We start from the raw sequence: 57,671 nt of genomic DNA, 5'->3' as shown, positions 1-57,671 counted from the left end.
ACTCCTGTGGCCAACGCCCAAAGGTTAATATTAGGCTGCGCGTTGGTTAATAGATAATGATGAATACGTATGTAATCAGTTGTGGCAGAAATCGTCTCAAGGTTAACATGCAAAGGTGTTAAATTTCATCTTGTGTTGTATTGGTGAAATTGACCAGGTCGAATCTTCTCAAATTAACAGCGCATCCTTTGACTTTAGTTTGAGCAGCACTAGTGTCTCTATCTACTCATCTCGGCTTAGCCTTGAGAAAGTAGATCCCTAGTTTTTGGCGAATACCCGTTGAGGGAAGCGTGTATTCGCTATTTTTTTGACCTGTGGCTGTGCGCTGTCACAAACACTAACGACCACGTGGATACTCCACGGCCCAATGTAGACGCCTTACAATTAACAATAACAAGAGAAAAATGGATGTCTGAACCTCAATCTAATGCTCAACAACCGCTGCGTATTAAGCCAGTGTTGAGCTTTTGGCAAATCTTTAATATGTGTTTTGGCTTTCTAGGCATCCAATTTGGTTTTGCCCTACAAAATGCCAACGTCAGCCGTATTTTTCAAACTTTGGGTGCGTCAATCGACGAGATCCCAATACTATGGATAGCCGCACCACTTACCGGCCTGCTGGTTCAGCCTATTATTGGCTACATGAGCGACAACACATGGGGGCGCCTCGGTCGACGTCGCCCCTATTTCCTCATTGGTGCTATCTGCACCACCTTAGCCATTTTCGTTATGCCACACTCTCCAGTTTTGTGGGTAGCCGCAGGGATGTTGTGGATCATGGATGCATCAATCAATATCGCCATGGAGCCTTTTAGAGCACTGGTTGGTGACAACTTGCCTAATCGTCAACGTGCCTTAGGTTATGCCATGCAAAGCTTCTTTATTGGCATTGGCGCTGTGGTCGCATCGGCCTTACCCTATATATTGACTAACTATTTTGATGTCGCCAATACGGCCCCTGCAGGAGAAATTGCCGATTCTGTGCGTTACGCCTTTTACTTTGGTGGTGCTGTATTGTTAGTCGCGGTTTGCTGGACTGTGTTGACCACTAAAGAGTATTCACCGGAACAACTGGCTGAGTTTGAGTCAAATAGCCCTATCACCAATGAACAAGTCTATAGCCGTAGCTGGCAGGCCTATCGTAAAGCGGCCATCATTTGGAGCGTACTTGGTCTGTTACTCACTGTGATCGTTATGGTAAACGCACTCGACAAGCAGCTTTATATTCTAACCATAGGACTCTTTGCCTTTGGTCCACTGCAGTGGTATTGCAGTCAGCGACTAAAACAAACGAGCAACGCCAATCGTCACCAACAAGGGATGGTATTTAGCGTAGTCGATTCGCTGTTTCACATGCCAAAAGCGATGCACCAACTGGCGTTTGTACAATTTTTTTCATGGTTTGCACTGTTTTCCATGTGGATTTACACCACAGCAGCAGTAACCGACTACCACTACGGCACTCAAGATGTGTTGTCAAAAGCCTACAACGACGGCGCAGATTGGGTGGGCATGCTGTTCGCTTCATACAACGGCTTTGCCGCATTAGCGGCGATACTCATTCCGTTGTTAGCCATGGCTGTTGGGCTCAAGTTAACCCACTTGATTAATCTTTTTTGCGGTGGACTCGGCCTTATTAGCTTCTACTTTATTCAAGACCCCAGTCTATTATGGATCCCTATGATAGGTGTAGGTATCGCTTGGGCCTCAATTTTATCTATCCCGTACGCTTTACTGGCCAATGTGTTACCGGCTGGCAAGATGGGGATCTATATGGGGATCTTTAACTTCTTTATTGTGATCCCTCAGTTACTCGCTGCGAGTGTATTGGGGGTAATTTTAAATACCTTTTTCGACGGTAAGCCGATCTTTGCGCTCATTATGGGCGGAAGTTTTATGCTGCTGGCAGGAATAAGTGTGTTGTTTGTTTCATCAAATGCTGCAGATTAACAGTCTGCTTGCCGTATAAAATCAAGCGCATATATAAAGCAATAATGAGCGAGTAGGATGCCGTAGACACTGTTATAACAGCTTATTTAATAATAGCAGTCAACAGTTCTTGGCCGTCCTGATACCGCGACTAAAAAATACTCGCTTTATCGATGTGATTGGTAACATAACCATTACAATGGAATAGCCCTATGACTATCAAGCCAACCCTTTTTAGCCGATCGCTTATCGCCATCTCATTGAGCGCCCTGCTCAGTGCTTGTGGTGCGGACTCTAGCACCCAAACCCAAAATGCCACGCCTCCCCTTATTGCACCTGGCGCGCCCGGTGATCTGCCTACTTGGGCGTTTTCTGGTAAAACGGGAATAGGCACCTCATTTGAGCCTTATGTTACGACAACACAGCATGCCGGTGAATACCAAGATAGTGTCAATAACCCAGTTAGCCGGGTCTGGTTTTCGCTCGCCCAAGGCATATTAACCGAAACCATGTTTGGTCTTATCCATAATGCGCAGCTAAAAGAAGCGCAATTTATTGTTACGGGCAACGGCTTTATTGATACAGAAAAAGATAACACTATCACCAGCATCGATTACCTCTACAAAGATGACCAAGGTCGCCCCCTCTCATTAGCCTACAAAGTGGTAAATAAAGATATTGAGGGTAAGTACCAAATAGAGAAGCACTTCTTCACCGATCCCGATCGCGATGCCTTGATGATGAAAGTGATGTTTACCGCGTTTGAATCTGGGATCACCCCGTATTTATATCTTAACCCCCACGTGGACAATGCAGGGGCAAACGACATTGCCACTGTAAGTCGAGATGGCAGCACCCTACTTGCCTATACCGCTGAAGCGGATTCAAGCGTGATCAGTATTAAAGCCGATACCCCGTTCATTAAAGCCAGTGCAGGCTTTGTTGGACAATCCGATGGACTCACCGATTTGCAGCAAAACGGTGAGATGGATTGGCAATATCAAAGCACCTCAGGTAAGACCGCCCAAATAGGTAATGTTGCCCTCACAGCACAACTGCCTACACTGGATGTCAGCACCGACGGTAAGACGAGTTTGACCTCAACTTTTGTTATTGGCTTTGGTAAAGATCAAGCCAGTAGCATCGCCACCACCCAAGCGACTTTAGCCAGTGGCTATAAAAAGGTTTTGGCAGCCTACAACGGTGAGGGGGACAATTTAGGCTGGCAAGACTATTTAGCTTCACTTGACGCACTACCCAGCATGACAGCGAATACCACCGATGGCGGTAAGCTGCTGTATGCCAGTGCTTTGGTTCTTAAAGCGCAAGAAGACAAAACCCATGCGGGGGCATTGATTGCGTCCTTGTCCAACCCTTGGGGTGATACTCTGTCAGCCGTTAACGGGAGTACAGGCTATAAGGCCGTGTGGCCGCGTGACTTTTACCAATGCGCTATGGCCTTTCTCGCCATGGGCGATACTCAAACCCCAAAAGTTGCGTTTGAGTACCTAAAGAAAGTCCAAGTGTCATCACAAACCCCTGGCTACCAAGGTGTGCCTGGGTGGTTTTTACAAAAGACTCATGTCGACGGCGAAATTGAGTGGGTAGGCGTGCAGCTTGATCAAACCGCAATGCCTATCATGCTTGGCTGGAAGCTTTGGCAGGCAGGCGTTTTAACTGATAGCGAAATCAGCCACTGGTATAAAACCATGTTGAAACCTGCTGCCGAATTTTTAGTGACCGGAGGTGATGTTAAGCTAGATTGGAACAACACTCACATCACCCCACTAAAAACCCAACAGGAACGCTGGGAAGAGCAACAAGGCTACTCTCCGTCCACCACGGCAGCGGTCGTCGCAGGTCTGGTGGCCGCCAGCGAGATTGCCACACAAAGTAACGACACAGTAGCAGCCGCCCAATATTTGCAAACAGCGAAACAGATGGCCGCAAAAATCGATGACTTAATGGTCACAACCCAAGGGAGATTAACCGAGACAGATACCAATGACTCGCCTGCAATAGCGCCCTACTTTCTTCGTCTTGCGCCAACTGGTCAACCAAATAGCAATGTTAAGTTGGCCGACAACAATGGCCGGATGGGTTTAGACCAGCGATTGATCCTCGATGGTGGCTTCTTAGAACTCGTCAGATATGGAGTTCGCAGTGCTGATGACAGCACAGTTAAGCAGACGCTGGCCCTTATCGACAACACTAACTTGGATGATAATCTCAGAGTAAAATATCAATTTACCACCCAAGATAACCAACAGATCCCAGGCTTTAGACGTTATGGCAATGATGGCTATGGCGAAGATGTGCACACGGGCGCGAGTTATGCTGAGAAAGGCAGCAACACCCCAGGTCAACGAGGTCGTGTATGGCCCTTCTTTACTGGCGAACGTGGTCACTTTGAATTGGCAAACGCACTTATCGACAACAGCTTAAGCCAAGAACGTCACCAGCAGCTGCTCAATCGCTATGTAAAAGGGATGGAGTATTTTGCCAATGAGGGGCTGATGCTGCCAGAACAAGCATGGGACGGTGTGGGCAATCCAACACGATTTAACTATCAGATGGGGCAAGGCACAAACTCGGCAACGCCTCTTGCCTGGACTCATGCCGAGTACGTTAAACTTGTGCGCTCAATGACGGATAAAGCAGTATGGGATGCTTATCCAATTGTAACCGAGGCGCTTAAACGGTAATTAACACTCAGTGAATCACTTCGCCCAAATAAAAAGCCAGTCTCTCGACTGGCTTTTTGTTAAAAATGATACAGCCAATAAGCGCCAAAGGACTCAAAATCATTGCCATAACGGGTGATCACCCCAGTACTGTAGTTGAGTTTTATACTATGATGAGCTGCCAAGGGAAAAGAGTAAGTCACACCAAAACGAGAGTTGTTTTGATCATCCCCTGAATCAACGCCATTTTTGGTGGTTTCGCCACCAATAAAATAGTTACTATTGAGAGATAGCCAATGACCTCGCCCCAAGGTGTAAATGAGATGGCCTTGAAAGTTATATTGTGGAGCTTGGCTCAACGTCCCACGCTTTAAATACTCATCGTTGTCACCATACAGGCGCACCGACAACATTAAATTATAATACCAGCGCCCTAACTTTTGCGACATACCGACACCAGGTCGAATCGTCCAACGGTTGGTTCCAGCGTTGAGTAATCTATCGGGATCATAGCTGCCCAATGGCGGGGCAACCTCTAAGCTGGTACCGATGACAATGTCTTGGTTCCAATTAGCAAAAGATTTAGCGGTTAGAGCAGGCGCGCCAAAAAAATTCCATGTCAGTTTAATAATCGGATCGGTATAGCCACATCGATCAGCCTCAATGCGCTCACCATTCAGGTTCGCACTGCCTTCAAAGCAACTGCGAGCAACAGCCATATCAAACTTTGCACTACTTCCCGCCAAAGCAAACGTTCTGGCATACCCAATTGCAACACTGTCTATGGACAACTGTGCATCTTCAATCGCCGATCCTGGCGACGGTGCCACTTCGCCATCAGAATGAAGGTATCCAAGGGCTAAAAAATTGGTATCAATGGGGATATTGGTATAACTACGCGGCTCAAGATCTTGAGCCAATGTAGTTTTACTTCCAAGTGCGATAAATACCATTGCAGCGGCGTAGGGTAGCTTCCTCCACCTGTTACCAGACGATTTGGGCTGACTGCCCACAAGCACGCTAAAATTCGATTGCATTAAAAACTCGTTATCCGCATCTATCGTTAACCTTTATTAAGACGTTAATTTAACGCGTAGTCCATGTTAATCAAGTGAAAACTGATAAATCGACTGATAGCAAGGTTAAATTATATCGTTGATAAGTCCTAGTTAAGCTACGCAGTACTAGAAGACTTGAATTATCTCATAGGTCTTTATCGTATCGGCGATGCTTATCGTGACAACATCATTCATTAGGGCGCCAATTAGTGCTGCGCCTAGTGGCGATACAGGGGTGATAACCATGATCTCGACATCAGTCCCCACGTTGCTCGTTACACTAAAGCGCACACCGCCTCCACTTGGGCCAATAAATAAGGTTTGCTCAACATCCTTTTCATCAAGGATCACCACTACGGCACTTAACGCGATAGCCGTGTTCACATCAAACTCTCTTAACGTCAGCTCACTAAATGCTTGCTGTGACCGTGCAAACTCTTCCACCCGTTGCGTTTGACCATGGGCCAAGTACGATGCTTCTAAACCAAAGGTTTCATACTTACTTCTAGCAACGGTTTCGCTATGGGTCGCCGTTTCACGAGCTTGATTAGCCGCCCTCATAGCCGCCAACTTCATCGTATTTAGCCGCGCAACCAAAGCTTCTCGTATATCAGACTTGTCCATCTGCAACACTAACTTAATTGCCACTATTAATCGCGATTAAACGCTTAATGAATCCTGTTAATGCGTCAGCATCGTTAAACTTAAACGCCAAACCGTAGTGGATACCGTTGAGACTCTTTTGCACACGTTTTGGAAAGCGGGTCATTTCGCTATTATGAAAATAGCCCTCTTTATGAACAACGCCCTCTATAGAACAAAGATCGGCTAGAAACACCTCGTAGGCAGGCCTTATTACAAGTTGACACTCTTTATCTGCTCCATGTAGATAAAACGGTTCTTTCAATGCCGGTAACATATATTCGGTGATCTTTTTAATGGTGAAGTTAGTTCGACACGCTAATGAACTGAGTACTGCCATGCTTTCGCTGTGAGTTATAGACACTTATTTACTCCATGTGTGACTAAACGGCAGACGGTAAGATCACCGCCTAAAAACTATCGACCGCGACAATAACAAAAAAGTTAACTGAGCGCTTGCTTCCTTACGGTATAAAACCCGTTTGATCGTTAGGCTAGTCCATAAAACCGAATAAAAGCACATAATAAAACTATCAGTCATGACAAACGCAACCCTATAAACAAAATGATATAAACAAAATCCCACTTTAATAACACAGTACACAAATCGTTCAAGACCACGATTATCAAGGCTTTGGAGCAAGTTGTTTTTCTATTACGACATAAAAAATCTGCGGTTAATGGCCAATTTTGAATGATTTTAATAAAAATCTATAAAACAATTCTAAAAGTATTGATATACTTCCCCCCGAATTTTAGAACGTAACTCCAATAGAGTAGAAAAATGACTGATTTATCAAAGTACAGAAACATTGGTATCTTCGCTCACGTTGATGCGGGTAAGACCACCACAACAGAGCGTATCCTTAAGCTAACCGGTAAAATTCATAAGATCGGTGAAGTTCATGATGGTGAATCTACAACTGACTTCATGGAACAGGAAGCTGAGCGTGGTATTACCATTCAGTCTGCTGCTGTAAGTTGCTTCTGGAACGATCACCGTTTTAACGTTATCGACACCCCTGGCCACGTTGACTTCACTGTTGAAGTTTATCGTTCTCTGAAAGTTCTTGATGGTGGTGTTGGTGTATTCTGTGGTTCTGGTGGTGTTGAGCCACAATCAGAAACCAACTGGCGTTATGCGAACGAATCTGAAGTTGCTCGTATCATCTTCGTAAACAAGTTAGACCGTATGGGTGCTGACTTCCTACGCGTTGTAAAGCAAACTAAAGACGTTCTAGCTGCCGTTCCACTAGTAATGGTTCTTCCTATCGGTATCGAAGATGAGTTCACAGGTGTTGTTGACCTACTAACTCGTAAAGCTTGGATATGGGACGAGACTGGTGAAGCTGAAAACTACAAGATCGAAGATGTTCCAGCTGACATGGTTGACCTAGTAGAAGAATACCGTGAAATGCTAATCGAAACTGCTGTAGAGCAAGACGATGACCTAATGGAATCTTACATGGAAGGCGAAGAGCCATCTATCGAAGAGATCAACCGTTGCATCCGTAAAGGTACTCGTGATCTAGCATTCTTCCCTACATACTGTGGTTCTGCGTTCAAGAACAAAGGTATGCAGCTGCTACTAAACGCTGTTGTAGATTACCTACCAGCTCCAGACGAAGTTGATCCACAGCCACTTACCGACGAAGAAGGTAACGAGACTGGCGAACACGCTATCGTGTCTGCAGACGAGCCACTAAAAGCGCTTGCATTCAAGATTATGGATGACCGTTTTGGTGCCCTAACTTTCGTACGTATCTACTCTGGTCGCATTAAGAAGGGTGACACCATCCTTAACTCTGCTACAGGTAAAACTGAGCGTGTTGGCCGTATGGTTGAGATGCAAGCAGATGAGCGTAACGAATTAGATTCAGCTCAAGCTGGTGACATTATCGCTATCGTTGGTATGAAGAACGTGCAAACGGGTCACACTCTGTGTGATGTTAAACATCCTTGTACTCTTGAAGCTATGGTATTCCCAGAGCCAGTAATTTCTATCGCTGTTGCGCCAAAAGATAAAGGCGGCAGCGAGAAGATGGGTATCGCTATCGGTAAAATGATTGCAGAAGATCCATCATTCCGCGTAGAAACTGACGAAGATTCAGGCGAAACCATCCTTAAAGGTATGGGTGAGCTTCACCTAGACATTAAAGTTGACATCCTTAAGCGTACTTACGGTGTTGACCTAGTTGTTGGTGAGCCTCAAGTTGCTTACCGTGAAACTATCACTCAAGTTACTGAAGATAGCTACACGCATAAGAAGCAATCAGGTGGTTCTGGTCAATTTGGTAAAATTGATTACGTTATTCGTCCTGGTGAGCAAAACTCAGGCTTCACGTTCAAGTCATCAGTTGTTGGTGGTAACGTACCTAAAGAATTCTGGCCTGCAGTCGAGAAAGGCTTCGCGAGCATGATGAATACTGGTACTGTTGCTGGTTTCCCTGTACTTGACGTTGAACTAGAATTGACTGATGGTGCTTTCCACGCAGTGGATTCATCAGCAATTGCGTTCGAAATCGCAGCGAAAGGCGCTTTCCGTCAATCTATGCCAAAAGCGGGTGCACAACTTCTTGAACCTATCATGAATGTTGACGTATTCAGCCCAGATGACAACGTTGGTGACGTAATTGGTGACCTTAACCGTCGTCGCGGTATGATCAAAGATCAAAACGCTGGTGTAACAGGTGTTCGTATCAAGGCTGACGTACCGCTTTCAGAAATGTTCGGTTATATCGGTTCACTACGTACAATGACATCTGGTCGTGGTCAGTTCTCTATGGAATTCGCTCACTACAGCCCATGTCCAAACAGCGTTTCTGAGAAAGTAATCGCTGAAGTTAAAGAAAGAAACGCGAAGAAGTAATATTACTTTTAAGTAAACTTTCTAAACTCAAAACCCTAACGGTGCAAATCGTTAGGGTTTTTGTTTGAGTGAATGTAAAAGGAGGTATTGTCAGTGTCCCATGCAGATACCGTTATCGTATTGGATTTCGAAACCACTGGCCTCTCCCCTCAGCAAGGGGATAGAGCAATTGAAATTGGTGCAGTAAAACTTGAAAATGGCATCATCACAGATAGATTCCAACAACTGATGAATCCAGGCTTTCGGGTCACAAGCTTCATAGAACAATACACAGGCATCAGTAATGAGATGCTAAGCCAAGCACCCAGTTGCAAAACGGTGATGGCTGACTTTTCGGATTTCATTGGCAATAGTAGCTTAGTGGCTCACAACGCAAGTTTTGATCAACGTTTCCTTATCGCAGAACTGAACCGCCTACATCGCCCATTTAACACCTCATTTGCTTGTTCGATGTTAATTGCACGTAGAGTCTTTCCAGAAGCTGCAAATCATCAGCTTGGCACTTTAGTTGCTCACACTAATATTGAACATGATGGTGTATTTCACCGGGCGCTCGCCGATGCTGAGATGACCGCCCAACTCTGGTTAAAACTCTTACAAAAACTACAGCAACAATGGCCTGCACTAACGGTTAGCTTTGAGCTGATGCAGCAATTACAACAGCAGCCCAAAGGGGCATTAGATAGGTTTATAAAAAGGCAGTTAGCCACATGATTGGCGTTCAATGAGACTGGTGGGAATGAGTTGGTTGCTTACCTCTTTCCCTTTAATCAACTTAAGTAAACTGTCTACCAAAATTTCACCGGCTAATTTTGTATTTTGCTTTATCGTAGTGAGACCTGGATTAGCAAAGCTTGCCACAGGAATATCATCGAAGCCCACGACAGCAACATCTTCAGGCACTCTTAACCCTTGCTGTTTTAGTGCCCTAATAGCGCCGATAGCGATTAGATCACTGGCGGCGAAAACCGCATCGAATGGCAACTTTTGTTCAAGTAGTTTCATGGCGCCGTCGTAGCCGGAACTTTCGGTACTAATGGCATCGACTTGTAACTGTTTGTGGCTGCTGATCCCTGCCCGCTTTAGCGCTTGTTTATGGCCTAAATAACGCGTTTGAAATTCTGGGCTATGACTTGATGCATCTCCAATAAATGCTAGCTGTCGACGCCCTTTAGCAATCAAGTGCTGTGTAGCGATGACGCCGCCTTGATGATTATCACACCCTATTGATAATACCGCTTGTTTATTTTGTGCTGGGCCCCAAATGACAAAATGGGTATTTTGTTCACGCAGTTTGTCGAGCTTCTCCTCATAATCCATATAGTCGCCATAGCCCAATAATATGATTCCGTCAGCCTTATTACTGTCCTCATAATCGGCATGCCAGTCACTACTGAGTTGCTGGAAAGATACAAGTAAGTCATAACCTTGCTGCGCAGTCGCACGGGTAATAGACCCTAGCATGGAAAGGAAAAATGGATTAATTAAGGAGTCATCATTGGTGGGGTCTTCACACAGAAGTAATGCCAAGGTGAGGCTACTCTGTGTGCGTAAATTACTGGCATTTTTATCAACTTTATAATTTAGTTCTTTAGCAATAGCTTGAACTTTCAGTCGGGTCTCTTCATTGACCAAAGGGCTATTTCTTAAGGCCCGCGAGACAGTGGATTGAGATACGCCCGCCCGGTAGGCGATATCAATCGAGGTCGCTTTTGTTGTCATAGTTATTGGCTACCTTTCACACTAAAATTGTTGGCCAGTGATTACTGGCCAACGATTATTACCCAGTTATATGCCCAGCTCCTTAAGCAGATCATCAGCTTCATCAACAACAACTGTGCCATTAATCGCTTGTGACCAAGTTGTAGACCCAGCGCCACTACCATGTTGCGCTAACAATGCATCGGGATCATGTTCTTCATCATTTTCAAAATGGGCGAGTTTAATAAATTCCGTTTTATCCATAGCAAACTCTAAATAGAAGATGTGATTCCTTGCCGTCTTAAAGGCCACACGTCTGGCTACCGCTTCATCTAAATTCGTATCAATCGAAATGGTTAGTTCTTTATTGATGGTCAACATTTTAGGCTGACTCTGATTGATTGAAGTCTGTAGCTCTTTATTTACCTTAACAATAAAATCACCCAAAATCTGATTCATCAATTCTCCCATTACATCCCCGACTTCATCGGACGTATGAGAAAATGCAAATTCTGCTTCTGGCATTCCCATTTGTGTCATATAGGCTTGGTAAATTTCAACTGCAGCAGGGGCGGAAAAGTTGATAACAACTAAGCCAGAAAAGCCGCCATCGAATATTGAAAAACAACCTAAATCGGGCTTAAGACAGGTCTTGGTAATACTCTGAACCATGGCTGCATGGGATACCTGACTCGCAGTTGTGCTAGACAGCACATGAGAAACAGAGTGGCAAAGTTTTAATAAAATATCATCTGAGGTGATCACTTGAGATATCATAGTCATGTTACAAACCAAAAAGAGTTAATGATTCATTTTGCGCTGAAACTGCGTAGAAATCAAAGCAAAAACAGCAGATTAGTTTGAGGAAACCCTACTTTTGGCTAATTGTATTCATAAGTAATTGAATCGACGTCATTTACAAGCCAGCCGCCTCAATTTAGCTCACATAAATTTAACAAAGCATACTGCGAGGCATCATTCTTTATACTGATAAAAAACATAGCGTGAGCTAGTTCTACTTTTAGATAATTATCAGCCAATTAAGTCGATATTCGTTCAATTCATATGACAGTCCCTGTATATTAATTTTGTTAAGAATCTAAGCTTAGGCAGGGCTAAAAATGCTATCCATTCTCAGACGCTTTACCATCTTGCAACGACTCATTTTCATGCTATTTCTAGCGGCAGTAGGCACCTTCGTATTTGCCAGCTTCTCGATAAACGAGCAGCGAAATAACCTCATCATTCAAAAATGGCAGCAAAATGACGGCCAGCTTTCTACCCTACTAAGTATCATTGATGCACATAGACAGCAGGCATTAGACGGCGAGATCTCAATCGAGCAAGCAAAAGTTGAAGCGGCGGCGCTTGTTGGTAAGGTGCAGCACGGTAACGGCCACTATTTTGTGTTATTTGATAGCCAACAGCAGATCCTTGCTCATGGCGCACAGAAACAACGGATAGGTGATAGTGCAAGTAGCTTAGATGGCCGTCAAAGTAGCGCTTCATACCGTCAACTTATTGATGAAGCGCAAAAAAATGGTGTTGCTAAAGAGAAGTTTGGACTGTACAACCCACAAACTAATGGCTCAGACCTCGCCTTAGTCGAAGCTCGCTCCTACCCAGCGTGGGGATGGACACTGACAACCGCCGCATATATGAGCGACATTAACAGCACCACTTGGAGTGTAATGTATAACTACCTCGGGATTATGCTACTAATCTCGGTACCCATCTTTGCCTTCTTTATCGTTCTCAATCACTCAATCAGCTCACCCCTTAGTCAAGCAATCGATGCAATGAAGGATATCGCCGAAGGTGAAGGCGACCTCACCAAGCGGCTCCCTACTAAAGGCAATGATGAAGTGGTTCAATTGGCCATCGCATTTAACAGCTTTGTCGGCAAGATTAACCAGCTAGTTGCCGACCTACAGCCCGTTGGAGCCAGCTTAAATCAAGATGCGCAACGATTATTCAATGCCGTTGGTGAGTCTAACGCTAGCGTTGATCATCTGCACCAAGAGACCAGCAGCGTTGCCACCGCCATTAACCAAATGCTGGCCACCACTCATGAAATGGCCAGTAGTACTCAACAAGCTGCTGACGCTGCAAACAGCGTTAAGCAACAAGCTCAAGACAGCAAGACACAGATGGATGGCACAGTTCTCAACACACAAAAGCTCGTTAAAGAGCTAAAAACAGCTGAAACCATTACCCAAAACCTTGGTGTTTCATCCGATCAAATTGGCAGTATTTTAGATGTTATTCGTGGTATAGCGGATCAAACTAACCTGCTGGCGCTGAATGCAGCCATTGAAGCTGCAAGAGCTGGTGCCCATGGACGCGGATTTGCAGTGGTTGCAGATGAAGTTCGCGCGCTCGCCAACCGGACTCAAGACTCAACCAATGAGATTCAAAAAATCATCACAGACATCCAAAATGGAGTGTCTAGCGTGATGAGCAGCAACAATGACACCCAAAAACAATCAGAACAGCTTCAATCTCAGGCACAAGATGTGGGTGAATCCCTAAACTCTATATTAGATTTGATTGCACATATCAGTGACATGAGTACTCAACTGGCCAGTGCCACCGAAGAGCAATCCTTAGTAACCGAAGAGATCAACCGCAACGTTTGCAGTATCACCGAATTATCGGAAGTATCAGTTAAGGCTAATGAGAGTAACCAGTTAGCAGCAGAATCACTTCAAGAGATCAGTAATACCAGCACTAAAATATTGAGTCAGTTTAAAGTCTAGTCAGCAGTTTTTTCCTAAAAAAGGAGCGCACTAAGCCGCTCCTTTTTTATTGTAAAATTGTGATAAGCTTGTCTTTACTGAATAAATAGTCTTATTGAGATTTGAACAATCATGGCCAGAATGACCCTAGCAGTTCACCCTCAGCTATATAGTATCCACAGCTTTAGCCCGCAAAGCACTATAGATCCACAAGTGTTTAACCAACCTATGTTTTTCATCGGAAAAACCAAGGATGAACTATCAATTGTTGTCCCAGCAGAGCTGGCTCTCGATAGCCTAGAAGAGGAAAGCGATTGGCGCTGTTTTGAAGTCGTTGGCCCGTTAGGATTTTCAATGACAGGCATTTTAGCTAGCGTATCGGCAGCATTAGCCAATGCAAAGATTAGTATTTTCGCAATATCAACATTTGACACCGACTATGTGCTCGTTAAAAAGGATACGCTTGAACGTGCCATTCAAGCCCTTAAAAAAACTAACTATCAGATCATTCATTATCCTGCCGAATGAGTTCATTGCGTAAGAGACATATTATATGGTAGAAAAAACAGTCACTATTACAGCCGAACACGGCATTCATACTCGTCCTGCGGCCCTGCTTGTTAAAGCGGCAAAAGGCTATGATTGTGATATTTTAGTTGAATGCCAAGGAAAGATAGCCAGTGCCAAAAGTTTATTTAAACTCCAAACTCTCGGTCTGTATAAAGGTGTTTCGGTCACAGTAAGCGCTGAGGGTGAACAAGCTCACCAAGCGGTAGAAAATGTTGCTGAATTACTCATAACCCTCAGTTAAAAGGTTAACGGATGATCATTAAAGGAATAGCGGTTTCTTCGGGCATAGCATTTGGTCAAGCTAAAGTGCTCAAACCCAGTCATGCTAAACTCGATTATCATCTGATCCCACACGCTCAGTTACACCAAGAGCAGCAGCGATTAACCGCAGCATTAGACGCTCTAATAAAACAGATAGTACTCAGTGCTGAACACCTAGATAAGGCAAGCGAGCACCATCAGCTTATCGATGCCGATCTGATGTTTTTGGAAGATGAAGAGCTACAACTTGAACTCAATCAGACAATCGCTAATCAGCAATTTTCTGCAGCGTTAGCGGTAGAGCACACCTTCGCCAAACAAGCACAAATCCTAAAAGATATGGACTCGCCCTATCTCGCTTGTCGAGCCGATGATGTCATCTGTTTAGGTCAACGTTTAATCAGCACCATACTTAACGGCCACTGCACGTCTCACAGCCAACTCCCTGAAAATTGTATCTTATTTACTAAAGATATTACCCCTGCAGAATTTGCAATCTTGCCGCTAGAACGGATCAATGCCATTGTGTTGCAGACGGGTGGGGTAACTAGCCACACTGCGATTTTAGCCCGCAGCGCCGAAATTCCAACCCTGATGAACTGTAATGTGGAATTTGATGAACTGGTTGATGGAGCCCAGGTTGCTGTCGATGCGATCGGTGGCGCGTTATACCTCTCCCCTACATCGGCAGACCATCAACACTTATCTCAACTCAAGCAGCAAGCCTTAATACGAAAAGCCGGACTAACAAAGTTTCGCGATCAAGTGACCCAAACGGCAGATGGTCACAGTGTGGCTCTGCTAGCAAATGTTGGTTGTATTAGCGAAATCAACCACCTTGCCGATGTGGGGGCAGAAGGGGTTGGCCTATTTCGCACTGAATTCATGTTTATGCACAGTGCCGAGTTACCCGATGAACAGACACAATATCAGCGCTATTGTGACGCGGTGCAGCTCCTTGATGGTAAACCATTAACGATACGGACCATGGATCTTGGCGCCGATAAAGAAGTGCCTGCGTTAACTATGGCGCATGAGGAAAACCCAGCCTTAGGTATCAGAGGCGTGCGCTATACCTTAACTCATACACTACTGTTTAACGCACAACTTAAAGCCATTTTACGTGCGGCGAACCACGGACCCATTCGCTTGATGTTCCCTATGGTGAATCAAGTCGAAGAGCTTGAAGCGGTATTTGAGTTAATCGAGGAGTGTAAACAGCAGCTTGTTGAGGATGAAAGAGGCTTTGGCGAACTGTCATTAGGCATAGTCGTCGAAACCCCCGCAGCCGTGTTTAACCTCCCCTCAATGGTCCCTATGCTGGACTTCATCAGTATAGGGACCAATGATTTAACCCAATACACCATGGCAGCAGATCGAGCTAATCCACAATTAGTCGAGCAGTTTCCAGTGTTATCGCCGGTCATCCTAAAGCTTATTGCGCAGTGTATTGAAGCGGCGAAGACGGCAAACGTAACGGTATCTATGTGTGGCGAGCTCGCCAGTAATCCTGCCGCTACAGCACTATTAATTGGTTTAGGCATCGATGAACTGAGTGTTAGTCTCTCGGCCCTGTTGGAAGTTAAGCAGGAACTCAGTCACTGGCGATACCCACAATGTGTCAACATCGCCCAACAAGCATTAGTGACATCGCGCATAGAAGAGTTAAATGTCTTGCTAACACACTGTCGTTTATCATAATTATTAAGTATGCTAGCAAAAAACAATAAAATGATCACAAGCGTATCATCAAAGGGGCAATTCAATGGGATTTTTTAGCCGTATTAGGCGTTTGATATCGGGTCAGCCACCAGTGAGTGGCGGCATAGATGTATATGCGCCAGTATCAGGAGAGATAGTAGCCATAGAGAAAGTACCTGATGTTGTATTTGCCGAAAAAATTGTCGGTGATGGGATTGCGATCGCGCCAAAAGGGACTCAAATTTTTGCCCCGGTCGATGGCACCATTGGTAAAATATTTGAAACTAATCATGCTTTCAGTATTGAGTCTCCACAAGGGCTAGAGTTGTTTGTTCACTTCGGTGTAGGTACCGTAGAACTGCGCGGTAATGGTTTCAAACGCCTGGCCGAAGAAGGGCAGCAAGTCAAAGTCGGCGATCCTATTATTGAGTTTGATCTTGAATATCTAAAAAACCACGTAGAAAGCTTACTCACTCCAGTTGTACTGGCCAATATGGAAGATATTAAGAGTATTGATAAGCGTCATGGTTCAATTGAAGCTGGCAAAGATATCATCTTCTCAGTTCAGCTTTAGCCGCTAGGGTGCTCTGTGCACGCAGAGCACGACTGCCTCCCCATCAGGCTAGCTTTGCCCATTGTGTGAATTTAATTCATTGAACGACTCCAATCACGTTAGGCACTTGAGCCCTGGCTCACTCAATGCCACAATGCTCAAAATAAAATAAGATCTAGATATTAAAGAGCCATGCTCGGCAAGGAGAAACGGTTTTGACCCTATACGGTATTAAAAATTGCGACACAGTAAAAAAAGCACGTAAATGGCTAGAAGAAAATCAACAAGCTGTCGCTTTTCACGATTTTCGCATCGATGGTCTAAACGAAAGCGACGTTAAATCCTGGGTTGAGACTCTTGGCTGGGAAACGCTATTTAATAAACGTAGCACCAGTTATAGAAACTTAAGTGAGACCGAGAAAACCGATATCGACCAAGATAAAGCAATCAACCTAATGCTCACCTACCCCACACTGATTAAGCGACCTGTATTGGTCCAAGGTGACCGGGTCATTGTTGGCTTTAATGCAGCGCAATATCAGGAGATATTTAGCTAATGACACAAGACGTACTCACATTAGCGCAAGACCTTATCTCCAGGCCTTCTGTCACTCCCCTCGATGAAGGGTGTCAACAGGTAATGTCACAACGTCTGAGCGACATTGGGTTCGACATTGAACCTATGGTATTTGAAGATACCACCAATATGTGGGCTAGACGCGGTAAAGAGGGCCCGCTATTTTGCTTTGCAGGCCATACCGATGTGGTGCCCGTTGGCGACCTTAGCCGCTGGCATACTCCACCTTTTGATCCTGTCGTTATCGACGGGTACCTCCACGGCCGTGGTGCTGCCGATATGAAGGGCTCGTTAGCCGCTATGGTGGTCGCTACAGAACGATTTATTGCTCAGCACCCTGATCACAATGGTTCTATCGCTTTTCTTATCACCAGTGATGAAGAGGGCCCATTTATTAACGGCACCACGCGCGTTATCGACACTTTAGAAGCGCGAAATGAGAAGATCACATGGTCGTTAGTTGGTGAACCATCATCTACCCATAAACTTGGCGATATCGTTAAAAATGGACGACGCGGCAGTTTAACTGGCAACCTAACCATCAAGGGGATTCAAGGTCATGTCGCCTACCCTCACTTAGCCGATAACCCTATCCATAAGGCTGCGCCAGCACTGGATGAGCTGGCAAGAATGAAATGGGACAATGGCAATGAATTTTTTCCGCCAACCAGTTTCCAGATAGCTAACATAAATGGCGGTACTGGCGCATCGAATGTGATCCCTGGTGCATTAGAGGTGATGTTTAATTTTCGCTATTCAACGGAAGTCACCGCAGAAATTTTAATTCAACGCGTACTCAATATTCTCGATGCTCACGGCCTTGATTATGAGATCAGTTGGATCTATAACGGACTACCGTTTCTTACCGACGACGGCCCACTGCTCGATGCAACCAAAGCGGCAATCAAAGAGATCACAGGTAGCGACACCGATCCTCAAACCTCTGGCGGAACCTCCGATGGCCGTTTTATCGCGCCAACGGGCGCACAAGTGATTGAGCTTGGTCCTGTCAATGCGACCATTCACAAGGTCAATGAATGCGTCAAAGTTGACGATATTGAGCAACTCGCATTGGTGTATCAACGCATCTTGGAAAAACTACTTTGCTAACCCCGTTTTCCACCATTTATGGCCTTGATGATCAGCCGCTGGTTGATTATCAAGGTCAAAAAATGGAACACGCTACCGCCGAGCAATTTATCGCCATGCAAGCGGCAGCGACCAAAGATGGTTTTGCCTTGGCAATCTGTTCAAGCTACCGAAGTTTAGATAGGCAGTTGGCTATCTGGAATGCCAAAGCCTGTGGAGAGCGACGGTTACTCGATTGCAACTCCCAACCGCTAGATGCCTCAACGCTCAATGATCAGCAACTTGTCGATGCGATCCTGATCTGGTCGGCACTTCCAGGCACTTCACGTCACCACTGGGGTACTGACATCGACATTTTTGATGCCAACCAGATAACAAAGCGCGACTTACAGCTAGTCAGCCATGAATATCAGGCGGGGGGTCCCTGCTATTCATTATCTAAATGGCTGGCGCGTTACAGTGAAGACTTTGGCTTTTACTTACCCTTCCAAGCAGGTAAGAGTGGCGTAAGCCCTGAGCCTTGGCATTTAAGCTATTTCCCCGTGGCGAATCGTTGCCTCAGCCAGTTTGATAGCAACACTCTTAACGCTATTTTGGCCACCAAACCGATGCAACTTAAAGAGGCTGTGTTACCACGACTTGAAAAATTAGTCGCAGAATATGTATTTAGGGTCGCCCCGTCGCCTTCAAATTAACCTTTATCACTTTTATAGAGTCAGTCACATGGATTTAAATCAATACAGACACACCTTTGATCTTGAAGGCGCATCACTGAGTTACCTCGATATTGGCCAAGGACCAACTCTGTTATTAGGTCATAGCTATCTTTGGGATAGCGCTATGTGGGCACCACAGCTAGATATCTTGAGCCAAGATTACCGCTGTATTGTGCCAGATCTGTGGGCCCATGGTGAGTCTGACCTGCTACCAGCAGATTGCCGCTCTCTTAAGCATCTCGCTGGGCACTATCTGCGCTTAATGGACGCGCTAGATATCGACACATTCTCGGTTTTAGGGCTTTCTGTGGGCGGCATGTGGGGCGCAGAGTTAGCCCTGATGGCACCAAGTCGAGTGCAAACCTTAGTGATGATGGGCTGCTTTATTGGGTTTGAACCAGAAGTCAGCCGCGCAAAGTATTATGAGATGTTAGATGTGATGAAAGCCGCCGGGAAACTGCCGACACCATTGATTGAGCAGATAGCGCCGCTGTTTTTCGCTAATGATGTTGCCACACACCAACCAGCACTCTTTGAGCAATTTAAGCAGCAACTTAACGACATCAGTGCTGAGCGCATCGATTCCTTGGCGCGCCTTGGTCGTATCATCTTTGGTCGACGCGATATCATGGAGGATATCGAATGCTTAACCTTGCCCTGCTTAATCATGACTGGCACTGAAGATAAACCAAGACCCATACTGGAGGGATACTTAATGCACGATGCTATTGATGGCAGTGAATTCATCCATATTCCCAATGCTGGCCATATTTCAACGCTAGAACAGCCCAACTTTGTCAACCAGCATCTGAGTAGTTTTTTCAGCAAGCATCTATAAGATCAGACACCAAGCGCCCAATCCTTGGCGATGTAGTGTGAGATTCTGCATCGCACAAGGAGGTAAATTCAAGTTAGAAGCACAGTTTTCTACTGAATAGACCAGCACTGGCGATAATTGCTGTTAGAATGTCGCGGAGAAAAACTTCTTAGTAGACATGATTTTAAAAAATGAAATTATTAAAACCACTGTTTGATAATAATCGCCGCTGGGCTGGACGCATTCTTGAAGAAAATCCTAACTTTTTCCAGCAGCTGGCCCAACAACAAAGCCCTGAGTATTTGTGGATAGGCTGTTCTGACAGTCGAGTGCCTTCCAATCAGATCATTGACCTAATGCCTGGGGAGGTTTTTGTTCACCGAAATATTGCCAATATGGTCATCCATACAGATCTTAACTGCTTGTCTGTGCTTCAATATGCCGTAGAAGTATTGAAGGTCAAGCACATCATGGTTGTTGGACACTACGGCTGCGGCGGTATCAAAGCTGCAATGGGCACTGAACGCCTAGGCCTTATCGATAACTGGCTGGGCCATATTCGAGATATTCGCCGTTTACATGACTCAGAATTAGTCGAACTCGATGAAACAGCACGCTTCGATAGACTCTGTGAGCTAAATGTCATCGAACAAGTAGGTAATGTAGCCAGCACCAACATCGTATTGGATGCATGGGATCGTGGCCATCAGGTTGCCGTACACGGCTGGATCTATAGCGTTGAAAATGGTTTACTCTCTGATCTTGACGTAACCGTCGACAACGATAGCTTTAAAAACCGCCAAGAATAATCCTACTATCGCCCCAGCCCATAAGCAGATCGATATGGGCTATTTCGCACATCGATTAAGCTATCACCACAAAAAGCCACCAATTTAGGTAAATATTCCTTAATAAACATCGCAGTTTTGTCGCTATCCCGTTTATAATTCGCTATGTTTTATTTTTCGCGCGATATGCGCAGCGAACGCTAAGGAAATTTTCCATGCCTGGTTTTGAATTATTTGGTCCTGAAGAGAAGCAGGAAGTTGCAGACGTAATGGAGAACGGGTTTACCTTCCGTTATAACTTTGATCACATGCGTAATGACCGCTGGAAAACGCGTGAGATGGAGCAACTACTTTGCGAAAAGATGAATGTAAAGCACGCTCATCTGTTATCTAGCGGTACAGCGGCATTGCAGACTGCAATGGCTGCAGCCGGGATTGGTGCGGGCGATGAAGTTATTGTGCCGCCATTCACTTTTGTAGCATCAGTTGAAGCCGTATTCATGGCAGGCGCTATCCCTGTGTTTGCTGAAATTGATGAAACCCTTTGCCTATCACCTGAAGGCATTGAAGCCGCAATTACCCCACGTACTAAGGCAATTAATCTAGTGCATATGTGCGGTTCTATGGCAAAAATGGATGAGATCAAAGCCGTCTGTGCAAAGCACAACCTCATCATTCTTGAAGATGCCTGCCAAGCCATTGGCGGTAGCTATAAAGGTCAAGCACTAGGTACTATTGGTGACGTAGGTTGCTACTCATTCGACTCTGTAAAAACCATCACTTGTGGTGAAGGTGGTGCAGTGATCACCAACAACGAGACCATCTATAATCATGCGCATATGTTCTCTGATCATGGTCATGACCACGTTGGAAATGACCGTGGTGCTGAAAGCCACCCTATCATGGGACTAAACTTCCGCATCTCAGAAATGAATTCAGCCATGGGCTTAGCTCAACTACGAAAACTCGATACCATTATCGACATTCAACGTAAAAATAAGAAGATGATCAAAGACGCGATGGCAGACATTGCTGATGTCACCTTCCGTGAAATCCCTGATCCAGAAGGGGATTCAGCTGGCTTCCTTACCTTTATGATGCCAACAGAAGCACGTACGATTGAAATTAACAAAAAATTGGCTGAAAACGGCGTTGATGGCTGCTTCTACTGGTATGTGAACAACTGGCACTACCTGTCAAACTGGAAGCATATTCAAGAACTTAAGGCGCCTGCAGCTCTACCGATCACATTAATTGAAGACAGACCTGACTACACTAAGGTGTCTGTGCCAAAATCGGATGCGATCATGAGCCGCACGATTTCGATGTTAATCAAACTCTCTTGGACTGAGGATGAGATTAAGCAACGCATCGAAAACATTAAGCGTGCATTTGCTTAAATCCAATCTGAATTTCGTATCGCGCTTGAGCTTGCTCAGGCGCGATTGTACTTTTTACAGTAATAGTCTCAATGGAGAGTGTTGTAATGAGTTTTAAAAATTTTAAATGCGTCCCAAAAATGATTTTCGGTCGTGGTTCTTTTGCCCAGCTTGACCAAGTTCTCAGTGAGCAACGTACTGAAGCAGAAGACTTTGTCGTATTTTTGGTTGACGATGTACACCAAACTAAGCCTCTTGCAGACCGTGTTCCAGCTAAAGCACATGACCTAGTTATCTACGTCAATGTCGACGATGAACCGACAACTAAACAAGTCGATGCATTGACTGAACAAGTTCAGCACTTTAACAATAAGTTGCCTGTTAGTATTATCGGTTTAGGTGGCGGCTCGACACTTGATTTGGCCAAAGCCGTGTCACTTATGTTAACCAACCCTGGTGGCTCTGCCATGTATCAGGGCTGGGATCTGATTAAGTTCCCTGCGGTCCATCACATCGGCATCCCGACAGTATCGGGCACTGGTGCTGAAGCATCGCGTACTGCTGTACTGTGTGGACCCGTGCGTAAACTCGGCCTTAACTCTGACTACACAGTGTTCGATCAGATCATCATGGACTCTGAGCTTATCGATGGCGTGCCGACCGATCAGTGGTTCTATACTGGTATGGATTGTTATATCCACTGTGTTGAGTCATTGGAAGGTACTTACCTGAACGAATTTGCAAAAGCCTTTGCAGAGAAATCGATGGACCTTTGCCGTCAAGTCTACCTAGACGATCATCCAGAAAAAGATGACAAGTTAATGATGGCATCATACATGGGCGGTATGAGTATCGCTTACAGTCAAGTCGGTGCCTGTCATGCTGTCTCATATGGTCTAGGCTATGTACTGGGTTACCATCACGGTATCGGTAACTGCCTAGCCTTTGATGTGCTAGAAGAGTTTTACCCAGAAGGCGTCGCAGAATTCCGCAAGATGATGGATAAACACAACATTGTGTTGCCTAAAAACATCTGTAAAGACCTGCCCGATGAGACGATCGCTAAGATGGTTGCAGTAACTAAGAGCATGGGCCCGTTATGGGACAATGTTTACGGTGCTGGCTGGGAAGAGAAAGTGACCGATGAGATGCTAACTAAGCTGTTCCGCCGCATCTAATCGGCATTGTAAGGGCTCAATCAGGCCCTTTTAATCAAAGTTTTAATTTTTAAATAGGTATATCCAATGAATGTGACTCTGTTAATCCCTGCTCGCTACGGTTCAAGCCGATTTCCAGGCAAGCCCTTAGCACCGATTAACGGCAAGCCAATGATCCAACATGTTTATGAGCGCGCCTCATTAGCAAAAGGATTAACAGCTATCTATGTCGCAACCGATGATGTGCGAATTAAAGATGCCGTAGAGGGTTTTGGTGGCCAAGTTGTAATGACTAGTGCTGAAGCGGCATCCGGTACAGACCGTATTGAAGATGCAATCACCCAGCTCGGACTCAAGGACGATGATCTCGTTATCAATTTACAAGGCGATCAGCCGCTAATTGACCCTATTTCAATTGAGCAGATCATCACTCTCTTTAAACGCCACCCAGGTGAATTTGGTATGGCAACTTTGGGCTTTGAGATAACCGAAGAGTGTGAGCTTAACGATCCTAAACATGTCAAAATGGTGTTTGACAATGAGTTTAATGCACTTTATTTCTCCCGTGCACGTATTCCCTTTGGCCGTGATACCGATGATTACCCTGTGTATAAACACTTAGGTGTATACGCTTATACGCGTGAATTTGTATCGACCTTTGCCAAGTTACCGTTAGGCCGCTTGGAAGATCTTGAAAAACTTGAACAGTTACGTGCGCTTGAACATGGCTACAAGATTAAGGTCGCCATTAGTGCCTTCGACTCACCAGAAGTCGACACACCTGAAGATATTCGTGTCTGCGAAGCACGATTAGCCGTCGACTAAACTGTCGAGTACTGGAGAGAGATGATGTCTAACCTAGAAGCCTGGCTCATTATTATTTTGGTGTTAGGCGTCATTGCAAGCAACATTGCCGTATTGAAATACAGTGCAAAATTTAAGATGCCGCAGTTTGGTAAAGCGCCAACCAAAAAGTCTCAAGCCAAAACCACTGATGATAGTGCTAAACAGGAAGCTGAATCATCTACAACGTCCACGTCCCCCGGTCCCAACGACGATAAACAATAAAATAAAGGCTTACCTCACAGGTAAGCCTTTTTTGATTGCTACTGAAAACTTGTCACACGATAGCCAAGTGGCTGCGTCATATCGTTAGTTAGTAGCATGGTATAGTCGCCACTCTTATTGATACTGACCGCGTCAGATTGGTAAAGAAGGGTTAAGGTACCATTACTATCACTGTGTACCACACTAATATCATAATCATCTGATGGCAATTCGATCGATACCAACTCAGTAAATTCAACATAACTCAGTTTGTACTCTGCCGTTTCAATGGTTTCATTACTCCGCACAAAATAGACGTCTAAACGGTCATATTTATCGACCAAATTGGCAAAATTAACAGTATGATAAAAAGGAGAAGGCCGTAAATCATGGGTTAAGGTCATGCCTTTAGTTTCACCCTCTTGGGTATCAAAAATCACTAAGGTTTTACTCTCATCCTGATTAAAGGTCACTAGTAAATTATTAGCCAGTAACTGCTCATCAGCAGTTTGAGTAACACTGACCCCATAATCACTGAAATCAATCGACTCAAAAGCACTTAAGGTATTAACGGGTAACTGTGTAAGATTAATCGAAGCTCCCGGGCTCGTTAAGGTCACATCAATCGCTTGCAGGCTACTTAGGCCATTGAAGACTCTAAATTCTGCGTTGGCATTGATATTGGCAAACGCTATCGGTGTTCCCGTTGAATCCACATTGTCGATTGTAATTTTGGGCTCGCCCGGACCAAAACTATTCCTTATCACAAGTTTATATACCGTATTGGTAGTCAGATCCAAAGTCGAGGTCTCAAAAAGTACCTCGGTTTGTCCCGCCGCTGTTAGGTAGAGTCGATACTCTCCCGTGTCGAACATCTGCTCAGTAGAGAAGGCTTTATAACCTAGCGAATCTATCAATGTCGCTGCGGTAATCGCCTCCCCCTCTTTACCCAGATAAACATCAAAGGTCTGCGTATCCATCGCAGCGTTAATCACAACGACTTGCATCTTACTGTAATCGTTATCTATATCACTATTAAGTTCATCCATCTCCTCTCTGCGATATGAAATATCGATCAGTTCAGATGCATCATAGTCACCCACCAGCATATATAGATGGTTATCACCATCACTTAAACTCACCGACAACTCATGCAATATCATGTCTTCTCCCAACTCATCTACGCCCGTAACTTGTAAGTCGCTGTTACCCGTAGTGTATGAATAACGGGGAAGAGAATCGGCAAAATTGACCCTCGCATACTCATAGTCATCTAATATCAGTGCCGTGGCGACACTATTGGGGGAACCGTTGTAATACTGAATATAGGTTGCACTGTCTGACGTATCTTCATCAGAGCCACAAGCAGACAATACAGGGATAAGCAGCGAAAGGCTCGTTAGCGCAAAAGCAGTTTTAAATTTCAAAATAATTTCCTTAACAGGTGAGTGACATTATCACTACTTATGACAAACTTTTTACGTCAATAACTGTCAGTTAAGGTAATCGCTGTTAAAGCTATCCCCAATAAATTTGGCTTTAGCGATTTAATGAAAAGTTATGAAAAACTGTTTCAACAGCCTATAAACTCAAGGGATTTAATGCTAAACCTTTGATTGGGCATTAATGACTAACCATAAGCAATTAGAATGTTTAATCCTGCTAACTAGCACTAAACGATGACGTGCAGAGTTGCGTAGATATACCCACAGCTTGGTGTTTGGTGTTTGGTGTTTGGTGTTTGGTGTTTGGTGTTTGGTGTTTGGTGTTTGGTAGCCGAGTATCTTTAATTAAGAATACAACCAGACGAAAAACTTAAAAATGGGATAATAAAACAGGATAATGACGACAGCTTTAACTAACACCAAAGAGATAAAAATAAGCGTTGAGTTTGACTCAATACCAATGCCCAAAGAGGAATAAATGGTATCAACTAGGCTTAACGCAATAAGAAAAGCCAAATAATGCACGAACCATGACTTACCCGCCTTACTCTTCTCCATCTTCTACTAATTTCCTTTAAACATGTTTTGAACGGCATGAGGCCTTTTAATGTCTATATACGTGATAGTAGGTGCCCTTTTACCCTGTAACCTAACTAACTATAATTCAATTTACAGCCATTTTTCTCATTGCAATCCAGTGATAGGCTAAAGATGATTCAATCCGGCCACTATCAACAGGCGTTTGGATAACAGCAATGGTGGTGTACTCGTGACTTTAGCGATAACCCTTGGCAATGACAATAATATTTGGCTTTTTGGTCTAGATAACTTGGCTAAAAATAATCCAGCGAGTTAATTAGATGAACCTATCGCAGTTCGGCATCAACTAGCGGCCCTGCTGGGCGTAACAGGTGTTTCAACCGTGATAGAAGAAAATACAAGTTGCCTAAAAATACTGGCCAACTTCTCTATCGATAATTAAATAGATAATTGGAAAGCAAAGTGAACTGCTCAGGTAGCCTGATGTGAATCGCTTGGCTAATACACAGCGCCCCTCGAAAATAAAAGGGCCAACCTATCACTAGGTTGGCCCTTGGTTTTTTATCTGTCTTGTTTAGTTTTGTTTCAACTCTTTTTCTAATGCTTGCGCAACCGCCTCCGGTGAGCCGGTGTTACGGGCGATCAGTGAGTAGGCTACGGGGATGACCAACAAGGTAAAGAAGGTCGCCAAAATGATTCCCGATAACACAACAACACCGATTACAAAACGGGTTTCTGCACCAGCTCCTTCAGCTAACACCAAAGGTATTGCTCCTGCTGCAGTCGTGATGCCAGTCATCAATATAGGTCTTAAACGCTGGCGCGACGCTTGAATAATCGCTTCAGTGAATTCGATCCCTTTATCACGCAATTGATTAGCAAACTCGACAATCAAAATACCATTTTTAGCTGCTAAACCAACCAACATGATGATGCCAATCTGACTGTAGATGTTTAAACTCTGCCCTGTGGCCCATAGACCAATCAAGGCACCCAATGTCGCTAGCGGCACAGTAAGCATAATGACAATTGGATGTATGTAGCTTTCAAACTGCGCTGCAAGTACAAGGAATACGATACCTAGGGCTAAGATGAACACAAAGTACATAGAGCTACCAGACTCTTGGTAGTCCAAAGATTGCCCCTTATAACTAATGACAGCTTCAGCTGGCAAGTAGGTATAAGCCAAATCATTTAGATAGTCGAGCGCCTCACCTAAACTATAACCATCAGCTAAGTTAGCTTCCAAAGTAATGGCACGCATACGGTTATACCTATTCAACTGGCTTGCATCAGCAAACTCCTCAACGGTCACCAAGTTCGCTAACGGAATCAATTCCTTGCTTCTATCGGAGCGCACATAGATATTGCTTAGGTCGGTAGCAGTATTTTGATTATCGCGATTACCTTCAATGATGACATCGTACTCTTCACCATCACGCATAAAGGTGGTCACTAATCGTGAGCCCAACATCGACTCCAATGTGCGCCCGATATGAGAGATTGAAACACCTAAATCTGCTGCACGGTCCTTATCAATGATCACCCTTAGTTGAGGCTTAGTTTCTTGATAATCATGATCAAGCCCCACCAAATTTGGGTTTTCCTTGGCTTTTTCTAAGATGATATCGCGCCACTTGGCAATCTCTTCGTAGCTGGGTCCGCCGAGAACAAACTGCACTGGTTTACCCACACCACGACCAAAGGCCTGACGCATCACCGGAAAGGCTCGAACGCCCGCTAAGTCTGACAGCCGACCACGAATATCGCCAATGATCTCGAATGCACTGCGCCTTGTCGCCCAATCTTCAAGCACAATAATTGCCATCCCGTTAGAAAAATTAGCACTACGGCCAAAGCCTCTGGGCGCTCGGATCAATAAGCGTTTAATGTCGCCACTTTCAACCAATGGCATAAGACGCGTTTCAATTTCATCCATATAAGGAGTGATATATTCAAAACTTGCCCCTTGTGGCCCGTTAACAATCAGGAACATCGATCCCCTGTCTTCGCGCGGAGCAAATTCTTGCGGCACCTGAGTCATCAAATATCCACTAGATCCCAACGCAATAATGACCAAGGAACTGACCACAAAAGGATGCTTCATCGCTTTAAGCAGCGTGTATTGGTAGAGATTGGCCAAGCGTTCCATGCCCGCATCAATTTTACGTACTAGCCAAGGGTCTTGCCCAGCAGGCTTTAACAGTTTTGAGCACATCATTGGACTTAGCGTCAAGGCAACAATACTTGAGAAAATCACCGCGGCACTCATGGCGACAGCAAACTCCTTGAACAACTTACCTAAGTCGCCCTCGAGGAAAGTGATCGGCATAAATACTGCCACCAATACCAAAGTCGTCGCGACCACCGCAAAGGCGACTTCCCGTGAGCCTAGATAGGCAGCCTTCAACGGTGAATCACCCTCTTCGATACGTCGATGGATATTTTCAAGCACGACAATGGCATCATCCACCACCATACCTATGGCTAAGATCATCGCCAGTAAGGTCAGTAGATTAATGGTATAACCCAAGGCAAATAGCACGATAAATGTTGCCATAAGGGAAACTGGCACCGTTAACGCGGGGATCAACATTGCCCGTACACTGCCTAAAAACAGGTAAATCACCATAATCACCAAGAACATAGCAATAAACAGAGTTTGATAGACTTCGTTAATTGAGGCTTCAATAAAGACTGAGCTATCATAGGAGCGCTTTATCTCCATACCGGCTGGCAGCGTAGGATTGACTTTGTCCACCAGTGCATTGGCGGCGCGGGCGACCTCTAGAGTATTGGCCGTTGACTGCTTCGACACACCTAGGCCAATCATCGCCTCTCGGTTACCCCTAAAGGTAATTCTCTCCTCTTCCGATCCAATCTCAACCCGAGCCACATCACCAAGCTTAATCAGGTAGCCATCAGAGCCCTCTGCTAACACTAGGTTGGCAAAATCATCGGGATTCTTAAATGAGCGCTCTAAACGAACAGTAAAATGTCTGTCCTGAGACTCCACTGAACCTGCTGGAAGTTCAACGTTTTCAGAGCGCAATACCCGTTCGATATCGGCCACGGTTAAATTACGTGCTGCTAGTGCTTGGCGGTCAATCCACACCCGCATGGCATATACCTTCCCGCCACCGATACGAATATTGGCCACACCGTCGATGACCGAAAAGCGATCAACTAAATAGCGTCTTGCATAATCAGTGAGTTGCAGCGTATTCATCTGATCTGAAACCAAGTTCAGCCACATAATCACTTCATCACCACCATTGGCTTTCTGCACCTCTGGGGGATCGGCTTCTTCAGGCAAATTGTTGAGCAAACCAGAAATTCGGTCACGAACATCATTGGCTGCCGCTTCAATGTCTCGGCCAACATCAAACTCAAGAGTCACCGACGAGCGGCCATCGCGACTTGAAGAGTTAATATTACGGATTCCTTCTACACCACTGATCCTGTCTTCCACTAACTGGGTGATCCGGCTTTCCACCACAGCTGCGCTTGCGCCGCGATAGTTAGTCTGAACCGATACGATAGGCGGATCGATATTGGGGTATTCTCTGAGCGGTAATTTGTCGAAAGAGACTAAACCAAAGGCAATAAGTAAAATGCTAATAACGGAAGCAAAGACCGGCCGTTTTACCGACAAATCGGTCAAGATCATGCTATAGGCTCCACTTTAGCTTGTTCTAAGAAACTAAAATGTTCACTCATTTGTACTTTAACTTTATCACCTGGCCTAACTTTAAGAATGCCACGGATCATCACTTGCTCACCCACAGCGATGCCGTCTGTTATCTCAACCCAACCGCGCTTGCGTAAACCCAATTTAACTTGGCGACGCTCAACCACACCTTCCTCATTAACGAGGTACACAAAGTGATCACTTTGGATAGGAATAATGGCAGCCTCGGGGATGATTAATGCTTCACGGCTTTGTTTAATTAATTTCACCTTCATCAACATGCCTGGTAACAGACGTAAATCTTGATTAGGTATTTCTGCGCGAACAACTACAGCGCGAGTTACCGGATTCACTCTGCTATCAACCGAGACAACCTTGCCCTTAAACAGCTCACCATCATAGGCAACGGCGCTTGCCTCAACCTCTTTACCTATCACCAACGCTGCGAGAAAACGTTCGGGTACAGAAAAGTCCAGTTTAATAGTTGAGATATCATCTAAGGTGGTGATCACTGTACCTGGGGTCACTAGGCTGCCTTGACTGACTTGGCGCAAGCCTAGTCGGCCAGAAAATGGCGCTAGGATACGTCTGTCTTTGAGTGCTGATTCCGCCTGCTCAAGTTCTGCTTTAGCCGTATCAATCAGTGTTTGTAATCTATCTCGCTCAAGTGCGGCAACCGTTTGGCTGGTTACTAGCGAACTGATACGGGCCAATTCTCGTTTGTGATCGTTCATTTTGACGTTAGCAACCGTAACGCGAGCCATCTGCTCACGATCTTGCAAACGCACTAACAAGCGACCTTTTTCAACAATCTGTCCATCATCAAAGTTCAGCTCGGTGACCATATCGGTTACTTTAGGCGTCACAGTGATTGACTCATTCGCCTTGCCTGTGCCCAGCGCTTCAACTTCATCACGTATGGGTTGCAATGCCGCAGTCGCAACCACCACATTAGGAGTGGGTCTAGGTTTCGCTACGCGGGATTCTTTGGCAGGATTTGACAGATAATAGCCAGCAGCGGTTGCCAGCAACAGTATTGAGATTATTATAATTTTTTTCATCAATATTCCATTGAACGTCAGTTTGTTAACGGTAGTTTACCGAGTAATTACGGCGCTTCAAGGTGTTTTACTTTTGCTTACAAACTTAACAAGCACACAACGGAGAATCTTACGCTAGATTCAAATTAATCGATCACTGCAAACATAAATAACCGACTCAGTGTACAAATATTGGCGAGTGTTTAAGCTCATTCATAAAGTCAGCTGCCACTAATGAACGATTCATGTAATAGCCTTGGCCATAATCACAGGCTAATGCTTGCATATGGCGGTACTGCTCTTTAGTTTCAATGCCCTCTGCTACCGTTTTAATGTTGAGGCTTTTGGCTAAATTAATGATGGTTTCTAGAATTATTTGGTTATCGTAAGTCAAGTCCATATGACTGATAAATGAACGGTCTATCTTTAATAGGTCAAACGTAAATTGATGCAGGTAGCTCAGCGAAGAATAACCCGTACCAAAGTCATCTAACGAGATAGTGACGCCCATACCGTGCAGCCGTTCGATGGTGGAACGCGTTTCTTCAACCGAACTAACAATGGTTTGTTCGGTTATCTCGACACTCAACATGGCAAGTAATACTGGCTGAAACCTGAAATAACGGTCAAACAGCGCCATTAAAGCGATAGAGTTAAGCCCAGCACCTGACACATTAATGCTGAGTTTAAACGCCGGGGGAAGATGAGCTTGTTGGCTGGCCAAAAAACTCATGGCCTGTTCGACTACAAATAGGTCGAGCTTATCCAGCAGCCCCGCTTTTTGTAATTCAGGTAAAAAACGAATGGGGGCAATCATTCCATGACTAGGATGACGCCACCTAATGAGCGCCTCGGCCCCTAGAATTTCATCGTTTTTTAAGTGATAAAGGGGTTGGTACTCTAAAAACAGCTGACCTTCTGCTAACCCTTGGGTAAAGTCAGTTTCAAACTTGTAGGTCGTAGACAACAAGCTATCACCATCTCCGTGATAGCTATAGCAACGGTTCCGGCCCAATAGTTTTGCTTTATACATCGCCTCATCGGCATAAATAAGCAGTTGTGCAGGTGTTGCATCAGCATCAAAACAGTTAACTATGCCAATACTACCGGTCACTTTTAACCTAATACCGCCTAAATCCTGCTGCCTAGACATCGCCTGCAACAGCTGAGTGGCAATGGTTTCACTCTCGTTTGCGCTACTAATATCTTCTAGCAATACCGCAAACTCATCGCCACTCAACCGACATAAGGTGTCTTGAGGCCGCAGTACAAGCTTGAGTCGTGCTGCCACCGCCTTAAGCAGTTCATCGCCTAAGTGATGGCCATAGGTATCGTTAACGCCCTTAAATCTATCTAGGTCAATATAGAGGATAGCGATACCTTTGCCAGAATTAGAGGCCAATGTTTTTAGGGATCGATTAAACCTGTCAGAAAATAAAATACGATTAGGTAATGCGGTTAATGGGTCATGCAGTGCCAGAAATTCCATACGCGATTTAACGTTCATGCGCTCAATAGCATTGCGGATATGCTTGGCGACAAACATCAGTAACTGTTTATCTTTTAGCTGGAATGCGTAGCTGTCACTGTAGTTTTGAACGACAACGATACCGCGGAAGTGCTCGTCACCAAAAGGGACACCGAGCCACGCCTTAGGAACCGTTCCGTTTATATGTATTTCCCCTGCCGCAACCATATGAGCTAGCTGAAGCTGATTAAGTAGCAGTGGTTTATTTTTTAGTAGCACGTGGCCGGTAATACTTGGGCTTGCAGCATCAATGTAGATCTCAGTATCTTGCTCAACAAGGTCAAATTCATCTATATGATAAGGAAACGATAGCGAAGTTCCCTCTTTACTTAAAATTGCTACATAGAAGTTTTTTGCAAACGTTAGTCGGCTAATACATTGATGTAGGCGTGCATAAAAATCATGAATAGAATCCGTTTCAAAGATGATCTCTGCGATTTCAAATAAGGTATCCTGGATCTTACTTGAGTACTCAAGCTCCTCAATGGTGGTTTGTAATTGCAACAGGGTGCGGGCTTTGTGAATTTTTAGTGCGGTAATGGTGGCCAGCGCGTACAAGGTTTGCTGATGCTGTTCATTATAGAAATTCTTCTTTGGGTGTTCGGTATCGATGACACCAATCACTTCGCCTTCGACGATCATCGGCACCGCAAGTTCCGACAACCTGGGGGCGTCATCCACCACATAGTGGGGTGATAAACGCGTATCACTGATAATAATAGGGATGCCAGATTTGGCGACTTGCCCTACAACTCCCTCACCAATTTTCAGCTCAATTGGTGATAAAATCTCTTTATCTTTTGGGTTCTTCGCACCAAAACTAGCGGTTTGTATCAGGCATTGACGTTGTTCATCGACCAGGTAGATGACTACATCGTCAAAACCTAACTGAGATACCACATTACGCGCCAAATGCCACAAGATGTTATCAACACCATTGAGTGACAACATATCGATCGCAAATTCACTGACTATTTTGAGGTACTTTGCTTCGATATCCTTAAGATGAACTGATGATGTCATTGAGTCCCCATATCTTGTCCAACCAAACGATTAACACTCGCTCAATCAACTATATGGCATAACTTTTCATCTCGCTATGTTGAGTCAACAGAAAACTAACTATTATTGAGGTAAAAAAAAGAGGCCTTAAGGCCTCTTTTATGCGATGTGGAGAGATTATCTGACTTTACGATCTTCGCTCATCAGCTCAGACAAACCATCATAAACGGCTTCGACAACCTCATTGTCTACTGGCTCATCAGCCATGTTATTGAGATAAATTCGTGTTGTGACATTCTCGTCGCTTTGCTCAATACGTAAACGATATGAACCTTCTTTTACAGGCAGTTTCTTTTCATTCCATAACGAACTCCAGAAACCAGAATCATCGTTAACATTGATGTAATACAAGCCCTTGTTGCTGTCCATGTCGACAATTTCAAAGCCCATTTCTGGCAATACGATGCGTAAACGATCCCATGTGCGGGTATAAGGGGCTTGTGCTAACCAGTAACTGGCCTGAGGCGTTTCACCTTCAACCGTTTCTGGCGCCTTAACCAACTCAACCTCAATACCTAAGCTTTCACGCAAACGTTTAGCCTTAATAGCTTGTGACCGTTTTACACTCATGTATGCGATTGAACTGTTGAGCATATCGATGGTGTAACGGCGCTTATCTTCACCGCTCAGCAAAATCTCTTGATCTTTACCGTCATAGCTTTCTTCATGATCAATCAGTTCAATGCTCAATGCACCACTGCGACCATGTGGACGCACGTCAACCGTAAACAGATAACGTTGACGCACTAGGTAGATTTCGTCACTACCCCATAGGCTTGAGTCAATCACTTCTTGATTTTCAATCCAATCCGTCTCAATCGTTCCGGCTTGCGGATCCTCTTTTAGAATAGGGATAGATTGACTCGTAAAGTAATTTTTGAGAATGCCGAACAGCTCATCTCTTAAGTTGATATCATTATCGATAGATTCAACAACAACCTTAATGCTGTCGCTAGACTCTTCAACATGAGTTCCTTCAGCCATTGGCAAGACTTGTAGCGGCGGACGGATATCTAACCTTTTACCAACGAGTTCGGTATCTGCTTTGGCACTTAAATTGGGGATGTCATACTCGCTACTATAAACAGGTTCTGACAATCCTTCAGGTATAACCAGCTTGGCTTGTGAGGTTAATGTCGCATACTCATCATTGCCATTTGCTTGTCGTCTATCGACCGGTGAACTACAAGCGGTCACCGCTGCAATCAATATTATCGGGGTTACTTGCTTTAGCATCTATTATTGAACCTCTATATGGGCATTTTTCATCGCTTCTAGCAACAGACCATGATATTCGGGTGAAAGTTCCGTTAATGGCAAACGAATATGTCCATTATTGATTAATCCCATTCGATGTGCGGCCCATTTAACCGGGATGGGGTTCGCCTCACAAAATAGCGCACTGAATAACGATTTGATTTCAGCTTCAGCAGCAAGCGCCTTTACGCTATCGCCCTTCAAGGCCGCTTCGCACATCGCTTTAAATTGTTTGGGTACGATATTGTTAGCGACTGAGATGACACCATCGCCGCCTAACTGTAAAAATTCTCTTGATGTGGCATCGTCACCACTGTACAGCTTAAAGTCTTGACCACACAATGCTCTAAGGCGTGCAACTCGGCTCAAATCACCAGTGGCCTCTTTGACCCCAATGATATTAGCAACGTTAACAAGTTCGGCGACCGTTTCTGGTAACATATCCACAGCCGTACGACCGGGTACATTATAAAGGATCTGTGGTATATCGGTCGAAGCCGCTACAGCCTTATAATGGGCAATTAAACCTTTAGGCGTTGGCTTGTTATAATAAGGGGTCACACCAAGCATGGCGGCCACCCCAATCTTGGATTGTGCTTTAGTAAGCTCTATCGCCTCTGCTGTGGCGTTGGCGCCATTCCCGCCAATTACGGGGACTCGTCCAGCGGCAAACTTAACCGTATGAGAGACAACCGCGATATGTTCTGACAGCGGTAAAGTGGCTGATTCGCCAGTGGTGCCTACGGCAACTATCGCATCGGTACCTTGGGCTATGTGGTACTCAACGAGCTTCTCTAGACTTGCATAATCGACTGAGCCATCACTATTCATTGGTGTGATTAAGGCTACAATGCTTCCGTTTATCATGTGACTTCCCCAAGGGTTCAGGACTCGCTATGGTACTGATGCTCACTCGTAAAAACAAGCATAAGTATCTTGAGAATTATTGGAATATATTGTTTCGCTGATCCTAGGCAATTGTCGACTTGATTATTAAGACGGGGATCGCAAAACTGTTAACATGTGTTAGCATAGCGCTCCGCAAAACGTCACCATGTTTAATCGCCGTTTATTTATACAACCAGCACTGTTTTATGGGGGAATTTCATGTCCAATCATCTAGTCGTCACTGCACTGGGTTCTGATAGTCCAGGTATCGTCAGTAAATTTGCACGCCTAGCCAGTGAATGCGACTGTGACATTGTCGACAGCAGAATGGCATTATTTGGAAGTGAATTTACCTTGATCATGATGATTTCGGGTTCTTGGGCATCTATTACCAAAATGGAGACCACCCTGCCAGCATTGAGTGTTGAACTAGGCTTGCTCACTGTGATGAAACGCAGTTCTAAACACGTTGCAGCCAATTATGTCTCACGCCTAGAAGTGACCTTCAACGGCCAAGACCAGCGCGGCACGATGAAGAGCATTACCCAGTTCCTTGCCGATCGCTCACTAGACCTCGCCGCCGTTCGCTCTCATGCAGAAGAAACCAGTGAAGGCCAACCTGTGCAAAATGTTTTTTTAGCCATCAATGTACCTGAGAAAGTGGATATCGATAAACTTGAACTCAGTATCGATGAACTTGCAAAAGAGATGGATCTAACATGCCATATCAAACGTATGCAAGATAAAGAAACACAGATATAAGGAAACATAATGAATACGTTACAACAGGGCGATGTTGCGCCAAACTTCTCATTGCAAAACCAACATGGTGATACCGTATCACTGACCGATTCACTAAAAAATGGGCCTGTACTGGTTTACTTTTACCCTAAGGCATTGACACCAGGGTGCACAGTGCAAGCCTGTGGCTTACGTGACAGCAAAAGTGAGTTAGACAATTTAACCGTTACTGTATTGGGGATTAGTCCAGATCCTGTGGCCAAATTGGGGCGTTTTGCCGATAAACATGAACTTAATTTCTCACTTTTGAGCGATGAAGATCATGCTATCGCCGATGCTTTTGGTGTTTGGGGTGAAAAAAAATTCATGGGTAAAATCTATGACGGTATCCACAGACTCAGTTTTTTAATTGGCCAAGATGGCAAAGTCGCCCATGTGTTTAATAAGTTTAAGACCAAAGAGCACCATGACGTCGTGCTTAATCATATTAAATCTTAACCTGTCAAAACCGTAACAAATTAAAAAGCCAGCGTATAGCTGGCTTTTTACGTTTTACCCCAATCGATATAAGCCAATAAATCATAATGTCATATGACTTAACAGAAAATATCTACAAATCCCTTCTGTCAAACTTAGTACTAATCGTTACAGATAAGGCCAAATTAGCGCAACAGCGATACTCCACATCGTCAAACAAATGAGACGATCGAGATAACACCAAGCTTTCGGTTTTTTAAACAGCGGTGAAAGATACTTTGCTCCAAAGCTTAGGCCAAAAAACCACACAAAAGAGGCTAGCACAGCACCTGCGCCGAACAACGGCCTGTCAGCCCCATCAAATTGGGTACTAATACTGCCAAGCAAAACCACAGTGTCTAAGTAAAGATGCGGGTTTAGTAAGCTTATGCCAAGTGTCGTCAGGACTGCCGCCCGCAATGTATCGCCCTTCAGCTCCGACTCGCTTGACAGTGCTTGGGGAATAAACGATGAATGTAGCGCCCTGGCACCATATACCACTAAAAAAACTGCTCCTCCGATACTGGCAATATCTTTTATCAGTGGAAACGCCAAAATGAGATGCCCAAGTCCAGCAACACCCGCGGTGATCATTAACGCATCAATAAGCGAGCATAATGCAGCGATAGGCAGCGAATGTGAGCGCTTTAACCCTTGTTTTAACACAAAGGCATTTTGGGCTCCCACTGCCATAATCAAACTACCACCAACACCAATCCCCTGAATAAACGCCTGCACAATCTTCTCCCAACACTCGCCCTAAAAAAGTAGAAAGCGAGAATAACCAAAACAGGCAATTAAATATAACTAATGTTTTTAATGTATCATTAGCCTAACTTATAATGTCGACAGGTGATTAGTATGCTAGATCAAGCGCATCTTAAGGCGCTGAGTGTTGTGATCTCAGAAGGTGGATTTGAACGCGCTGCAAAGGTGTTATTTGTTACCCAATCGGCGGTATCGCAACGAATTAAACAGCTGGAAGAGAAAGTCGGCCAAGCCTTAGTGGTAAGATCAACACCAGTGCAAGCAACGCCAATGGGCAAGCGATTACTGCGCCATTTTGCACAAATCCAACTATTAGAAAGCGAGCTCAGCGCCGAAATTGATGCTGACGACCCAAGTTTGCCCACGATTGTTAAAATAGCGGTCAATGCCGACAGTTTGGCGACCTGGTTTTTACCGGCATTGGCCCAACTGTTCAAACGGCATAATTGGTTACTGGAGTTGATAGTTGATGATGAGTCATATACCCATTATCTTCTCAAAACAGGCGAAGCTGTTGGCTGCGTCACCACCACAGCGGTCGCTTTGCCAGGTTGCAGCAGTGAGTACTTGGGCCAAATGGAATACTTATGTGTAGCAACCGATGAGTTCATTGATAAGCATTTTGCAGCAGGCGTTAATAAGCAGAGCTTACTGCAAGCCCCGGCAGTGGTTTTTTCCACTAAAGATAAACTGCATGAAAAATTTCTAGGCGATCATTTCTCAATTGCACCCGGTAGATGGCAACAACACAAGATCCCCTCCTCGGAAAGCTTTTTAGATGCCATCTTATTGGGGATGGGTTATGGTCTTGTGGCACATTTACAAGCTAAGCCACTGCTTGAAAACGGCCGCCTCAGGGCGCTTTGTCCAGAAAAACTGATGGCTGTCCCTCTATACTGGCAACATTGGAACATTAAAGCGAAACAAACCACTTTGGTATATCGCGCCCTAGCCGCAACGGCTAAACAAGCTTTAACCCAATAACAAAAAAGGCGCCTAAGCCGCCTAAGGCGCCTTTTTCATGGGTCATATTTTACGACACCGTATGCTCTTTATTGGGCTTTTCTTCAGATACCTTTGCCGACTGCGGCCATGCATTTATCACGGCTTTGACTAATGATGCGAGTGGAATCGCGAAAAATACTCCCCACACCCCCCACAAACCTCCGAATACAAGCACTGCGGCGATAATGAATACAGGATGTAGGTCCACCGCATCAGAAAACAAAATAGGTACCAATAGGTTGCCATCTAATGCCTGAATGATGCCGTAACCTAACATCAAATAACCAAATTCAGGGCTCACGCCCCACTGAAAGAAAGCCACTAAAGCAATGGGCAAAGTGACCAAGGTAGCGCCAACATAAGGGATCAGCACAGAGAAGCCAGTTAGGACCCCAAGTAATGCTGCGTAGCGCAGATCCATAATCGCAAAGAAGATATAACTAACGGCGCCAATGATGACTATTTCAATGACTTTGCCACGAATATAGTTAAAGATCTGCTGATTCATCTCCAGCCAAACTTTACGGGCTAAATCCCGGTTAGTCGGAATAAACCGCTTGCTGCCCTTAATTAAAAAATCTTTATCTTTCAAAAAGAAAAATACCAGCAGTGGTACTAAAATCGCGTAAACCATTAACACTAATAATGAGGCTGAGTATCCAATTAGCTGCTTACCTAGGTCAAAAATATGTTGGGTATCTAGTAGCTTTTTTAATTCACTGACCATGGTATCGAGCTGAGTCGTACTCATAAATTGTGGATACTGCTCCACATAGCCTTTGATGGTTATAAGACCCTTATCTAACATAGAGGGTAGATCTGAGACTAGTGACACCCCTTGCTTCCAAACGCTCGGCACTAAACCAAAGGTGAGCAGCAGCATTATGCCAATAAAAAGCACTAAGACTAATGATGCACCTGTAGTGCGATTAATCCCCACTTTTACCATTTGCGCCACAGGCCATTCCAGTAAAAAAGCCAAAACCAACGCCACAATCAAGGGAGCCAGCAGCCCACCAGCAAAATAGATAGCCAGAGCAATAGCCACCAAAATAAACACTAATGTGACCGCTTGTGGATCACTAAATCGCTCTTTATACCAACTCGTTAATAAACTAAACATCCACCATTCCCAAATAGGTTTTCGACAAATATTAGGCGTTAGCGGTCTTAACCACAGCCAACACTAACATCTGTTCATCATTACGCAGTTCCTGAATTTGGTACTGCGCTTTTGTTAAAAAACGAGGCACATCACGGCGCGAGCCTGCATCGGCAAGAGAAATCTGAGCCCTTTCCATATCGTCAAGCCCCTTTAAAGCAAGCTTAAGTTTAACTAAGGCTAGCGGGCAACGATAGGCGGTTAAATCAATAAAAGTCATAATGAACTTGCTAAAGACAAACTTGCGCTATTATCCTAAGTCTCAAAGTAAACCACAAGATATCAATCAGTGTTTACGCCAATGACATTAAGGACATAGTAAAATCCGCTTGGCATGGCGATGTTCGGTGAACTAATTCAACTTTAGTTACTCCAATATTTTGTATTGTATCTATCTTCACAGGCTAAGGATTAGTTTGACTAAAATTAAAGCAGCAAAGTCTCTGGTCGCTGGTGCCCTATCACTGGCGTACTTTTCTATTGCACCGATGAGTTTTGCCAACAGCGATCTACCAGACCTTGGCACGGCAGCGGTCAATACCTTCAGTTTAGAAAAAGAGAATACCTATGGGGATGCGTACATGCGTGTCATCCGCTCTTCAGCGCCACTCCTAAATGACCCGGTATTAAATCAATACATGACTGAACTGGGTAATAAGTTGGTGGCCCATGCAACTGGGGTTAAAACCCCCTTTTATTTTTTCCTACTTAGAAATGATGAGATTAATGCTTTCGCATTTTTTGGTGGACATGTTGGCGTACACACTGGGCTTTTTCTTAACGCCGATAATGAAAGTCAACTCGCCTCAGTGATTGGTCACGAGATCACTCACGTTACCCAGCGTCACCTTGCGCGCTCATTAGAAGCCAAGGAAAAGAGTTCAGCGGCGACCATGGCTGGTCTACTTGGGGCAATTTTATTGACGATTGCAGCCCCTCAGGCTGGTATGGCAGCGTTGGCAACCACCCAAGCGTTAGCCACCCAGGCACAAATTAACTACACCCGTTTACATGAGAAAGAAGCCGACCGTATTGGTATGCAAATATTGGTAGATGCCGGATTTGACCCTAATGGCGCAGCAGATTTCTTCGCTAAACTCGCCACTCGGTACCGCTTCACCTCTAAGCCGCCACAAATGCTGCTGACTCATCCATTGCCCGAATCACGTATCGCTGAAGCACGTAACCGCGCAGCACAATATCCTCACAGGTATATACCGGATAATATTGATTTTCAGCTGGCAAAGGCGCGTATTCAGGTACGCTTTTCAAGTTACAGCGAAGAAGCTGCGTTGGCGCTTTTTACCGATAAATTAAAGAAACGTAGTTATGAGTTTAAGCAAGCGGCACAGTATGGCTTAGCGTTGGCGTTACTGAGATCAGAGAAGGAAGCAGAGTCAGAACAGATCATTGATGAGCTGCTTAGTGAAGATCCGAATAACCTATTTTATATCGATACTAAAACAGATCTGTTACTCGCTCGTGGGGAACATAAAGCAGCTATCACCTTATTGGAAAAACAACGTCTGCTTAAACCGACATCGCAAGTCATCAACATCAATTTGGCAAACACCTATATTGAAAATAATCAGGCGTCTAAGGCGATACCGATTTTAGAAGATATGATTTTCCTTGATAGACAGAATCAGTTGCCTTTGCTATTGCTCAGTGATGCGTACCGGAAATCGGGCAACAAGGCGATGGAACATTATGCGAAAGCGGAATCAATGGCCTTGGCAGCTGACTATGATGGGGCAATTGATCAACTTAATTTCGCCTATCGATTATCTGAATCCGATCCATTGCAATTAGCGCGTATCGAAGCTCGGATTCGTCAGTTTAAACAATCGAAACGTGCCATAGAACAGCTTTAACAATTAGTAAGGTGAGCGAACTCTTTGTGACTACGCTCACCTTTTGAAGTATCATGTCGGCACTTTTTAACAACAAGCAGACATCCTATGACTCAAGTAAGCATTATTCATAACCCACGCTGTTCAAAAAGCCGCCAAACTTTGGCGTTACTTGAAGAAAACGCCTGTGATATTCAGATCATCGAATACTTAAAAACACCACTCACTAAGTTGGAATTACGCACCATCATCGAAAAATTGGCCATTTCACCTCGTGCATTGATGCGCACTAAAGAAGATGAGTACAAGGCACAAGGCTTAGCCGATATTCAAGACGACGAGCAGTTATTGCAAGCTATGGTCGACACCCCAAAACTGATTGAGCGACCAATCGTACTCGCTAACGGAAAAGCAGCTATTGGCCGTCCTCCTGAAAGCGTTCTCGCAATTTTATAAGGCTAAGCGTTTTTATGAGCTCAACTTCTCTGTTTAAATTATGCCGTGCTACCTATGTCGCATTACTGTTCCTCATGATAGCTTGGTTTGGTAATCAAGGTTTGACCGGTGAATATTCGATGGTGTTTAGCCTGCTGTGGATTTTACCGCTACTAGCACCGCTTAAAGGTATTTTAACTGGTAATCCTTATACCTATGCGTGGGCAAGCTTTATTGTTTGTCTCTATATGCTGCATGGACTAACTCTGCTGTACGTCACAGACACTGCGCTGATTTTCGCCATTGTCGAAGTCGCCTTGCTGAGTGTGTTGCTGATTGGCTTACCTTTCTATGCGCGGATCCGCGGACGTGAGTTAGGTCTCGGACTCAAGAAACGCAAAGAATAGGCCATTAAAAAGCGCCAGTTGGCGCTTTTTTAATCGTTTCATAGCGCTGTTGTGCCCTACATCAACGCCACCCTTTACACCGATTTATCTCTGCCTGACTACCTGTGATCTAGTTCACATGTTATATTTTAGTAAAGATTACTCGAATCTTAACAAGAACATAAAGACAGCGGAGACAGTGTCAATGAGTAAACCCCTGTATTTAATCCTCTTTTCGGCATTAACACTTACCGCATGTGGTGGTAGTAGCTCTGATAATAGTGGTAACCCAGAAGTCCCCCTCCCCGATCTCGGCCGCTGTAATGTTTCATCAACGCTTAATGTTAACACCACAGATTCAGGGTTAATCTTTTTGACCGAACCTAGTTACCAAGTTGGTCAGCCGAGTACACTTATCGGAAAAATAGGTAACCAAGACAGTCGTCAACATCAATATTTTTGGCAACAGACGGCAGGACCAGCTCTTGAATTAACCAATCAACGCTCTCCCATATTTTCATTTGAAGCCAGCAGTAGTGGAGAATACCAGTTTGAACTCACGGTAACATCTACGGGTCAGACCTATAGCGAGAGTATCCCGATCACTGTGACCGACGAGACTCCGGTGTTACGTCTGCGTAACGACCATCAAGTGGTTCAGGGCAATAATGTCAGCGTACGTATCGATCGCATCAATGGTGAAGTGCCATCAGCATTAAGTTGGTGTGTCGCTGCGGGTCCTAATATCAGTTTGGATCTGTCGAATAACGAACGAGCACTGTTTACGGCGCCTAACGTACCGGCAGATACTGTCAGCATTATTCGTGCAACAGCCCAAGTTGATGGTCAAAGTGTGTCAGACGATGTGCATTTGCTTATCACTAAAGAGGCACCCATTACCTCAACCTTTTTCGAAGAACCCGTCGCACGAACGTTCGCCTATAACAGCGACTCTCCTTACGCACAAACATTACAGCGCTGTGTTTACTCAAACCAGTTAACCAGTCTGTGTAACATCAACCAACTGCCTCTCATTGGACAATTAAACCAAAACTTGGATAATCAATTAATCTTGGATAGAGTTCTGGTGTCCCATCAATGGATGGGAGACAACTTTGCCGAATTTCTCACAAGCCTTGATCCAAACAGCGATTTTGCACGATTGCTGCAATCCGTTACCGCTGTGGTCATTAGCTATGATATCCGCCCCTCTTTTTACTGGGTTGCCACCGGTGCTATCTACCTCGACCCCAATGATTTATGGCTAACTAAATTTGAGCGAGATACCATCAATGAAGCGCCCGATTATCGTAGTGGTTTTGGCAGTGACCTCAATTTTTTAATGCCCTGGCGCTATGTCAAAGATAACCAATACACCTCTTATCTTGTATCAAGAGAACAACGTGTTGACCGCAATTGGCAAGCAGCTGCACCAGACTTTGCGTCATTGCTACTACATGAGTTGGCCCATGCTAATGATTTCTTTCCGCGTAGTAGTCATGCGCTCCTTCAAGGACCCAGACTGTACGACGACTACTTGCGTCGCAGCGATAGCAAGTTATTAGTATCAGATCAACTAGAAGGCGCCTACCCATTAGTCAGCCAAGAGATGTTTAGTCTTGCCGATGTCAGGTTTAGAGGTGAAAGTGCGTCTGAGACACAAAAAAGTTACCAACCCAGTGATATTAGCCAGTTCTTTTCTAATGATAGAGCCAGTGACTTCTATGCCTATTCAACAACACGCGAAGATGCCGCAATGCTATTTGAAGAAGCAATGATGAGTCATCGCTACCAAATTCAGCGAGATGTTGGTGTGACAGATTATCCTGATAATGCAACCGCCAGCAGCATTGTTGTCGACTGGGGGCAACGTGGTCGTATTGGCCAAGTAGAATTGGCCGACCGAGCGGTACTCGTCATTGATCGTATATTGCCAGAGTTGAACGCCCAGCAATGGGTCGCCAACTTACCCGCTCCTATAGCGATGCGAGCCGGTGAAACTTGGCAACAAAACCTATCGCTGACAGCCCAGCAAACCGTGAGTCAAGTCAAAGCAAAACAGTCGAGTCCATCGACGTTACTGTTAGCTGAACCGCCGCTACAATTGAGCGGCGACCGCCATAAGTGAATAGACTAAAAAAAGCGCTGATTAATCAGCGCTTTTTTATAGTCTTAGCATCTCTTTGACAAAAGGAATCGTCAATTTACGTTGATGGACTAACGAGGCTTTATCAAGTCGGTCAAGTACGTCAAATAGTGTTCGAAGATCGCGTGCCAATCGATTGAGCAAAAACCTGCCAACATCTTCAGGCAGCTGGAGCCCCCGCATTGCCGCCCGTCGCTGTAACGCAACCAACTTTTCATCATCTGCCATAGGTTGCAGCTGATAGGTCAAGCCCCACTGCATTCTTGAAATAAGATCCGGCAGAACAAAGCCGCTATCGACCGCAGAAGCACTAGCGCTTACCACTAATGCGCAGTTTTCCTGTTCAGCGACTCGATTGTAAAGGTCAAACAGTGCTTCTTCCCATAATGGATGTCCAGCAATTGCATCAATATCGTCGATGCAAACTAAATCAACTAGCTCTAAACCTTCTAGAAGATCGGTCGAGATGCTCGCATGAATACCAAGGGGTAGATAGAAGCTGTTACGATTAAGTTCGTTAGCATGGGCGCAAGTCGCGTGCATTAAATGTGTACGACCAGACTTTACCGGGCCCCAAACATAAACAGCGTTATTGGCGCTACCATCGGCACAGCCTTGTAAGCTTTGAATAAGCTCATCATTACCTGCTGCCGGATAATAACTGTTGAAGGTTTCATCATCGGGCAGATAGACAGGTAATGACAATTGTAAAGGTGAGTTAGATACCACTAATTATGTCTCAAATTCACTCATAAAATAGAAACGGCAATTGCCGACAAATAGGTGCAGCACCTTATCATCAATTTCCTAACCAAATATAGTTGGTAGATTGAGTCTGTGACACTGGTAACGGATCTAAACTTTCATTCGCTATAGGGCGTTGAACAACCTGTTGCCTGATCTTTGATTCAAGGTTGATCAACCGTTGAAGATCGTCCTCTGAACCAAACAGATCCAGTGAAAACTTTGCCGTCACACCCCGTAATGTCGTCAAAGAGACTCTCTTTACCGCACTTAACTGCTGCAAATACTTTTCGATATCCACAAGTTGTTTACGATCTGTAATGTCGATAAAAGTAATTTGAGTCTGTAATGCCTCACCACTATCCGCGACGGCATATTGGCCCACATAATATTCACTCAATGCCAACAGTATTGCCCCCATCGCGCTATCAGCATCAGCAACTTTACCTTCATCTTGGATTAAAGGCGCGAATAACGGTTCGTCTGATACGCTGGGGTACAACGCCATATTGTAGTTCAATAATCCATCGGCGCTGGGTTCAATGGATGCCATAACAAAGTAGTCGGTGTTATAACGCTGCGATGCGGATGCAACCACATCATTAAACATACCACGTACATCATTTGCAGCGATAACCATAGAATCATCGAGATCCATCAGCGGCAACAACACGGGTAATCCTCTTTGGTTGGCCGTAGCTGTAATCGTTTGACGGCTTTCATCGGTCGATGAGTCATTCAAAATCTTACGACTACCATCAGCATCGAGGCTGAGCCAAATTAGGGTAAGCGGACGCTGCTGGCCCCAGACAGGCAATTGTGCATCACGAAGTAAGCGAATAATTTTTTGATGGTCAAAAGAGGCATGAAGATACTGTTCGCCATCAATCTCTTTATAGCCGTACTGACGAATAAGAGAGGTAGGCTTGTTGATACTCGATGCAATACTCGGTGCCATTAACGCGCTTTGGCTGCCAGAATTCTTCAAGATCACATTTTGCAAAGCCTGTTTTAACGCCTCATTTCTGGTCTTAACCGCCCGGTCTTCGACCTTGACGAAACTTTCATCTAATTGAGACACTTCCGCAGCCATAGCGCTGGTTGTCACCGATAATGCTGCAGCACTTAACAGCAATGAAACTAAAAAAGTCGTCCTGAACATCCGTATAAAATCTATAACCGCAAAGAATGGCGCAAGTGTAACATACTCTCTAAAAACATGCCTTCCCCCGATGTGAGAAGCATGGTGTTTTTTGGCTCGCACGCGAGCGTCTTTAAGTAAATGTGATCGACACAGATGCAAATGTAACAACAAGCAGGTAACATTTAGCGGTTTACCTTAAAAAAGAGAATAATAATGAATCGTTTAGCTATACCCCTACAGGGCGCACAAATGCTGTTTGTCGCCTTCGGTGCATTAGTACTTATGCCCTTACTAACGGGATTAGATACCAATGTAGCACTGTTTACCGCTGGTTTCGGTACCCTACTCTTCCAGTTAGTCACCAAACGTCAAATACCCATTTTTCTAGCCTCATCATTCGCATTTATTGCTCCCATCCTTTATGGCGTCCAGACCTGGGGGATCCCTTCAACCATGGGCGGACTGATGGCGGCCGGTTGTGTGTACATCATCCTAGCCAGTTTGGTGAAGGTTCGTGGCGACGGCTTTATTAAACGTCTGCTTCCACCAGTTGTGGTTGGCCCTGTGATTATAGTCATCGGCCTTGGGCTAGCGCCCGTTGCCGTCAATATGGCATTGGGCAAAAGTGGTGACGGCAGCTTAACTTTAGTAGGCGCTAATCAAGCGTTAATTATCTCACTCGCTTCATTATTGACCACTATCGCGGTGGCTATTTTTGCTAAAGGCATCGCTAAGCTTATGCCAATTCTTGCCGGAATTATTGTTGGCTATGGCCTCAGCCTATCGTTTGGCATTGTCGACTTCTCCCCTGTTGTCAACGCCAGCTGGTTTGCTATCCCCAATTTTGTCGCCCCAGAATTCAATTGGCATGCTATTGCCTTTATGATCCCAGTGGCAATAGCGCCCGCCGTTGAGCATATTGGCGACATCTTGGCGATATCAAATGTCACGGGTAAGGATTATATGAAGAAACCAGGCCTACATCGCACCTTATGCGGTGACGGTGTCGCAACCATTGCTGCCTCCGCGCTAGGTGGGCCACCAAATACCACCTATAGCGAAGTCACGGGCGCTGTAACATTAACAAAGAGTTTTGATCCACGTATTATGACTTGGACCGCTATCACCGCTATTACCCTAGCTTTTGTCGGTAAACTCGGCGCCTTAATGCAGACTATCCCCGTGCCAGTGATGGGAGGGATTATGTGCCTCTTATTTGGTTCTATTGCCGCGGTAGGTTTAAATTCGTTAATCAAGAATCAAGTCGATTTAAGCGAACCTAGAAATCTCTGTATTGTTGGCGTCACGCTTGTATTTGGTATAGGTGGGATGGCTTTTGGTATCGGGTCCTTTAGTCTGACTGGTATCAGCTTATGCGGTATCGTTGCAATTACCATGAATCTACTGCTTCCGTTACCAAAACCGACAACAGAATCAGGGAATCCAAACTGATATAAATTAGTATAAATGAACAAAAAAGCCCTTCTATTGAAGGGCTTTTTTTGGTAAAAAATCGACTTTTAGGCAGCGATTATGCTTGATCTTCGGCCGCAGGATACTTTGCTGCAGTTTCAGAGATAAGCGTTTGTAACTCACCTTTTTGGTACATTTCAGTCAAAATATCACAACCACCAACCAATTCACCTTCAACCCATAACTGTGGGAAGGTTGGCCAGTTTGCATACTTAGGAAGCTCTGAGCGAATATCTGGGTGCTGTAAAATATCAACAAATGCGAATTGCGCACCACAATTGATCATGATCTGTGCAACTTGAGAAGAAAAACCACAGCTCGGTAACTTAGGTGATCCCTTCATATAAACAATGATTGGGTTTTCAGCAATTTGTTGTTTGATCTTTTCTACAGTTTCATTTGTGTCCATGTTTATTCCTAAATATAACAGCTAAACGTCTTAAACAGTTTCGCCTATTGTACGTCAGGTTGGAACAGAACGAAAACCTACTTTTTTCAGGGTTATTTATCTGTTTACTGTATCGATTGCATTAATCGAAAAAATCCACCAAACAATGATTCACATCACAATTTTATCAGGTAGAATGTGGCGCAGTGAGCAAACATATAAAAGACAAATGAATGTCAATGGAGAATACACATGGCTTTTGAATTACCAGCACTTCCTTATGCACAAAACGCGCTCGAGCCCCATATTTCCCAAGAAACCATTGAGTACCATTATGGTAAACATCACAACACGTACGTCGTGAAGTTAAACGGTCTAGTTGAAGGTACTGAACTTGCAGAGAAGAGCCTAGAAGAGATCATTAAGACCTCTACTGGCGGTATTTTCAACAATGCAGCACAAATTTGGAACCACACATTTTACTGGAACTGCCTATCACCAAACGGTGGCGGTGCTGCAACAGGTGAAATCGCAGCTGCTATCGACGCCGCTTTCGGTTCTTTTGATGCGTTTAAAGCTCAGTTCACCGACGCTGCAGTGAACAACTTTGGTAGCGCATGGACTTGGTTAGTTAAGAACGCAGACGGTAGCGTTGCTATCGTTAATACCAGCAATGCCGCTACACCGCTAACAGATGCAGGCGTTACGCCACTGATGACAGTTGACGTGTGGGAGCACGCGTACTACATCGATTACCGTAACGTTCGTCCTGACTATTTAGCACATTTCTGGGAACTCGTTAACTGGGAATTTGTTAACAGCAACTTTGCTGGTTAATCTTAAATTTCGCATTAAAAAGGGAGCCTTATCGGCTCCCTTTTTTATTTCTCACCGACTAATAGATCCAACATTTGTCACCCGCCTGCAGTTGCAATAGTTGCATTTGCAACGTTTTGTTATTGTTTTTATTATGATTTTTCATACTCAGCTCACATTTCCCGTCTATTATTAGAGGTAGGTAACTGATTATCAGTTGCTCCTTAGCACTAATTGTTGGCTTTTCAGGGGGTGGAAAATGGGCATATTTGAGCATTATCAACAACGCTATGAAAAGAAATTAGACGAAGAGTATTCATTGCAAGACTTTCTTGCCATATGTAAAGAGGATCGCATCGCGTATGCATCGGCTGCAGAGCGTTTATTAATCGCAATCGGTGATCCAGAAGTCATCGATACGTCCAAAGATCCAATACTAAGTCGCATCTTTTCTAACAGACTTATCTCACGCTATCCGGCATTCAAAGACTTTTATGGAATGGAAGAAGCGATTGAACAGATAGTCGCATACCTTAAACACTCGGCTCAGGGCTTAGAAGAATCCAAACAGATCCTATATTTGCTTGGGCCTGTCGGCGGAGGTAAATCTTCTCTTGCTGAAAAACTCAAAGCCTTAATGCAGCATGTCCCTATTTATGTGTTAAGTGCCAATGGGGTACGTAGTCCGGTAAACGATCACCCTTTTTGCTTATTCAATCCTGAAGAGGATGGTGAGATTCTCAAAAATGAGTATCAGATACCAGAGCGTTATCTAAAAACTATCATGTCGCCATGGGCTGTTAAACGCTTACATGAATTCGGTGGTGACATTACCCAATTTAAAGTCGTTAAAGTCTACCCTACAATTTTAGATCAAGTGGGTATTGCCAAAACAGAACCAGGTGATGAGAACAATCAGGATATTTCATCTCTTGTCGGTAAAGTCGATATTCGCCAACTCGAACACTTTGCCCAACATGATGCCGACGCATATTCATACTCTGGTGCACTGTGCCGTGCAAACCAAGGTTTAATGGAATTTGTGGAGATGTTTAAGGCCCCGATTAAGGTATTACACCCGTTACTCACAGCTACACAAGAGGGCAACTACAATGGTACAGAAGGCCTTTCTGCACTGCCCTTTAGCGGCATCATTTTGGCTCACTCTAACGAATCAGAATGGACTACTTTTAGAAATAATAAAACTAACGAAGCCTTCTTAGATCGGGTATATATAGTCAAAGTGCCCTATTGTCTTCGCGTCTCAGAGGAGATACAGATCTATGAAAAACTCCTGTTTAATTCTGAGTTATCTCAAGCGCCATGCGCACCATATACCTTAGAAACCCTTGCCCAATTTAGTGTTCTATCACGGATAAAAACACCTGATAACTCTTCTATTTATTCTAAGATGCGAGTTTATGACGGTGAAAGCCTTAAAGACACAGATCCAAAGGCAAAATCCTATCAAGAGTATCGCGATTATGCTGGCGTAGACGAAGGGATGCAGGGATTGTCTACCCGCTTTGCCTTTAAAATCTTATCCAAAGTTTTTAACTTTGACCACAGTGAAATTGCCGCTAACCCAGTCCACTTGTTCTATGTGCTTGAACGTCAAATAGAGCAAGAACAATTCCCAAGTGAAATGGCTGAACGTTATTTAGAGTTTTTAAAAGGTTATTTAACGCCCAAATATATCGAGTTTATCGGAAAAGAGATTCAAACCGCTTACTTAGAGTCCTACTCTGAATATGGGCAAAATATCTTTGACCGTTATGTCACCTACGCTGATTTTTGGATTCAAGATCAGGAGTATCGCGACCCTGAAACTGGCCAATTATTTGACCGAGCAGCACTAAACGCCGAGTTGGAGAAAATAGAGAAGCCAGCAGGGATCAGTAACCCGAAAGATTTTCGTAATGAAATCGTTAATTTCGTCCTGCGTGCACGGGCCAATAACGACGGTTCCAACCCACTTTGGACCAGCTACGAAAAACTGCGTACCGTCATCGAAAAGAAGATGTTCTCCAACACAGAAGATCTTCTGCCCGTTATCTCCTTTAACGCCAAAACCTCTAACGATGATCAACGAAAACACGATGATTTTGTTAATCGAATGATGGAGAAAGGCTACACCAAAAAGCAAGTAAGACTGTTATCTGAGTGGTATTTACGCGTACGTAAATCATCGTGATAGGCAGAGTTTGGGGAGCATGCTCCCCACTAGTCTTTGGGAGGTGCGCATGGCTAATTTTATTGATAGAAGGCTTAATGCAAAAGGAAAGAGTACGGTAAACCGACAACGATTCATCAATCGATATAAGCAACAGATAAAGAAAGCGGTGAGCGATGCGGTAACACGCCGTAGTGTCACTGACGTCGATAAGGGTGAAAAGATTGGTATACCGACTCGAGACATCAGTGAACCCACTTTTCACCAAGGTCGTGGTGGTGTGCGCGAGCGAGTGCATCCCGGGAATGACCAGTTTTCTCGAGGTGATAAAGTCGATCGGCCTCCTCAAGGCGGTGGTCAAGGTAGTGGCCAAGGTGATGCTTCAAACTCAGGAGAAGGCCAAGATGATTTTGTATTCCAAATTTCTAAAGACGAATACTTAGAGCTACTTTTTGAAGATCTTGAACTGCCTAACTTGCAGAATAATCGTTTAAATAAGTTGGTGGAATATCAAACTTATCGCGCTGGATTTACCAATGATGGCGTGCCAGCAAATATCAATATCGTACGCTCTCTGCGCTCTTCGTTGGCGCGGCGAATCGCTATGTCATCATCTAAAAAAGCTAAGTTGGCCGAGCTTCAAGCTGAACTAGAAACACTTGAATCTACTCCAGGCGCACAAGCTGAGAAGATCTTGACGCTCAAACAAGGCATTGAGGAGCTCAAAAAACAGATAGCCAGAGTGCCATTTATTGATACCTTCGACTTGCGCTATAACAACTTTGCCAAGCGTGAAGTCCCCTCATCTCAAGCGGTAATGTTTTGCCTAATGGATGTCTCAGGTTCAATGGACCAAGCCACTAAAGATATGGCGAAACGTTTCTACATCTTGTTATATCTCTTCTTAACACGTACCTATAAAAACTTAGATGTCGTCTATATCCGTCATCATACTCAAGCCAAAGAGGTTGATGAACATGAGTTTTTTTACTCCCAAGAAACTGGAGGCACTATTGTATCCAGTGCTTTAAAATTAATGCATGAGATTCAAAAAGAGCGCTACCCTGAGAACGAATGGAATATCTACGCCGCCCAAGCCTCGGATGGCGACAATTGGGCCGATGACTCGCCGACTTGTCGAGAACTATTAGAAAAAAAATTGTTACCTGTGGTGCGCTATTTTAGCTACATCGAGATCACAAACCGCGCACACCAAACCCTATGGCGTGAGTATGAAGCCTTACAGAAAGTCCATGACAATATTGCAGTACAGCACATCAAACAAGCAGAAGATATCTATCCGGTATTTAGGGATCTCTTTAAGAAACAAGCAGTATAGGGGGCGCTATGGAATCGAATAAAAACAAAGTGCTAGATGATGGGCCGGATTGGACCTTTGACCTTTTACAGTCCTATTTGACCGAAATTGAACGAGTTGCAGCCCACTATCGTCTTGATAGCTATCAAAATCAAATCGAAGTGATCACAGCAGAACAGATGATGGATGCCTACGCCGGCATAGGAATGCCCATTGGTTACACACATTGGTCGTTTGGCAAAAAATTTATCGAGACAGAACAAGGCTATAAACGCGGCCAAATGGGTTTGGCTTATGAAATTGTCATTAACTCAGATCCCTGTATAGCCTATCTTATGGAAGAAAACACCATCACAATGCAGGCACTAGTAATGGCTCACGCCTGTTTTGGTCACAATAGCTTTTTCAAAGGCAATTACTTATTTAAAACTTGGACCGATGCCACCTCAATTATTGATTATTTGGTATTTGCTAAAAATTATATCAGAGAATGTGAAGAACGTTTTGGCGCCGAGCAAGTGGAACTGATCATAGACTCTTGTCATGCGCTCATGAGTTACGGAGTTGACCGTTACAAACGCCCCAGTGAGATCTCGTTAAAAGAGGAGAAAGTACGCCAAAAAGAGCGCGAAGAATATCTTCAAAGCCAAGTGAATGACCTCTGGCGCACAATTCCTTTATCGCCAGCCGCTTCCAATGAAAAGCATGTAAGCCATTTCCCCGCAGAGCCACAAGAAAATATTCTCTATTTTATTGAGAAACATGCCCCCTTGCTTGAACCCTGGCAGCGTGAAATCGTGCGTATTGTCAGAAAAATGGGGCAATACTTCTATCCGCAAAAACAAACCCAGGTGATGAATGAAGGTTGGGCAACATTTTGGCACTACACCATTCTCAATCACCTTTACGATGATGGCTTAGTGAGCGATCGATTTATGATCGAATTTCTTAAAAATCACACCAATGTTGTCGCACAGCCGAGCTATAACAGCCCCTATTATAGCGGTATAAACCCCTACGCCTTAGGTTTTAATATGTTTGTCGATATTCGCAGGATCTGCGAACACCCTACCGAAGAGGATAAACGTTGGTTTCCTGATATTGCAGGTAGTAATTGGCTCGACACGCTGCACTTTGCCATGGAAAACTTTAAAGATGAAAGTTTTATTAGCCAATACTTGTCGCCGACCATTATTCGCCAGTTTAAGTTGTTTAGTATTTTAGATGACGACAGAAAAAACTATCTCTCTGTCTCCGCGATTCATGATGACCAAGGCTACCAAGAGATCCGTCACGCACTATCACAACAATATAATCTTTCAAATCTTGAGCCCAATATTCAGGTGCAAGATGTTGCTGTGACAGGCGATCGCTCTCTTACCTTACGCCATGTCCCCAATGACCGTATTCCATTGGATGAAAGCTGTAATGAAGTATTAAAGCATCTGCACCGGCTTTGGGGGTTCGATGTGACATTAGAGGAGGTTAACGAAACTGGTGAGACCAAAATCATAGCCCAATGTCCAGACAAGCAATCTGAAGATAAACCATGATTTTCGAATATAAAAAAAGCGCCATATAGGCGCTTTTCTATTTCAATTCGCTATTAAGCGAAAGTGAAATCCACGTGCTCAACTTGTGGCTTGAACGCGTGACGTTGTAGTGCTTGAACACGAACTTTAACTTCTTTATCGCCTTCTAGAACGATAGTGATATCTGAGCTGTAGAAATCTTCGTTAGCTTGGATATTGATGATGTTTTTGTGTTCGAATTCAATAGAAATTGGTTCTTTGCCCGCACCGTAGATAACAGCAGGAACTTTACCAGCATGACGTAGGCGGCGGCTCGAACCTTTCCCAACTGCAGTGCGGGTTTGTGCGGCGATTGTATAAGACATAATAGACTCACTTATTAAAAATAATTTTAGGTGGTCATCATTTTCGACCAATGATGACCTCATTTAAAGCGAGCGAATACTAGCACATCAATCTTAAGTACACAAATAATACACGACAATGGCTTACCAACTTCTTACCGGCCCAGTATCCACGTGCACAAAGCCCGAATTAGGATAATAGCCAACACCGCCAAGTTTAAGTGAAATGGCCGCATCACGAAGATCTTTAAGGTTCACATCGGGTATCGCAATATCCATTGCCATCCCTTTCATATGATAACTCTTCTTAGCCACGCCATTGCTACGATTGGCAAGCATCTGGTTAGTCTTTGGCGATCGATAGCCAGAGATAACATGATACTCTTTATCAAGATTAAGTGTTTGTTTTAGCGAAAACAAAAGGTCAAACAAGCGCCTATCCATTGGCGCCGCTTCATTTTGTCTATGATCGCGCAGAATATGATCAAAATCAGATAGGGTATTATTTTGGTAATCCCCATCAACCCAATAGCTTCCTTGCCCACGTTCCCCTGTATGTCTATTGTAAAAGCCCAAACTACGAACACCAGTTGTAGAACGACTTGCATATACTTTTGCAGGAACCATTGAAAACATCGCAACGCCACCTAGGCCTAACATCAACTGCCTACGTGCAGGACAAACTATTGTCAAATCAATACCACCGACTACTTTTTAAACAAAACAGCCAACAAACTAAACTGAAATGCAAACAAGATCAAGTGATGATTGTGCAGGAGTCCCTTAAGGTACCTGGGTTTGCGCGCGTATTGTGTTGCTGTTTAACTGATTAGTACGTTGATTTTTATTGTATATATCGTCACGATATTGAGGCGTGTTTTGTCTGTCTAGCCATGATGTCCAATAGACTAGATGTAACGGAAGTTTCTCATCGAACGCAAACCACTGAGTCTTGGTTCGCTCAATTTGCATGTCAACCCAAGTCTGCTTATCCCTTACCAAATGAGACGCCATCCAGTTGGCTAATTGTTCAACTTTCTCAACCCGAATACAGCCAGAAGATAGCGCTCTAATGTCTTTAGCAAAAAGATGTTTATCTGTCGTATCATGCAGATAAATATTATATTGATTAGCAAAGAAAAACTTGTATCTTCCTAGTGTATTACTCTCACCAGGTTTCTGCACTAACCGATAGTGAAATGGCCCCTTAGCGATATCTCGCCACTCCTCATCGGATTTAGTCACTTTCTCCCCAGAATAGTCGAACACTTCAAAATCTCTAGCCGTAATGTAACTACCATCTTCTCTTACTTTAGGTAACAGGTCGTATTTAAGTAATCGTCTTGGCACGCGCCAGCTGGGATTAAGCACTAAGTTACTCACTTGACCTTTTATCAATGGCGTTTGTCGATAGGGTTTGCCAACAATCACTTTAGAGCTTAGTGCTATGTTGCCGTGATCGACCAATACCATTTGGTACTCTGGAATATTAATGAGTAAGTAGGTTGGTTCGACACTGGCAAGATAGCGATGCTGCTCAACAAAGTTGCTGGCTAACGCTTGGGCCCGCCTAAAAGGACTCCAGTTTAACCACCTCACAGTCGCAGGCCCAATAATACCATCCTGTTTTAATCCATGACGTCGTTGAAACCGAAGAACGGCTTGGTGCAATGATTCCGTAAATGTTCGACTGTCAGTATCTGCTTGAGGGTGATCGCCCAATAAGTTGAGCCTTTTTGAGATCATTGGAATATCGATATGCTGGTCGCCTAAATGTAACCAAACTCCTGGTGCAATCGCTGGCCAAGCCTGGTTTTCTTCCAACCATAGTAAATACTTCAGACGGTTACTTACTTGTAAATAGTTATCGACCTGCGGCTCTGTAGCAAGGGCTTGAGTGTAGGGGTCTTGAAAATGAACTTGTGAGTCAAATCGCGTTTCGATGGCATTATTCTGCCAAAACCCTGCGATAGTAGCACTGGCTTGTTGAATACTCTCAGGGGAGCTTGAAGCCAGCTCTATTTTTAGTTGGCGCATCTCGTCATTGGGGCTCGCTAGCAAAATAAAATCGAGCTGGTTTAACAGCAGTTTATTTGCAGCGGCCAACCGCTCATCACCCGTTGACGTAAAGCTGACGAGCAACACCAAACTTAAAATCATCCATCGCACCATAAATCCTCCTAGATATATTATGGTGCATAGATTCAATTCTGGCCTAGACAACTAAAGATGTATTTTAGAAGTCAGTCAACTATCTCTGTTTATACAAAAACTTAAGATTTTAGCCAAGTGTTACACGGCTAATGATAGTTTTCCCTGTATAAGGGTAGTAACTGAGTTGCCAATTCTTGGCTCCTTTAGTGCGATCATCAGCAATATAGTTAAAGTAGCAACGCGTACCTGGATCGGAAACTAGGCCACCTGAGTACCAATAGATGATATCTGTATCACCACCAAAAGAGGCATCCTCGTGCCGGGCTAGCTTAAAGTCGTCATTATCTAATAACCCTTGCCAAAGTTGTCTACAAAAATCACCTTGAAGCTGTTGACCGTTACTTCCAGATCCTTGTGTATCACGACCGAGTGGGAAACCTGTAACCGTTGAGTCGATATCACCTTCACCAAAGCAAGCGAGATCTGTCACTGCACCGACTGCCCCTGCCGTTAACCAACAACTATGATAAAGCGAGGCCGCCGTACTAAATGATCCAAACGCACTTTTTGCGACACTGTCATGAGCATCTTGTCCGAGGTTGATAAAGCGAGGCAGAGCAACAATCGCCAAGATGGCGAGAATAACAATAACGACAACTAACTCGATAAGGGTAAAACCATTTCTCTTATACAAGGCCATAGAACCCACGTCACTAACAAAGATATACATTATACGCCAAATGAGTTGGATTGGGCAGTTAAGTTAACCAGCAAAGCGCTAATAACAAACATCCATTAAGGCTACTATTACTCATCGTGGCAACCAACAAAAAAGCCTCAACATAC

The 57,671-nt window shown here is 44.4% G+C and carries 52 protein-coding genes; 30 read left to right on the top strand and 22 right to left on the bottom strand.

Annotated features, from left to right (window positions below; all coding sequences use genetic code 11):
• The first annotated feature begins 408 nt into the window (after positions 1-408).
• Positions 409-1,950, top strand: a complete 1,542-nt coding sequence (locus BEL05_RS19965) for an MFS transporter (RefSeq protein ID WP_051412822.1) — start codon at positions 409-411, stop codon at positions 1,948-1,950.
• A 191-nt stretch (positions 1,951-2,141) separates the two neighbouring features.
• On the top strand, positions 2,142-4,634 hold the full coding sequence (locus BEL05_RS19960) for a glycoside hydrolase family 15 protein (RefSeq protein ID WP_069672179.1): 2,493 nt from the start codon (positions 2,142-2,144) through the stop codon (positions 4,632-4,634).
• 59 nt (positions 4,635-4,693) lie between these two features.
• Here BEL05_RS19960 and BEL05_RS19955 read toward each other — a convergent pair whose 3' ends face one another.
• The 3 genes from BEL05_RS19955 to BEL05_RS19945 form a co-directional block, all read right to left on the bottom strand.
• Complete coding sequence (locus BEL05_RS19955) at positions 4,694-5,650, bottom strand: transporter (protein WP_245687038.1); 957 nt, start codon at positions 5,648-5,650, stop codon at positions 4,694-4,696.
• 147 nt (positions 5,651-5,797) lie between these two features.
• Positions 5,798-6,319 (bottom strand): GreA/GreB family elongation factor, encoded by a 522-nt coding sequence (locus BEL05_RS19950; RefSeq protein WP_245687037.1) that lies wholly within the window; start codon positions 6,317-6,319, stop codon positions 5,798-5,800.
• Positions 6,309-6,677 (bottom strand): hypothetical protein, encoded by a 369-nt coding sequence (locus tag BEL05_RS19945; RefSeq protein WP_069672178.1) that lies wholly within the window; start codon positions 6,675-6,677, stop codon positions 6,309-6,311. Before BEL05_RS19945 ends, BEL05_RS19950 begins: the two co-directional genes overlap by 11 nt.
• Positions 6,678-7,097: 420 nt before the next feature.
• Between BEL05_RS19945 and fusA the strand changes: the two genes are divergently transcribed.
• Positions 7,098-9,182: an elongation factor G gene (gene fusA, locus BEL05_RS19940; RefSeq protein WP_028761942.1), complete on the top strand. Its 2,085-nt coding sequence runs from the start codon at positions 7,098-7,100 to the stop codon at positions 9,180-9,182.
• An 87-nt stretch (positions 9,183-9,269) separates the two neighbouring features.
• On the top strand, positions 9,270-9,896 hold the full coding sequence (locus BEL05_RS19935; RefSeq protein ID WP_028761943.1) for a 3'-5' exonuclease: 627 nt from the start codon (positions 9,270-9,272) through the stop codon (positions 9,894-9,896).
• On the opposite strand, the gene BEL05_RS19930 is transcribed toward BEL05_RS19935, so the two are convergent.
• Positions 9,885-10,904, bottom strand: a complete 1,020-nt coding sequence (locus BEL05_RS19930) for a LacI family DNA-binding transcriptional regulator (RefSeq protein WP_069672177.1) — start codon at positions 10,902-10,904, stop codon at positions 9,885-9,887. The genes BEL05_RS19935 and BEL05_RS19930 overlap by 12 nt on opposite strands.
• Positions 10,905-10,970: 66 nt before the next feature.
• Complete coding sequence (locus tag BEL05_RS19925; protein ID WP_069672176.1) at positions 10,971-11,666, bottom strand: DUF3334 family protein; 696 nt, start codon at positions 11,664-11,666, stop codon at positions 10,971-10,973.
• Between the two features lie 338 nt (positions 11,667-12,004).
• On the opposite strand from BEL05_RS19925, the gene BEL05_RS19920 reads away from it, so the two are divergent.
• The 14 genes from BEL05_RS19920 (at position 12,005) to BEL05_RS19855 (ending at position 24,297) form a co-directional block, all read left to right on the top strand.
• Positions 12,005-13,642 (top strand): methyl-accepting chemotaxis protein, encoded by a 1,638-nt coding sequence (locus tag BEL05_RS19920; RefSeq protein ID WP_069672175.1) that lies wholly within the window; start codon positions 12,005-12,007, stop codon positions 13,640-13,642.
• Positions 13,643-13,753: 111 nt separating this feature from the next.
• A complete protein-coding gene (locus tag BEL05_RS19915) occupies positions 13,754-14,149 on the top strand; it encodes an ACT domain-containing protein (RefSeq protein WP_028761947.1) in 396 nt (131 codons plus the stop codon).
• Positions 14,150-14,174: 25 nt separating this feature from the next.
• Complete coding sequence (locus tag BEL05_RS19910; RefSeq protein WP_028761948.1) at positions 14,175-14,432, top strand: HPr family phosphocarrier protein; 258 nt, start codon at positions 14,175-14,177, stop codon at positions 14,430-14,432.
• 11 nt (positions 14,433-14,443) lie between these two features.
• The gene (ptsP, locus tag BEL05_RS19905) at positions 14,444-16,153 is read left to right on the top strand and encodes a phosphoenolpyruvate--protein phosphotransferase (RefSeq protein WP_069672174.1); all 1,710 of its coding nucleotides are present in this window, start codon (positions 14,444-14,446) and stop codon (positions 16,151-16,153) included.
• A 64-nt stretch (positions 16,154-16,217) separates the two neighbouring features.
• Entirely contained in the window at positions 16,218-16,727 is a 510-nt protein-coding gene (gene crr / locus BEL05_RS19900; RefSeq protein ID WP_069672173.1) for a PTS glucose transporter subunit IIA, read from the top strand.
• 194 nt (positions 16,728-16,921) lie between these two features.
• Positions 16,922-17,263: an ArsC family reductase gene (locus BEL05_RS19895; RefSeq protein ID WP_028761951.1), complete on the top strand. Its 342-nt coding sequence runs from the start codon at positions 16,922-16,924 to the stop codon at positions 17,261-17,263.
• The gene (gene dapE / locus BEL05_RS19890; protein ID WP_028761952.1) at positions 17,263-18,393 is read left to right on the top strand and encodes a succinyl-diaminopimelate desuccinylase; all 1,131 of its coding nucleotides are present in this window, start codon (positions 17,263-17,265) and stop codon (positions 18,391-18,393) included. The genes BEL05_RS19895 and dapE overlap by 1 nt, the downstream gene beginning before the upstream one ends.
• Positions 18,387-19,067, top strand: coding sequence for a M15 family metallopeptidase (locus tag BEL05_RS19885; RefSeq protein ID WP_028761953.1), 681 nt, complete (start codon positions 18,387-18,389; stop codon positions 19,065-19,067). The genes dapE and BEL05_RS19885 overlap by 7 nt, the downstream gene beginning before the upstream one ends.
• Before the next feature lie 28 nt (positions 19,068-19,095).
• A complete protein-coding gene (locus BEL05_RS19880; protein ID WP_069672172.1) occupies positions 19,096-19,926 on the top strand; it encodes an alpha/beta fold hydrolase in 831 nt (276 codons plus the stop codon).
• Positions 19,927-20,096: 170 nt separating this feature from the next.
• Positions 20,097-20,714 (top strand): carbonate dehydratase, encoded by a 618-nt coding sequence (gene can / locus BEL05_RS19875; RefSeq protein ID WP_069672171.1) that lies wholly within the window; start codon positions 20,097-20,099, stop codon positions 20,712-20,714.
• A gap of 194 nt (positions 20,715-20,908) precedes the next feature.
• Positions 20,909-22,093 carry an 8-amino-3,8-dideoxy-alpha-D-manno-octulosonate transaminase KdnA gene (gene kdnA / locus BEL05_RS19870; protein WP_028761956.1) on the top strand — a complete coding sequence of 395 codons (1,185 nt, stop codon included), beginning with the start codon at positions 20,909-20,911 and terminating at the stop codon, positions 22,091-22,093.
• Between the two features lie 86 nt (positions 22,094-22,179).
• Positions 22,180-23,250, top strand: coding sequence for a 3-deoxy-alpha-D-manno-octulosonate 8-oxidase KdnB (kdnB, locus tag BEL05_RS19865; protein WP_069672170.1), 1,071 nt, complete (start codon positions 22,180-22,182; stop codon positions 23,248-23,250).
• 66 nt (positions 23,251-23,316) lie between these two features.
• Positions 23,317-24,054 carry an 8-amino-3,8-dideoxy-manno-octulosonate cytidylyltransferase KdsB gene (gene kdsB, locus BEL05_RS19860; RefSeq protein WP_028761958.1) on the top strand — a complete coding sequence of 246 codons (738 nt, stop codon included), beginning with the start codon at positions 23,317-23,319 and terminating at the stop codon, positions 24,052-24,054.
• A gap of 24 nt (positions 24,055-24,078) precedes the next feature.
• Entirely contained in the window at positions 24,079-24,297 is a 219-nt protein-coding gene (locus BEL05_RS19855; protein ID WP_069672169.1) for a DUF2897 family protein, read from the top strand.
• A 38-nt stretch (positions 24,298-24,335) separates the two neighbouring features.
• On the opposite strand, the gene BEL05_RS19850 is transcribed toward BEL05_RS19855, so the two are convergent.
• The 7 genes from BEL05_RS19850 to dapA all read right to left on the bottom strand — a co-directional run bounded on the left by BEL05_RS19850 (position 24,336) and on the right by dapA (position 35,706).
• Positions 24,336-25,703 carry a DUF4397 domain-containing protein gene (locus BEL05_RS19850; protein ID WP_245687036.1) on the bottom strand — a complete coding sequence of 456 codons (1,368 nt, stop codon included), beginning with the start codon at positions 25,701-25,703 and terminating at the stop codon, positions 24,336-24,338.
• A gap of 363 nt (positions 25,704-26,066) precedes the next feature.
• Positions 26,067-26,279, bottom strand: a complete 213-nt coding sequence (locus BEL05_RS19845; RefSeq protein ID WP_069672167.1) for a hypothetical protein — start codon at positions 26,277-26,279, stop codon at positions 26,067-26,069.
• Positions 26,280-26,835: 556 nt separating this feature from the next.
• Positions 26,836-29,931 (bottom strand): efflux RND transporter permease subunit, encoded by a 3,096-nt coding sequence (locus BEL05_RS19840; protein WP_028761962.1) that lies wholly within the window; start codon positions 29,929-29,931, stop codon positions 26,836-26,838.
• Complete coding sequence (locus BEL05_RS19835; protein ID WP_069672166.1) at positions 29,928-31,013, bottom strand: efflux RND transporter periplasmic adaptor subunit; 1,086 nt, start codon at positions 31,011-31,013, stop codon at positions 29,928-29,930. Before BEL05_RS19835 ends, BEL05_RS19840 begins: the two co-directional genes overlap by 4 nt.
• Positions 31,014-31,170: 157 nt before the next feature.
• On the bottom strand, positions 31,171-33,543 hold the full coding sequence (locus BEL05_RS19830) for a bifunctional diguanylate cyclase/phosphodiesterase (protein WP_069672165.1): 2,373 nt from the start codon (positions 33,541-33,543) through the stop codon (positions 31,171-31,173).
• 156 nt (positions 33,544-33,699) lie between these two features.
• Positions 33,700-34,818 (bottom strand): NlpB/DapX family lipoprotein, encoded by a 1,119-nt coding sequence (gene bamC, locus BEL05_RS19825; RefSeq protein WP_069672164.1) that lies wholly within the window; start codon positions 34,816-34,818, stop codon positions 33,700-33,702.
• Between the two features lie 3 nt (positions 34,819-34,821).
• Positions 34,822-35,706, bottom strand: coding sequence for a 4-hydroxy-tetrahydrodipicolinate synthase (dapA, locus tag BEL05_RS19820; RefSeq protein WP_069672163.1), 885 nt, complete (start codon positions 35,704-35,706; stop codon positions 34,822-34,824).
• Positions 35,707-35,946: 240 nt separating this feature from the next.
• Here dapA and BEL05_RS19815 point away from each other — a divergent pair, with 240 nt between their 5' ends.
• The gene (locus BEL05_RS19815; RefSeq protein WP_028761967.1) at positions 35,947-36,489 is read left to right on the top strand and encodes a glycine cleavage system transcriptional repressor; all 543 of its coding nucleotides are present in this window, start codon (positions 35,947-35,949) and stop codon (positions 36,487-36,489) included.
• Between the two features lie 9 nt (positions 36,490-36,498).
• The gene (bcp, locus tag BEL05_RS19810; protein WP_028761968.1) at positions 36,499-36,966 is read left to right on the top strand and encodes a thioredoxin-dependent thiol peroxidase; all 468 of its coding nucleotides are present in this window, start codon (positions 36,499-36,501) and stop codon (positions 36,964-36,966) included.
• Between the two features lie 147 nt (positions 36,967-37,113).
• Here the strand turns inward: bcp and BEL05_RS19805 are convergent, their stop codons facing one another.
• On the bottom strand, positions 37,114-37,725 hold the full coding sequence (locus BEL05_RS19805; RefSeq protein WP_175427359.1) for a LysE/ArgO family amino acid transporter: 612 nt from the start codon (positions 37,723-37,725) through the stop codon (positions 37,114-37,116).
• A 120-nt stretch (positions 37,726-37,845) separates the two neighbouring features.
• On the opposite strand from BEL05_RS19805, the gene BEL05_RS19800 reads away from it, so the two are divergent.
• Positions 37,846-38,736, top strand: coding sequence for a LysR family transcriptional regulator ArgP (locus BEL05_RS19800; protein WP_069672161.1), 891 nt, complete (start codon positions 37,846-37,848; stop codon positions 38,734-38,736).
• 49 nt (positions 38,737-38,785) lie between these two features.
• Here BEL05_RS19800 and BEL05_RS19795 read toward each other — a convergent pair whose 3' ends face one another.
• Positions 38,786-39,880, bottom strand: a complete 1,095-nt coding sequence (locus tag BEL05_RS19795; protein WP_028761971.1) for an AI-2E family transporter — start codon at positions 39,878-39,880, stop codon at positions 38,786-38,788.
• A gap of 31 nt (positions 39,881-39,911) precedes the next feature.
• Positions 39,912-40,139, bottom strand: a complete 228-nt coding sequence (locus BEL05_RS19790; protein ID WP_028761972.1) for a sulfurtransferase TusA family protein — start codon at positions 40,137-40,139, stop codon at positions 39,912-39,914.
• A 196-nt stretch (positions 40,140-40,335) separates the two neighbouring features.
• Here BEL05_RS19790 and bepA point away from each other — a divergent pair, with 196 nt between their 5' ends.
• The 4 genes from bepA (at position 40,336) to BEL05_RS19770 (ending at position 44,721) form a co-directional block, all read left to right on the top strand.
• Positions 40,336-41,793 (top strand): beta-barrel assembly-enhancing protease, encoded by a 1,458-nt coding sequence (gene bepA, locus BEL05_RS19785; protein ID WP_069672160.1) that lies wholly within the window; start codon positions 40,336-40,338, stop codon positions 41,791-41,793.
• Between the two features lie 87 nt (positions 41,794-41,880).
• The gene (gene arsC / locus BEL05_RS19780; protein ID WP_028761974.1) at positions 41,881-42,228 is read left to right on the top strand and encodes an arsenate reductase (glutaredoxin); all 348 of its coding nucleotides are present in this window, start codon (positions 41,881-41,883) and stop codon (positions 42,226-42,228) included.
• A gap of 14 nt (positions 42,229-42,242) precedes the next feature.
• Positions 42,243-42,614 carry a DUF2069 domain-containing protein gene (locus BEL05_RS19775; protein ID WP_069672159.1) on the top strand — a complete coding sequence of 124 codons (372 nt, stop codon included), beginning with the start codon at positions 42,243-42,245 and terminating at the stop codon, positions 42,612-42,614.
• A gap of 184 nt (positions 42,615-42,798) precedes the next feature.
• Complete coding sequence (locus BEL05_RS19770; protein ID WP_245687035.1) at positions 42,799-44,721, top strand: PKD domain-containing protein; 1,923 nt, start codon at positions 42,799-42,801, stop codon at positions 44,719-44,721.
• A 36-nt stretch (positions 44,722-44,757) separates the two neighbouring features.
• On the opposite strand, the gene hda is transcribed toward BEL05_RS19770, so the two are convergent.
• Complete coding sequence (hda, locus tag BEL05_RS19765; RefSeq protein WP_028761976.1) at positions 44,758-45,468, bottom strand: DnaA inactivator Hda; 711 nt, start codon at positions 45,466-45,468, stop codon at positions 44,758-44,760.
• Between the two features lie 70 nt (positions 45,469-45,538).
• Positions 45,539-46,645 carry a DUF2066 domain-containing protein gene (locus tag BEL05_RS19760; RefSeq protein WP_028761977.1) on the bottom strand — a complete coding sequence of 369 codons (1,107 nt, stop codon included), beginning with the start codon at positions 46,643-46,645 and terminating at the stop codon, positions 45,539-45,541.
• Positions 46,646-46,840: 195 nt separating this feature from the next.
• Here BEL05_RS19760 and BEL05_RS19755 point away from each other — a divergent pair, with 195 nt between their 5' ends.
• The gene (locus tag BEL05_RS19755; protein WP_069672157.1) at positions 46,841-48,079 is read left to right on the top strand and encodes a uracil-xanthine permease family protein; all 1,239 of its coding nucleotides are present in this window, start codon (positions 46,841-46,843) and stop codon (positions 48,077-48,079) included.
• A gap of 79 nt (positions 48,080-48,158) precedes the next feature.
• Here BEL05_RS19755 and grxD read toward each other — a convergent pair whose 3' ends face one another.
• Positions 48,159-48,509 (bottom strand): Grx4 family monothiol glutaredoxin, encoded by a 351-nt coding sequence (gene grxD / locus BEL05_RS19750; protein WP_028761979.1) that lies wholly within the window; start codon positions 48,507-48,509, stop codon positions 48,159-48,161.
• A gap of 231 nt (positions 48,510-48,740) precedes the next feature.
• On the opposite strand from grxD, the gene sodB reads away from it, so the two are divergent.
• From sodB to BEL05_RS19730, 4 genes are all read left to right on the top strand, one after another.
• A complete protein-coding gene (gene sodB / locus BEL05_RS19745; RefSeq protein ID WP_028761980.1) occupies positions 48,741-49,325 on the top strand; it encodes a superoxide dismutase [Fe] in 585 nt (194 codons plus the stop codon).
• 238 nt (positions 49,326-49,563) lie between these two features.
• Positions 49,564-51,498 carry a PrkA family serine protein kinase gene (locus tag BEL05_RS19740; RefSeq protein ID WP_069672156.1) on the top strand — a complete coding sequence of 645 codons (1,935 nt, stop codon included), beginning with the start codon at positions 49,564-49,566 and terminating at the stop codon, positions 51,496-51,498.
• 49 nt (positions 51,499-51,547) lie between these two features.
• The gene (locus BEL05_RS19735; RefSeq protein WP_028761983.1) at positions 51,548-52,816 is read left to right on the top strand and encodes a YeaH/YhbH family protein; all 1,269 of its coding nucleotides are present in this window, start codon (positions 51,548-51,550) and stop codon (positions 52,814-52,816) included.
• Positions 52,817-52,824: 8 nt separating this feature from the next.
• Positions 52,825-54,348: a SpoVR family protein gene (locus BEL05_RS19730; protein ID WP_028761984.1), complete on the top strand. Its 1,524-nt coding sequence runs from the start codon at positions 52,825-52,827 to the stop codon at positions 54,346-54,348.
• 53 nt (positions 54,349-54,401) lie between these two features.
• Here the strand turns inward: BEL05_RS19730 and rplY are convergent, their stop codons facing one another.
• From rplY to BEL05_RS19710, 4 genes are all read right to left on the bottom strand, one after another.
• Positions 54,402-54,692 (bottom strand): 50S ribosomal protein L25, encoded by a 291-nt coding sequence (rplY, locus tag BEL05_RS19725; RefSeq protein ID WP_028761985.1) that lies wholly within the window; start codon positions 54,690-54,692, stop codon positions 54,402-54,404.
• Positions 54,693-54,815: 123 nt separating this feature from the next.
• Complete coding sequence (mepK, locus tag BEL05_RS19720; protein ID WP_028761986.1) at positions 54,816-55,364, bottom strand: peptidoglycan L,D-endopeptidase MepK; 549 nt, start codon at positions 55,362-55,364, stop codon at positions 54,816-54,818.
• A 90-nt stretch (positions 55,365-55,454) separates the two neighbouring features.
• A complete protein-coding gene (locus BEL05_RS19715; protein WP_069672155.1) occupies positions 55,455-56,843 on the bottom strand; it encodes a L,D-transpeptidase family protein in 1,389 nt (462 codons plus the stop codon).
• 109 nt (positions 56,844-56,952) lie between these two features.
• Positions 56,953-57,555, bottom strand: a complete 603-nt coding sequence (locus BEL05_RS19710; RefSeq protein WP_281179915.1) for a type II secretion system protein — start codon at positions 57,553-57,555, stop codon at positions 56,953-56,955.
• Positions 57,556-57,671: the final 116 nt, after the last annotated feature.

The sequence above is a fragment of the Shewanella colwelliana genome (genome assembly GCF_001735525.1).
GTDB lineage: Bacteria > Pseudomonadota > Gammaproteobacteria > Enterobacterales > Shewanellaceae > Shewanella > Shewanella colwelliana.
Note: the sequence above shows the minus strand (reverse complement) of the source record. Positions and strands in the feature narration are given on the sequence as shown.

What these genes read in the sequence shown, in the direction of transcription:
- bamC (WP_069672164.1), bottom strand. Translation starts at nt 34,818, where the DNA reads ATGCTAAAGCAAGTAACCCCGATAATATTGATTGCAGCGGTGACCGCT.
- BEL05_RS19835 (WP_069672166.1), bottom strand. Translation starts at nt 31,013, where the DNA reads ATGAAAAAAATTATAATAATCTCAATACTGTTGCTGGCAACCGCTGCT.
- BEL05_RS19915 (WP_028761947.1), top strand. Translation starts at nt 13,754, where the DNA reads ATGGCCAGAATGACCCTAGCAGTTCACCCTCAGCTATATAGTATCCAC.
- grxD (WP_028761979.1), bottom strand. Translation starts at nt 48,509, where the DNA reads ATGGACACAAATGAAACTGTAGAAAAGATCAAACAACAAATTGCTGAA.
- BEL05_RS19715 (WP_069672155.1), bottom strand. Translation starts at nt 56,843, where the DNA reads ATGGTGCGATGGATGATTTTAAGTTTGGTGTTGCTCGTCAGCTTTACG.
- sodB (WP_028761980.1), top strand. Translation starts at nt 48,741, where the DNA reads ATGGCTTTTGAATTACCAGCACTTCCTTATGCACAAAACGCGCTCGAG.
- BEL05_RS19845 (WP_069672167.1), bottom strand. Translation starts at nt 26,279, where the DNA reads ATGGAGAAGAGTAAGGCGGGTAAGTCATGGTTCGTGCATTATTTGGCT.
- kdnB (WP_069672170.1), top strand. Translation starts at nt 22,180, where the DNA reads ATGAGTTTTAAAAATTTTAAATGCGTCCCAAAAATGATTTTCGGTCGT.
- BEL05_RS19855 (WP_069672169.1), top strand. Translation starts at nt 24,079, where the DNA reads ATGTCTAACCTAGAAGCCTGGCTCATTATTATTTTGGTGTTAGGCGTC.
- BEL05_RS19790 (WP_028761972.1), bottom strand. Translation starts at nt 40,139, where the DNA reads ATGACTTTTATTGATTTAACCGCCTATCGTTGCCCGCTAGCCTTAGTT.
- BEL05_RS19955 (WP_245687038.1), bottom strand. Translation starts at nt 5,650, where the DNA reads ATGCAATCGAATTTTAGCGTGCTTGTGGGCAGTCAGCCCAAATCGTCT.
- BEL05_RS19740 (WP_069672156.1), top strand. Translation starts at nt 49,564, where the DNA reads ATGGGCATATTTGAGCATTATCAACAACGCTATGAAAAGAAATTAGAC.
- BEL05_RS19925 (WP_069672176.1), bottom strand. Translation starts at nt 11,666, where the DNA reads ATGACTATGATATCTCAAGTGATCACCTCAGATGATATTTTATTAAAA.
- crr (WP_069672173.1), top strand. Translation starts at nt 16,218, where the DNA reads ATGGGATTTTTTAGCCGTATTAGGCGTTTGATATCGGGTCAGCCACCA.
- BEL05_RS19830 (WP_069672165.1), bottom strand. Translation starts at nt 33,543, where the DNA reads ATGACATCATCAGTTCATCTTAAGGATATCGAAGCAAAGTACCTCAAA.
- bcp (WP_028761968.1), top strand. Translation starts at nt 36,499, where the DNA reads ATGAATACGTTACAACAGGGCGATGTTGCGCCAAACTTCTCATTGCAA.
- BEL05_RS19815 (WP_028761967.1), top strand. Translation starts at nt 35,947, where the DNA reads ATGTCCAATCATCTAGTCGTCACTGCACTGGGTTCTGATAGTCCAGGT.
- fusA (WP_028761942.1), top strand. Translation starts at nt 7,098, where the DNA reads ATGACTGATTTATCAAAGTACAGAAACATTGGTATCTTCGCTCACGTT.
- BEL05_RS19770 (WP_245687035.1), top strand. Translation starts at nt 42,799, where the DNA reads ATGAGTAAACCCCTGTATTTAATCCTCTTTTCGGCATTAACACTTACC.
- kdnA (WP_028761956.1), top strand. Translation starts at nt 20,909, where the DNA reads ATGCCTGGTTTTGAATTATTTGGTCCTGAAGAGAAGCAGGAAGTTGCA.
- BEL05_RS19930 (WP_069672177.1), bottom strand. Translation starts at nt 10,904, where the DNA reads ATGACAACAAAAGCGACCTCGATTGATATCGCCTACCGGGCGGGCGTA.
- rplY (WP_028761985.1), bottom strand. Translation starts at nt 54,692, where the DNA reads ATGTCTTATACAATCGCCGCACAAACCCGCACTGCAGTTGGGAAAGGT.
- BEL05_RS19760 (WP_028761977.1), bottom strand. Translation starts at nt 46,645, where the DNA reads ATGTTCAGGACGACTTTTTTAGTTTCATTGCTGTTAAGTGCTGCAGCA.
- kdsB (WP_028761958.1), top strand. Translation starts at nt 23,317, where the DNA reads ATGAATGTGACTCTGTTAATCCCTGCTCGCTACGGTTCAAGCCGATTT.
- ptsP (WP_069672174.1), top strand. Translation starts at nt 14,444, where the DNA reads ATGATCATTAAAGGAATAGCGGTTTCTTCGGGCATAGCATTTGGTCAA.
- can (WP_069672171.1), top strand. Translation starts at nt 20,097, where the DNA reads ATGAAATTATTAAAACCACTGTTTGATAATAATCGCCGCTGGGCTGGA.
- dapE (WP_028761952.1), top strand. Translation starts at nt 17,263, where the DNA reads ATGACACAAGACGTACTCACATTAGCGCAAGACCTTATCTCCAGGCCT.
- BEL05_RS19795 (WP_028761971.1), bottom strand. Translation starts at nt 39,880, where the DNA reads ATGTTTAGTTTATTAACGAGTTGGTATAAAGAGCGATTTAGTGATCCA.
- BEL05_RS19735 (WP_028761983.1), top strand. Translation starts at nt 51,548, where the DNA reads ATGGCTAATTTTATTGATAGAAGGCTTAATGCAAAAGGAAAGAGTACG.
- BEL05_RS19775 (WP_069672159.1), top strand. Translation starts at nt 42,243, where the DNA reads ATGAGCTCAACTTCTCTGTTTAAATTATGCCGTGCTACCTATGTCGCA.
- BEL05_RS19965 (WP_051412822.1), top strand. Translation starts at nt 409, where the DNA reads ATGTCTGAACCTCAATCTAATGCTCAACAACCGCTGCGTATTAAGCCA.
- dapA (WP_069672163.1), bottom strand. Translation starts at nt 35,706, where the DNA reads ATGATAAACGGAAGCATTGTAGCCTTAATCACACCAATGAATAGTGAT.
- arsC (WP_028761974.1), top strand. Translation starts at nt 41,881, where the DNA reads ATGACTCAAGTAAGCATTATTCATAACCCACGCTGTTCAAAAAGCCGC.
- BEL05_RS19960 (WP_069672179.1), top strand. Translation starts at nt 2,142, where the DNA reads ATGACTATCAAGCCAACCCTTTTTAGCCGATCGCTTATCGCCATCTCA.
- BEL05_RS19840 (WP_028761962.1), bottom strand. Translation starts at nt 29,931, where the DNA reads ATGATCTTGACCGATTTGTCGGTAAAACGGCCGGTCTTTGCTTCCGTT.
- BEL05_RS19880 (WP_069672172.1), top strand. Translation starts at nt 19,096, where the DNA reads ATGGATTTAAATCAATACAGACACACCTTTGATCTTGAAGGCGCATCA.
- BEL05_RS19910 (WP_028761948.1), top strand. Translation starts at nt 14,175, where the DNA reads ATGGTAGAAAAAACAGTCACTATTACAGCCGAACACGGCATTCATACT.
- BEL05_RS19800 (WP_069672161.1), top strand. Translation starts at nt 37,846, where the DNA reads ATGCTAGATCAAGCGCATCTTAAGGCGCTGAGTGTTGTGATCTCAGAA.
- BEL05_RS19920 (WP_069672175.1), top strand. Translation starts at nt 12,005, where the DNA reads ATGCTATCCATTCTCAGACGCTTTACCATCTTGCAACGACTCATTTTC.
- BEL05_RS19755 (WP_069672157.1), top strand. Translation starts at nt 46,841, where the DNA reads ATGAATCGTTTAGCTATACCCCTACAGGGCGCACAAATGCTGTTTGTC.
- BEL05_RS19730 (WP_028761984.1), top strand. Translation starts at nt 52,825, where the DNA reads ATGGAATCGAATAAAAACAAAGTGCTAGATGATGGGCCGGATTGGACC.
- BEL05_RS19710 (WP_281179915.1), bottom strand. Translation starts at nt 57,555, where the DNA reads ATGTATATCTTTGTTAGTGACGTGGGTTCTATGGCCTTGTATAAGAGA.